This window comes from Telluria sp. ZT3P39 (genome assembly GCF_059685935.1).
The window spans coordinates 173,015-230,062 of the sequence record NZ_JCASIH010000004.1; the positions used below are offsets into that span (position 1 = coordinate 173,015).

Consider the following 57,048-nt stretch of genomic DNA (forward strand, 5'->3'; position numbering starts at 1 on the left):
GCCGACGTGGTGCGGGCCCAGTGCTGCGCCAAGGGCCAGGGCTATTTCTACAGCCGGCCGCTGCCCGCGCCCGAGCTGCTGGCCTGGCTGGAAAGCCACCAGCAAGCCACGCCGTAAGCAGTACGTACGCACCCTCCCGAAGGCGCTGGTGGTGCACCGCATGCTGGCTCGTTTCCGGTAAGAACACTCGCTGCCAAGCGAGCTCGTGTGTAGGCGAGATTCCCATCAGGCCGTACGCCCGGTCCTACATGCGCTAAGGTTTTGTTCCTATTTCACGCGCCTCGGCCTGCTCGCATGATGGGACACCCATCCACACCGAGGAGAATACAAATGAAGAACACCTTGCAAGGGGCCCTGCTGGGCGGCGTCATGATCCTGGCGCTCAGCGCATGCAAGTCGACCGATCCCGAAATGAGCACCGGAAGTTCGAGCACCGGATCGTCGATGAGCTCGGGCAGCACCGGCACCACCGGCGCTGCGGGCGCAAGCGGCACCAATACCGGCACCACGAACGAGGTCATGAGCCCCACGCCGACCCCAATGCCGCCGCCTGCCACCACGACTCCGCAAACAACGACTCCCCCGCCAACCGGCACTGAAAAACGCTGGTAGACAGGGCAGAGCCCCGGCCGGCACGCGATGGGAAGGCCTGGCGGCGACCAGGCCGCTCGATCGTGTCAAGCCGGCCGCCCGCGTCCAGCCTGTCCCTGCCACTCGCACCGCTCCCCCGGGCCAATGCTCGGCATTGCGCCATTGCCTGCCTGATAATTTCCTGCCTCTCCCCTGCACTCGGATAGAATCGTCACGCCCCTTGGCCTGACTTTCTATCCATTATGAAAAATTGGTTTGCGCGCTGGTTCGGTGGATCTTCCCACCCCGGCCAGGCCGCGCCTGCTGTACAGCCTGCTCATGCGAACCCACCGGCGTCGACGCATCCGCTTCCCGCGGCGGCCGCCGGTGTTGTTAATCCGCCACCATCCCTCGATCTGGACCTGGGCTTTTTCCGCTGGCTGATCGGGCCCGCAGCCCATGCTGGCGAAGCGCCGGAACAATTGATCCTGGACGAGCTGAGCCGCCTGGTGCGGCAGCCCGAGTCCGCCGCAGGCCTGGTGCCGCGCGTGCCCGCCGTCATCCCCCAACTGCTGCGCAGCCTGCGCGACGACAGCATGTCGCCGGCCGACCTGGCGCGTCAGGTGGCACAGGACGTGACCCTGGTGGCGGAAGTCATCCGTGAGGTCAACAGCCCGTTCTACGGGGCGACGGCGAAGGTCGGCAATATCGAAGGCGCGCTCATGCTGCTGGGCCAGAATGGCTTGCGCATGCTGCTGGCCCGGGTCGCCTTCCGCCCCGTGATCAGCGCGCAGACCGGGCGCCTGGCGCGCCAGGTGGCGCCGCAGCTCTGGAGCCAGTCCGAATACTGCGCCCAGGCCGCAGGCATGGCCGCGCCAGGGCTCGGCGCCGATGCTTTCGGAGCCTATCTGGCGGGCTTGATGCAGAACGTGGGCCTGATCGTCGCCTTCCGCCTGGCCGACCAGGTCGCCGGCACGCAAGCCCTGCCGCGCTCCGACGCATTTGCCCTGAGCCTGCTGGACAGCGCGCGCGTCCTGTCGGCGCGGATCGCCACCTTGTGGGAACTGCCGCCGAAGGTAGGCATGGCGATCCTGCAGGCCGGCCAGCTTGACGCGCCACCGCTGGCGCAGGCGCTGCGGCTGGGCGACCGCCTGGCCAGGCTGCGCATGCTGTTCGATGCCGGCGCCGAGGGGGCGTATGGCGCCGCCGCCGCCCTCCCGGGCGAGGAAAAGCGAATATTCGACAAACTGCGTAAAGGGGAAGACTGATGGGTTTCCAGATTGAGCAAAAACTGGTCATTGCGGTGGCGTCGAGCGCACTGTTCGACCTGTCGGCATCGCACCAGGTCTATATCGACGAGGGGCCGGATGCCTACCGCGGCTACCAGGAGCGCCATCTCGACCTCATCCTCGGCAAGGGCGTGGCCTTCTCGTTCATCCGCCGCTTCCTGAACATCAACCGTTGCTTCCCGCAGGAGGCGCCGGTCGAAGTCGTGCTCATGTCGCGCAATTCGCCCGAGACCGGCCTGCGCGTGATGCGCTCGATCGCCCACTATGGGCTCGACATCTCGCGCGCGGCCTTCATGAACGGCGGTTCGCCTTACTCTTACCTGCCGGCCTTCAATGCGTCGCTGTTCCTGAGCGCGCATGAGGAGGACGTGAAGTCCGCGATCGCGATGGACTATCCGGCCGGCCTGGTGCTGCCCTCGCGCATCGCCGACGACGAGGACGATGCCGAGTTGCGCGTGGCCTTCGACTTCGACGGCGTGCTGGCCGACGACGAGTCGGAAACCGTCTTCAAGCGCAGCGGCCTGGACGAATTCCATGCACACGAACTGCTGCACATGGCGCGCCCGCACCAGCCAGGGCCGCTGGCCGACATGTTCCAGAAGCTGTCCATGATGCAGCGCCTGGAGGACGAGGCGCAGCGCCGCGACCCGGCCTACCGCAAGGTGGTGCGCATCGCGATCATCACGGCGCGCAGCGCGCCCTCGCACGAGCGGGTGGTCACCACGCTGCAAAGCTGGGGCGTGTCGGCCGACGAGACCTTCTTCCTGGGTGGGATGGACAAGGCCCGGGTGCTGTCGGTGTTCCGGCCGCACATCTTCTTCGACGACCAACTGACCCATTTGCAGTCCGGGCCGGGCGGGACGATCCCAATGGTGCATGTGCCGTTCGGGATTGCCAACCGCCGCGAGCGGACCTAGCCGGCGGTGTTGGCCGGCAGATCTCGAAGAGCTTGAACTCGCGTCTTCGAGCCGGCTTGCTCACGCCCGAACTGGATATTGAAACTAATTGGCAGGCCTGGTTTCAAATGATAGAAAAAGGCGCGATTCTCAATTAGGTCCGGCAAATGACAACTAGAAACAAGACGGAAGCGACAAAGTCTCCAGTCACGAATATTCTCTTGTGCGCGGTCCCTTTCCTGGTGATTCTTGCTTTATGGGGAGGCTATCCCTGGTGGGCCGAATGGATGGCGCCAGCCATCAGCGGAAGCTTGCAAGACCGTGGCCAATTCGGCGATGCGTTCGGCGTATTGAACGCCCTTTTTTCGGGGCTGGCATTCGCGGCAGTGGTTGTCACGATCTATATACAGTTCACCTCACTCAGGCAGACCAGGACTGAACTGAAGCAGCAGCAACAGCTTCAGCGCCGGCAACTTTTCGACAGCACATTTTTTCAATTACTCGGCTACCTTCGGTCGAATGCCCGTGCATTCCAGTACAAAAGCAGCATGACCGATCTCAGCGCGCGTGGTGAGCAGGGTTTCCGGTCTCTAGGAACGGACCTCAAATCCTGCTGTCAAAAGAAAAGAAATGGTACGGATGGCGAAGCCATGCGGCATTTCTTGGGACGGCATTGCGAAGAGGAAGTTTCCTTCATACTGAGAAATCTTTATCGCATGATGGAATACATCCAGACCGCGCTGGACGACGAGAGAACGTTTTATGCCAACTTGGTGAAAGATCAAATTCCTCCCGGCGAAATGGAAGTACTCCGTCATGCAAAGGAAGCCAATTTCGGCGAAGTCAAGCTTTACCCCCTCCTGGACGCGCATGATTTCTTTTGATTCAATCAATCTAGCGGGTACTTTAACGCTACATTTGAGCGCTCACTCGCCCTTTGTCAAACTATCAATGGGAGTAAGCAATGTTCGGAAATCTCATTACCAATCGGCAGTTTAATGAACTGCGGCTTGCCAAACACATCGAGATAACATCTTTCCGGCCAGAGTCACTCAAGACAACGCATTACACGCTGCGGCCCGGACGAATCCGTACTCTCCGGAACGGACAATGGCACCATACGCACAGCTTCATCGATACGCCAGACGGATTCGAATTGGAAGCGAACGAATATGTCGTCATTGAGGCCCTGGAACGGGTCACCATTCATTCTATCGGCATCGTCGGACGGTTCATCACTCCTTCAACCATGATTGAAGATGGACTCACATTGAATGCGGGGCAAATTGATAATCTGTATGGCACCAAGGGGGAAGCTCTTTGTTTTGGCATCAAGAACAACCTGGCCAAAACTTTTATCGTCAAGCCCGAACTTCGATTAGCGCACATGGAGTTCTTCGATGTACGCGGCGTTACAGTAGAACCAGTGGTGCTCACTCCGGAGGACAAGGAAATCAGGAACAATCGTCGATTCAACCGCGTTGCCGACGATGGTCCCTTCTACGACGAGTGAAACATTGTAGAGCGGTGGGTATCGTGGCATTCCTGCTCGTCCTGCAGTAGCAAGGCAAAGGGAAGCGCAGGAAGGTTCGCGCACGACGACGATTTGGGCGCCCACTGTGCCCGCCGCGATGGGGCCTGTAGTGCACGCTTGCCCGGACTAGCTCGCCCGAGCAAGCGGCGCCGTTCGTCTATAATTGGCAATCCATCCTGCCGATTGCCATAGCGCTGCATGCCCTTCGACCTCCAGAAACACCTCCCCAAACCCGGAACCCGTTTCGCCTTGCCGAACCTGCACGGCTCGAGCGACGCCTACGCGCTGGCCACCGCCGCGCAGGCCCTGAAGGCCAAGGGGCAGATCCTGACCGTGATCGTGGCCAATGCTTCGGACGGCCAGCGACTGCTGGACGAGATCCCCTGGTTCGCCGAGGGCAAGCTGGCCTGCCACCTGCTGCCCGATTGGGAAACCCTGCCCTACGACGCGTTCTCGCCGCACCAGGACCTGGTCTCGGAGCGCCTCGCGACCCTGCACGAGATCCGCAACGGCCAGTGCGACGTTCTGGTGGTGCCGGCCACCACGGCGCTGCAGCGCCTGGCCCCGCCCTCTTTCCTGGCGGCCTACACCTTCTTCTTCCGCCAGGGCGAACGCCTGGACGAGGCCAGGCTCAAGGCCCAGCTGACGCTGGCGGGCTATTCGCACGTGTCGCAAGTGATGTCGCCGGGCGAATACTCGGTGCGCGGCGGCCTGATCGACCTGTTCCCGATGGGTTCCGTGCTGCCCTACCGGCTCGACCTGTTCGGCGACGAGATCGAGACCATCCGCACGTTCGATGCCGACACCCAGCGCTCGCTGTATCCGGTGAAGGAAGTGCGCCTGCTGCCGGGCCGCGAATTCCCGATGGACGAGGCGGCGAGGACCGCTTTTCGCGGCCGCTGGCGCGAGCGTTTCGAAGGCGACCCTTCGCGCTCGCCGATCTACAAGGACATCGGCAGCGGCATCGCCTCGGCCGGTATCGAGTACTACCTGCCGCTGTTCTTCGACGAGACGGCCACTTTGTTCGACTACCTGCCGCAAGAGACCACGCTGGCGCTGGTGGGCGACATCGAGGCGGCCATCCAGCGCTTCTGGGTCGATACCGAGTCGCGCTACACATTCCTCAAGAGCGACCGCGAACGCCCGCTGCTCGAGCCGCGCGAACTGTTCCTCAGCGCCGAGCAGTTCTTCACCTGCGCCAAGCCGCACGGACACTGGTCCATCGCCAAGGACCCGGCCCTGCCGGCTTCCGAATTGTCGGCGCCGATTCCCGACATCGCGGTCAACCGGCGCCTGGACGACCCGCTGGCCAGCCTGCGCGCCTTCGTGCAGCAAAGCGACGCGCGCGTGATGATCTGCGCCGACTCGGCCGGCCGCCGCGAGACGCTGCAGCAGTATTTCCACGAATACGGGCTCGAACTGGCGCCGGTCGAAGGCTTCGAGGGCTTGCGCGCAACCAGCAAACGGCTGGCGCTGGGCGTGGCGCCGCTGCAGGCCGGCTTCGAACTGACCGAGACCCACGCCGGGCGCCTGGTCTTCATTACCGAGACCGAGCTGTATGCGGGCTCGGGCAGGCGCGCCGGCAAGAAGAAGCAGGAAGCGGTCAGTGAGGTCGCCTCCATGGTGCGCGACCTGTCGGAGCTGAAGATCGGCGATCCGGTGGTGCACATCAACCACGGCATCGGGCGCTACATGGGCTTGATGAGCATGGACTTGGGCGAAGGCGAGACCGAGTTCCTGCACCTGGAGTACGCCAAGGAGACCAAGCTGTACGTGCCGGTCTCGCAGTTGCACGTGATCTCGCGCTATTCGGGCACCTCGCCCGAAGACGCGCCCCTGCACTCACTGGGCTCCGGCCAGTGGGACAAGGCCAAGCGCAAGGCCGCCGAGCAGGTGCGCGACACCGCCGCCGAGTTGCTCAACCTGTACGCGCGCCGCGCCGCGCGCCAGGGCCATGCCTTCGAATATTCCAGCACCGACTACGAGAACTTCGCCGGCAGCTTCGGCTTCGACGAGACGCCGGACCAGGCCGAAGCCATCCACAACGTCATCAAGGACATGACTTCCGGCCGCCCGATGGACCGGCTGGTCTGCGGCGACGTGGGCTTCGGCAAGACCGAGGTCGCCCTGCGCGCGGCCTTCATCGCCGTCATGGGCGGCAAGCAGGTCGCAATCCTGGCGCCCACCACGCTGCTGGCCGAACAGCATGCGCAGACCTTTGCCGACCGTTTCGCCGACTGGCCGGTCAGAATCGCCGAGCTCTCGCGCTTCCGCACCGGCAAGGAGATCAACAACGCGATCAAGGGTATGGCCGACGGCACCCTCGACATCGTGATCGGCACCCACAAGCTGCTCTCGCCGGACGTGCAGTTCACGCGCCTGGGGCTGGTGATCATCGACGAGGAGCACCGCTTCGGCGTGCGCCAGAAGGAAGCCTTGAAAGCCCTGCGCGCCGAAGTCGACGTGCTCACGCTCACCGCCACCCCGATCCCGCGCACCCTCGGGATGGCGCTGGAAGGCCTGCGCGACTTTTCCATCATCGCCACCGCGCCGCAGAAGCGCCTGGCGATCAAGACCTTCGTGCGCAGCGAAGACGGTTCCATCATCCGCGAAGCCTGCCTGCGCGAACTGAAACGCGGCGGCCAGATCTACTTCCTGCACAACGAAGTCGAAACCATCGAGAACCGCCGCGCGATGCTCGAGGCACTGCTGCCGGAAGCGCGCATCGGCGTGGCCCATGGCCAGATGCACGAGCGCGACCTGGAAAAGGTGATGCGCGACTTCGTGGCGCAGCGCTTCAACATCCTGCTGTGCACGACCATCATCGAAACCGGCATCGACGTGCCGACGGCGAACACCATCATCATGCACCGCGCCGACCGCTTCGGCCTGGCCCAGCTGCACCAGCTGCGCGGCCGGGTCGGCCGCTCGCACCACCAGGCCTATGCGTATTTGCTGGTGAGCGACGTGATGACCCTGACCAAGCAGGCGCAGCGCCGGCTCGATGCGATCCAGGCGATGGAAGAACTGGGCAGCGGCTTCTACCTAGCCATGCACGACCTCGAGATCCGGGGCGCGGGCGAAGTGCTGGGCGAGAACCAGTCCGGCGAAATGCTGGAGATCGGCTTCCAGCTGTATTCCGACATGCTCAATGAAGCGGTGCGCTCGCTCAAGGCCGGCAAGGAGCCGGACCTGGCCGCGCCGCTGTCGACCACGACCGAGATCAACCTGCACGTGCCGGCCCTGCTGCCGTCCGATTATTGCGGCGACGTGCACGAGCGCCTGTCGATCTACAAGCGCCTGGCCAATTGCGAAAGCCAGGACAAGATCGACGGCATGCAGGAAGAACTGATCGACCGCTTCGGCAAGCTGCCGGAGCCGGTCAAGGCCCTGATCGAGACCCACCGCCTGCGCATCGCCGCCAGGTCGGTCGGCATCGTCAAGATCGATGCGCACGGCGAAGCGGCCAGCCTGCAGTTCATGGAAAAGCCGCCGATCGACCCGATCAGGATCATCACCCTGATCCAGAAGAACCGCCACATCAAGCTGGCAGGCCAGGACAAGCTGCGCATCACCGCCAGCATGCCCGACCTGGCGGCGCGCGTGACGCAACTGAAAACCACTATCAAACAACTGCTGGCTTGATTCCATGACGATGAACCTGGTGCTGCAGGGGCCGCAGGCCTCGCCCGACACGCTCGAACGGCTGGCGCAACTGGCGGGCGCCACCCGCATCGTGCCGGTGGGCGCGCAGGCGCTGCGCTGCGAAGATGTCCCGTTTTCCGCCCACATCAAGCAGGAGGTCGAAGCCGCCGCCTTCGCGGCCGGGGTCGATGCCTGCTTCATCGAAGCCGGACGCAAGCTGGCGGACTTCGGCCTGGTGGCGATGGACATGGACTCGACCCTGATCACCATCGAGTGCATCGACGAGATCGCGGACATGCAGGGCCTGAAACCCCAGGTGTCCGCAATCACCGAGGCGGCCATGCGCGGCGAGCTCGATTTCGCCGCCAGCCTGAGCCGCCGCGTGGCGCTGCTCGAAGGGCTCGATGCATCGAGCCTGCAGCGCGTCTACGACGAGCGCCTGCAGATCTCGCAGGGCGGCGAAGCGATGCTGCAGGCGGTGCAGGCCGCAGGCCTGAAGACCCTGCTGGTCTCGGGCGGCTTCACTTTCTTCACCGACCGTCTCAAGGAACGCCTGGCGCTCGACTATGCCCACGCCAACGTGCTCGAAGTGGCCCACGGCAAGCTGACTGGCCGCGTGCTGGGCGGCATCGTCGATGCGGAAGAGAAAATGCGCACCGTGCAAGGCGTGTGCGCCGAACTGGGCATCGCGCCGCGCCAGGCCATCGTCATGGGCGACGGCGCGAACGACCTGCGGATGATGGGCGTCGGCGGCCTGTCGGTGGCCTACCGGGCCAAACCGGTGGTACGCAGCCAGGCCAATGTCGCGCTGAATTTCTCGGGCCTCGACGGCTTGCTGACCATCCTCGCCTGAGGCAATCTAGGCGCGCAGAAAGAGCTCAGACACAGCGCAAACCTCGTGTCGCACACGGTTGGATGCAGCGCAGCGCTGGGCTATGTTGACGGTGCGGCCGCGTCGCGGCTGCATCCAATCGACAGGAGCCTGCCATGACTACCCCGGCCTTGCGCGCGTCGTTCCCCACCCTTCCCGGCAAACAGGTGCGCGATGACGCGCCACCGGACCGCAGCCGACGCCGCCTGCTGCTCGGCCTGCCGTCCCTGGCGGGCGCGCTCGCCCTCGCGCCTTCCATCGTTGCGGCCCAGAACTGGCGTTCGGAAGGCTGGTGCGCCACCTGGGGCTGTGCACCGGCCGGGCCGCCGCCTTCGAGCAGCACCATGAGTTTCAGCGGCCAGACGGTGCGCCTGATCGTGCGCGCCAGCATCGGCGGCAACCGCGTGCGCGTGCGCCTGTCCAACGAAATGGGCAGCGCCCCCTTGACCATCGGCGCGGCCCAGATCGGCCGCCGCAACAGCGGCGCGGCCCTGGTGGCGGGATCGAACCATCCGCTCACCTTCGGGGGGCGCACCTCGGTCACCATCCCGGCCGGCTCGCCCGTGCTGTCCGACCCGGTCACCATGCAGGTGGCGCCTTATACCGACCTGGCGGTGAGCCTGTACTTCCCCGGCAGCGCCAGCGGCACCACGATCCACCGCGACGCCTGGCAGGCAAACTATGTGTCCACTGCCGGCAACTTCGCCGCCAGCACCGCGTTCACGGTCGAGCGCACCATGGCCTCCTGGCCCTTCCTGACCGAGGTCGACGTCGACGGCGGCGCGCCCACCATCGTGGCCATCGGCGATTCGATGACGGACGGCCAGGGCAGTTCCACCAACCTGAACCGCCGCTGGCCCGACTACCTGGCCCGGCGCATGCAGGCCGAACTGGGCAGCATGGGGCGAATCGGCGTGGTCAACCGCGGGATTGCCGGCAACCGCCTGCTGGCGGACGACCCGGCCTTCCTGCTGCCCGGGCGCGAGGTGCTGGAACGCTTCGACCGCGACGTGCTCGCCACTGCCGGGGTGCGGGCCGTGATCATGCTCATCGGGATCAACGACATCGTCTACAGTTCCGGATCCACGCTGGTGAAGGTCGACGACCTGGTCGGCGGCTATCGCCAGCTGATCGCCCGCGCCCACGCGCGCGGGGTCGCCATCCTGGGCGCCACCATGCCGCCGATGAACGGTTTCGTCTACTACAACGCGGCGCGCGAGGCGGTGCGGGTAGGCGCCAACAACTGGTTGCGCTCGTCCAACGAATTCGATGCCGTGATCGACTGGGACATGGCGCTGCGCAACCCGGATGCGCCGGACCGGCTGCGGCCGGAGTACAACAGCCGCGACTGGCTGCATCCGAACGACGCGGGCTACCAGGCCATGGCGGCTGCGGTGCCGCTGGACGTGCTGGCGAACCTGATCGTGTAACACTCTGTAATACCGCGCGGCACCCGAGGGCGAAATTTTTTATCATGGAGGGATCAGGAGGACCGCCATGAAAAAACTCATCTTTATTACCGCATCGCTGGCCGTGCTGGCCGGATGCGCCGCGCCCGGCCCGAACCAGTATGGCAGCCGTGCCTACGGCCAGGGCGGCGACCCGGGCCAGTGGCAAGTCGTGTCGGTGACGCCGGTGCCGGCCGGCACGGGCGCCCGCGCCGCCGCTGCCGGCGAAACCGGCACCACCACCTACAGCAGCGCGCCGGTGTATGTCCAGCGCGAGCCGGTGTACGGGGCCAACCCGGTGTATGTGCCGCAGCCGGTGTACGTGCCGGAACCGGTGTACCAGCCTCGTTACTACTACCCGCCGGTCTCGATCGGCCTCGGCTTCAATTTCGGCCGTGGCTGGGGACACCACCGCGGCTGGGGCGGCAGTATCGGGACGCGCTTTCCCTTCCATTACCGCCGATAAGGCGGACGAGCCGGCAGCAGCCGGCTTTTTTTCGCCCTTGCGCGCACCAGGTTCACGCAGGCCCGGACGAGCCGAACAAGTCATGCGCGTCCAGCAGCGCATACGCGATCTCGGGCCGCGCATTCAGGCAGCGCCTCACTGCCGCCGGCACGTTCTGGCGCGTCTTCTTGCACAGTCCCGGCTTGTCTTCCAGCACGACAATGATGCCGCGCACCGTACGCACTTCGTTCGGTCCCGGCTCGATGCGCAGCTCCGCGCCCAGGTTCTTGTGGATCAGGGCCTGCACATGGCGCAGGTCCTCGTAGCTGGTGATGCGCTCGATGCGTTCGATGAGCTTCTGTTCCTGCTGGCGCGTCAGGGCCAGCGGGCGCTGGTCGGCCCCGGGGTCGGCCAGCACGCGATTGCGGTCGCACACGCAGGCGCCGGGCGGGCACTCGGTGCGGATGGGAAAAGCCGGTGGCGGAAGGTATTCGCTCACGCTGTCAAGGGTGGGGGTGGAGGGGCGCGGCCAATTCTACATCAGCCAGGCCGGCGAGCAGGCCGCGCATGCGCTCGTAGTGCGAGCCCTTCCAGTAGACACGGCCACAGGCGTCGCAGGTGGTGAATTCGTTCCTGGATTCGGCCACCCGCGGCGGCAGGCGATCGAACACCTCCTCGCGGGCCGCCGCGCGCAAAGGCAGGTTGCAGTGCAGGCAGAGCGAAAAGGGGCGCATGCCGGCGCTGAGTCGCAGCCGCCCGAACAGTTCGCGCAGCTGTCCCGGCGGGTCGATCGCATGCAGGTAGCAACCCAGCTCCACCGTGCGGCGCTTGAGCAGCTCGCGGTCGCGCGTGAGCAGCACCCGGCCGTCCTCGCGCGCGATGCGCGCGATGTCGTCGTCCTGGTAGCCGTTGTCGTACAGCGTGTCGTAGCCGGCCATGCGCAGCAGCCGCGCCAGGGCGCCGAGATGGGCGTCGGCCACGAAACGAGGACGTCCCGCCGGCCAACTGCGCAGCGCCTGCAGCGGCGCGACATCGAACCGGCCGAAGCTTGGGTAGGCGGCGATGCGGTCGCCCTCGCACAGGATGCGCTCGAAGCTGCTCGATTCCCCATTCACCAGCAGCAGCTCGACCTCGGTATGCGGCACGCCCAGCGCCTCGATCATGTGCTTGGTGGTGGCCTCGCGCGCGCATGCCGTGGTGATGTCGCGGCCGCGGCGCTCGCGCGGCAGGAAGTCGTTCAATCCGTCGTAGAAGCGGAAGGTGGCGGTCACCATGGCGCGGCCAGGATGGCATCCCCGTCCAACGGCTGCCCCTCCAGGCCATGCAGCAGTTCCAGCGCGTTCGCCGTCGCTTCCCCGGAGGCGGTGTTGTCGAAGATGCACCAGCAGGTCTTTCCTGCCGCGGCTTGCGCTGCCAGCACGCGCCGCACCGACCCGACGTATTCCGGCGTGTAGCGCGAATAATAGATGCGCGGGCTGCCATGCAGGCGCACGTAGGTCGCTTCGCTGCTGGTCGGGACATGCGGGCCGGGCTGGCCGGCGGCCGGATCGGCGACTACCCGCGTGACGCGGCTTTCGGTCAGCAACTCGGTGGCCGCCTCCGAGAACCAGCTCGGGTGGCGCGCCTCGAAGGCGATGGTGGCGCCGAAGATTCCGTGCAGCTGGCGGAAGAATTCGCGTGCGGTCTCATCGACGAAGCCGAACTTGGGCGGCAGCTGCACCAGCAGGCAGCCCAGCTTCTCACCCAGCTCCCCGGCTTCGGACGCGAACTGCACCAGCTGCTGCTCGACCTTCTCCAGGCGCGCATCGTGGGTGATCGCGCGCGGCACCTTGACCGCGAAGCGGAAATCTTCCGGGACGCAATCGGCCCATCTGGCGTAGGTGGCCGGGCGATGCGGCCGGTAGAAGGACGAGTTGATCTCCACCGCCGGGAACACGGCGGCGTAGCGTTCGAGGTGGCTGCCGGTGCCGGGAAACGCGCCGGCGGAGGCCTTGGGCAGGCTCCAGCCTGCGGTGCCGGCCAGCAGGCCTGCGGGGGCATGGGTGTGGTGCGTCATGGGGGTAAGCAAAATGGCAATAAGGCGATTCTACGAAATGCCGGGCGCCCGCGGCGCATGGCTGGCCGCGGCTGCCTGCGGCGAATGGGCGAATCGGCTTAGAATAATCGCATCACTACTGAACGAAGGAGTACCAGATGAGCGACCCGATCCACGTCGTCTGCCCCCACTGCGAGGCCGTCAACCGCTTGGCCCATGAGCGCCTGCGCGACGCCCCAAGCTGCGGCAAGTGCGCGCAGCCGCTCTTCACCGGCAAGCCGCTCGAGGTCGACGGCGCGCGCTTCGCGAAGCACATCGCACGCAACGACCTGCCGGTGCTGGTGGACTTCTGGGCCGAGTGGTGCGGGCCGTGCAAGATGATGGCGCCGCACTTCGCCCAGGCTGCCGCGCGGCTGGAGCCGGCGGTCCGGCTGCTCAAGGTGGACACCGAGCGCAACCAGGACCTGTCGGCGCGCTTCGCGATCCGCAGCATCCCCACCATCGCCCTGTTCCGCGGCGGCAGCGAGATCGCACGCCAGGCCGGCGCGATGGACGCGCGCGGCATTGCGGCCTGGGTGCAGTCGCAGCTGCCCCACGGCTAGCGCCAATCGGTTATCATTCGAGCAACTGCCGGCGCCCCGACACCGGTTTTTATCGTCCCATTACCTGGAGAACGCCATGTCTCAGCAACTCGTCCTGGACCGCAACGTCGAGGATGCCAAGCAGTTCGCACGCATCCTGTACATCGCGCACGCCCTCACCTTCTTCTTCTCGGTCGGCACCCTGTCGATCCTGGTCCTGATCGTCAACTACGTGAAGCGTCCCGACACCCAGGGCACCATCGTGTATTCGCACCATACCTGGATGATCCGCTCGTTCTGGTGGTACCTGGTCTGGATGGTCGCCGGCGGCGCCCTGTGGATCACCCTGATCGGCATCCCGGTCGCGATGGTGGTCTGGGCCCTGGCCTGGCTGTGGATGGCCTACCGCATCATCCGCGGCTTCCTCGACCTGAACAGCAACAAGCCGATGCCGGTGTAATCCCGCCGCGCAGGCCGTAGAAAAAGGGCGCGCCAGCCAGGTAGGGAACCTGGGTGACGCGCCCTTTATCTTGTAGCAGCCGGCCCGCCGTGCGGGCCGGCCTGGTGCTCAGTAGACCGGGAAGCCGAAGCCGTCCTGGGCCTGGACACCCACCAGCGCGGCCGCAGTGCCCGCGTCGGTGCTGCCATCGAACGCTTCCGCTCCCGGCAGCGTCAGCTCGAGCTTGCTCGAACCACCCAGCAGCTTGACCCACACGCCGCCGTCGAACACGTCCTTGTCGGTTTCCTGGCCTGGCGGCGGTGCGTCTTCGCCGTTGCCCCAGCCGTTGTTGCCGTGGCCGACCGACAGCTTGAACACATCCGATACCGACAGGCTGCCGACCGTGCTGCCGGTGGCCGCGACCTTATCGGTGGCGGTGACGCGCACCTCGATCGAGCTGACCGTCTTGGGCGCCATGCCCGAGAACGTGCCGGTGGCGGCATCGAACTTCAGCCACGACGGCAGGGCCGCACCGTTGGCCAGCTTGGCCGTGTAGGTCAGCGTGTCGCCCTTGTCGATGTCGGTGAAGCTGTTGGCCGCCAGCTGGAACGAGAACGCCTTGTTGAAGTTGATGTACTTGTCGGCCAGCGCTTTCGCCAGTTCCGGCGCGTCGTTGCGGCCCTGCACCGTCACGTCCATCGTCGAGGTGACCGGGGTACGGCCGTCCATCACGGTGTACTCGAAATGATCGACCACGGTGGCGCCGCGGCCCAGCGACTGCACCTTGTCCGTGAGGCTGGCCAGGGCGTAGACGAAGCTGCCGTTGGGCAGGACGGTGAACACTCCATAGTTGCCGAAGTCGACGTCGGTCACCACGCTCAGCGACTTGCCGCTGTCGTTCGACAGCACGTTGCCCAACGCGATGAACTGGTCTTCGGTGATGGTCACGGTATCGGCCTGCAGCACCGGCTTTTGCGCTTCGCCCTGGATGGTGATGTCCAGGTTCGCCGCCTTGCTGGTGATGCCGTCGCTGGCCTTGTAGACGAAGGTTTCGACCAGGGTCTGGCCCTGTGCCAGCGCCTTGACCGCCGCGTTCTCGGTGTTGACCACATAGCTGTAGCTGCCGTCCTGCGCCAGCTCGAGGGTGCCGTAGTTGCCGGCGAACGAGCCGGCGGTCGAGACCTTCAGCACGGCGCCGGTATCGACGTCGCGGTCGTTGGCCAGCACGTTGCCGGTTGCCGCCGTCTTGCCGCCCGCACCGACCTGGGCTGCGTCGGCCACCACCACCGGCGCGTCGTTGGTGCCGGTGACGGTGATGTCGAGGCTGGAGACCACCTGCACCGCGCCATCGGTCGCCGTGTAGCTGAAGGATTCGACTACCTGCTCGCCCTGGGCCAGGGCCTGCACGCGGGCGGCCGAGTTGTCGAGCTGGTAGGTATAGCTGCCGTCCGCCGCCAGCACCAGGCTGCCGTACTTGCCGGCGAACGTGCCGGCGGTGGCGACCTGCAGCTGGGTGTCGGCGTCCGCATCCTTGTCGTTGGCCAGCACGTTGCCACTGGCGCTGCTGCCGCCTGCGACCACGGCTGCGGTATCGAGCGTCACTACCGGCGCCTCGTTGGCGCCATGCACGGTCACCGCGAGGCTGGACAGGATCGAGGCGATGCCGTCGGTTGCCGCGTAGGCGAAGCTGTCGACCACCGACTGGCCGGCGCCGAGGGCGCGCACGGCGGCGCCGTCCTGGTCCAGGGTGTAGGTGTAGCTGCCGTCCCTGGCCAGCACCAGGGTGCCGTAGGTACCCGTGAAGCTGCCCGCCTCGGCCACGTTCAAGGTCGCGCCGGTGTCGAGGTCGGCGTCATTGGCCAGCACGTTGCCGCTGGCCGAGGTCGCGCCATTGCCTGCTACCTGCGCCACGTCGGCCGTGACGCTCGGGGCGTCGTTGGCGCCGGTGATCGTGAACTGCAGGCCGGCGTCGGTCGATGCCGCGCCGTCGGTGGCGGCGTAGGTGAAGCTGTCGACCACGGTCTGGCCCTGCGCCAGCGACTGCACTTTTGCATCGCCGCTGCGCAGGCTGTAAGTATAGCTGCCGTCCTTCGCCAGCACCAGGGTGCCGTAGGCGCCCTCGTAGGTGCCGGGCGCGCCCACCACCAGCCGGGCGCCGGCGTCCGCGTCCTTGTCGTTGGCCAGCACGTTGCCGCTGGCCGCCACGGCGCCGTCTTCGGCCACAGCGGCGGTGTCCGCCGTCACGGTCGGCGCATCGTCGGCGCCGGTAATGGTCACCTGCAGGACCGCTTCCCTGGCGATGCTGCCGTCGGTGGCGGCGTAGGTGAAGCTGTCGACCACGGTCTGGCCCTGCGCCAGCGACTGGACTTTCGGGTCGCCGTTGTGCAGCCGGTAGGTGTAGCTGCCATCCAGGGCCAGCACCAGGGTGCCGTAGGCGCCTTCAAACGTGCCGGGGGCGGCGACCGCCAGCCGGGCGCCGGCGTCGGCGTCGCGGTCGTTCGCCAGCACGTTGCCGCTGGCGTCCATGGCGCCGTCTTCGGCGACCGAGGCCGCGTCAAAGCTCACGACCGGGGCGTCATTGCTGCCGGCGATGCTGATCTTCAGCGAGGAAGCGGTCGTTGCGACACCGTCGGTGACGCCGAAGCCGAAGCTCTCTTCGAGCTGCTCGCCCTGGGCCAGCGCTTGCACACGGGCGTCGCCGCTGTTCAGGGTATAGGCATAGCTGCCGTCGGCCGCGATCACCAGCGTGCCGTAGGTGCCGGCAAAGCTGCCCGGCGCTGCGACGCTCAAGACGGTGCCGGCGTCGACATCGCTGGCCCTGGCCAGCACGTTGCCGCGGGTGGCGACGCCATCGCCCGCTTGCGCGACGTCGGCGGTCACGACCGGCGCATCGTTGCTGCCGGCGATGGTGACCACCAGGTTTGATCCGGTAGTGGCGACGCCGTCGGTGACGGCGTAGCTGAAGGACTCCACCAGCTGCTGGCCCTGGGCCAGCGACTGGACCGCTGCGTTGCCGTTGTCCAGCGTGTAGGTATAGCTGCCATCAAGCGCCACCAGCAGGGTCCCGTAGGCCCCGGCATGGCTGCCTGGCGCGGCGACCGTCAAGACGGTGCCGGCATCCGCATCGCTGTCGTTGGCGAGCAGGTTGCCGCTGGCAGCCGCGCCGTCTTCCGCCACCTGGACCGCATCGCCGCCGGCGCTTGGAGCCTGGTTGGCGCGGGTGACCTTGACTTCGAGGGTCGAGGCCGCCGTGGCGATGCCGTCGGTGGCGGTGTAGTCGAAACGCTCGGTCAGCACGCTGCCGGCCGGGGCCGTCGCAATGGCGGCATCCAGGGTATAGGTATAGCTGCCGTCCTGGGCCAGGACCAGGGTGCCGTAGGCGCCCTTGATGCTGCCCGCATTGGCGACCTGCAGCACGGTGCCCTTGTCGATGTCGGTGTCGTTGGCGAGCACGTTGCCGGTCACGTTGGCGGCCTGGCCTTCGTTCAGTACTGCGCTGTCGAGGCTTGCCACCGGGCCGTCGTTGCTGCCTGCGATCTGGACGTTGACGATGGCGGTCGAGGTGCGGCCGAGGTTGTCGCGGACGGTGTAGCTGAAGCTGTCCTTCAGGGTCTCGCCCTGGGCCAGTTCCTGGAAGCGCGCGCCGATGTCGTACTGGACGGTGTCGCCGCTCAGGACCACGCTCGCGCCGACGGCGGAGCCGCCGACCGAGACGATGCGCGCGGCCGGGTTGGTGTCGTTGGCCAGCAGGTCGGCCACGGCGATCTGCACCACGCCGCCGTCTTCGCGGGCATTGACGCTGTCGGCGAGCGCCACCGGCACGCCGCCAAGCAGGCCGACCATGCCGGCGCGGTCGAGCGAGGCGCCGTTGTCGAACACCACGCGGTTCACGCCTTCGGTCTGGCCGAGCCAACCGGTCAGCACGACGCTGTCAGCGGTGCCCTTGATGGCCAGCACCAGGTCGTTGCCGGACTGGGTGGCGACCAGGTCGCCCTGGACGATATTCGCGCCAAAGCGCAGCACATCGGCGCCCTGGGTGTCGTTGACGCGGTCGATGCCGTCGCCGCGGTTGAAGCGGTAGCTGTCGTCGCCCGTGCCGCCCGACAGCACGTCGTTGCCGGCGCCGCCAGCCAGGGTGTCGTTGCCCGCTGCACCCAGCAGCGCATTGGCGCCGGCGTTGCCGGTGATGAGGTTATCCAGTTCGTTGCCGGCGCCGTCGATGGCGCCCGTCCCTCCCAGGGTCAGGTTCTCGACGTTGGCAGCCAGAGTGTGGCTGACCGTGGCCAGCACCGATTCCACGCCCTCGTCTGCCAGTTCGATGACGCGGTCGCCGGCGTCGTCGACGACATAGCTGTCGTTGCCGCCGCCGCCGGCAAGCAGGTCGGCGCCGAGGCCGCCGTCCACGGTGTCGTTGCCGCCGCCGGCGTTGATGGTGTCGCTGCCGGCGCCGCCGACCAGCACGTTGGCGGCCTCGTTGCCGGTGATGGTGTTGTCCAGCGTATTGCCGGTGCCGTTGATCGCGGCAGTACCAAGCAGGACCAAATGCTCGACGTTGGCGCCCAGGGTATAGGTGGCGCTTGCACGCACGGTGTCGGTGCCGCCGCCCGCCAGCTCGCTGGCCACGTCGGTGGTCACGTCGACGATGAAGGTGTCGTCGCCCGCGCCGCCGGTCATGACGTCGACGCCTGCGCCGCCGTCGATCAGGTTGGCGCCGGCATTGCCGGTGATGGAGTTGGCCAGGCTGTTCCCCAGGCCGTCCAGGTCCTCGACGCCTGCCAGGACCAGGTTCTCGACGTTCGCGGCCAGCACGTAGTCGATGCTCGAGGTGACCGTATCAAGGCCCGCGTTGACCGCTTCGACCACCAGGTCGCCTGCGTCGTCGACGATGTAGGCGTCGTTGCCGGCGCCGCCCTGCAGGTTGTCGGCGCCCGTGCCGCCGTCCAGGGTGTCGTTGCCGACGCCCGCCAGCAGGGTGTCGTTGCCGGCGCCGCCGCTGAGCAGGTTGTTGCCGGTGTTGCCGGTGATGGTGTTGTCCAGCGCATTGCCGGCGCCGTTGATGCTGGTGGTGCCGGTCAGAACCAGGTTCTCGACGTGATCGAGCAGCGTGTAATTGACGCCGGCCTGCACGGTGTCGACTCCTTCGCCTTCCAGCTCGACGGTCACGTCGGCGGTGCTGTCGACGAAATAGGTGTCGTTGCCGCTGCCACCAAGCATGGCATCGGCACCCAGGCCGCCGTTCAGGGTGTCGTTGCCGGCATCGCCATGCAGGGTGTCGTCGCCCGCTTCGCCGTTCAGGCTGTCGTTGCCGTCGCCGCCCACCAGGGTGTCGGCACCAAGGTTGCCGCTGATGGTGTCGTCGCCGCCCTTGCCGTCCAGGATGTTGGCGCCCGTGTTGCCGGTGATATTGTTGTTGAGTTCGTTACCGCTGCCGTTGATGTCTGCCGCGCCCGTCAGGAGCAGGTTTTCGACATTGTCGGTGAGGGTATACGTGATGCTCGACTGCACGACGTCCGTGCCGGCGCCGCCTGCCTCCAGCACGATGTCGCCGTCGTTGTCGACCACATAGGTGTCGTCGCCGAGGCCGCCCGCCAGGCGGTCGCTGCCCAGGCCGCCGTCGAGGCGGTCGTTGCCGGCGTCGCCGTCGAGCTGGTCGTCGCCGCCCTCGCCATTGAGGGTGTCGTTGCCGTCGCCGCCGCTGACGGTGTCGTTGCCACCGCCGGCGTTGACCGTATCGATGCCGGCGCCGGCGCTGGTGATGTTGTTGCCGCTGTTGCCGGTGATCAGGTTGTTCAGGGTATTGCCGTGGCCGACCAGGTCGCTCGATCCGGTCAGGACCAGGTTGTCGGCGTTGGCGGCCAGGGTGTAGTCGATGCTCGACTCGACCGTGTCCACGCCCAGGCTCACGCCTTCGTTGACCACGTCGCCCGCGTCGTCGACCACATAGGTGTCGTTGCCGGCGCCGCCCGACATGGTGTCGGCGCCCACGCCGCCGTCGAGGCGGTCATTGCCGGCGTTGTCGACCAGGGTGTCGTTGCCGAGGCCGCCGTACAGCGCATTGCTGTTGTTGTTGCCGGTGATCGTGTTGTCCAGCGCGTTACCGGTGCCGCTGACCAGGGCATTGCCGGTCAGGGTCAGGTGTTCGACGTTGGCGCTCAGGCTGTAGTCGATGCTCGACTGCACCGTGTCGCTGCCTTCGCCGGCGATTTCGTCCACCACGTCGCCGGCATTGTCGACCACGTAGGTGTCGTCGCCGGTATTGCCGGCCATGCTGTCGGCGCCCGTGCCGCCGTTGAGGACGTCGTTGCCTTCGCCGCCGACCAGGCTGTCGTTGCCGCCGTTGCCGTTGAGCGTGTCGTTGCCGGCCAGGCCGTCCAGGCTGTTGTTGGCGGCATTGCCGTTGATCACGTTGTTCAGGACGTTGCCGGCGCCATTCAGGTCGAGCGTGCCGGTCAGGGTCAGGTTGTCGGTGTTCGCCGTCAGCGTGTAGGTGATGCCGGACTCGACCAGGTCGATGCCCGCGCCTTCGTCTTCGCCCACCAGGTCGCCGCCGTCGTTGACGACATAGGTGTCGTCACCGATGCCGCCCAGCATGCGGTCGGCACCCGCGCCGCCGTCGAGGCGGTCGTTGCCGGCGTCGCCGTACAGGGTGTCGTTGCCGCTGTCGCCATTGAGGAGGTCGTTGCCGTCGCCGCCGTTGACGGTGTCGTCGCCCTCGCCCGCATTGACCGTATCCAGGCCCGCACCAGCGTCGATGGTGTTGGCGCCGCTGTTGCCGGTAATGAGGTTGTTGAGCGCGTTGCCGGCGCCCTTCAGGTCCTGCGTGCCGGTCAGGACCAGGTTGTCGACGCCGTCGGTCAGGATGTAGTCGATGCTCGACTGCGCCGTGTCCAGGCCGGCATTGATGCCTTCGATGACCAGGTCGCCCGCATCGTCGATCACGTAGATGTCGTTGCCGGCGCCGCCCTGCATGGTGTCGGCACCGAGGCCGCCGTCGAGGGTGTCGTTGCCGCCGTTGTCGACCAGGGTGTCGCGGCCGGCGCCGCCCGTCAGCACATTGCTGCCGCCGTTGCCGGTGATCGTGTTGTCCAGTTCGTTACCGGTGCCGTTGGTCGACGCAATGCCGGTCAGGGTCAGGTTCTCCACGGAGGCGCCCAGGGTGTGGCTGACGCTCGCCAGCACGCGATCCAGGCCTTCGCCATCGTTCTCCACCGTGGTGTCGCCGGCATTGTCCACCACATAGGTGTCGTCGCCGGTGCCGCCATGCAGCGTGTCCGCCCCAGCCAAGCCGTCGAGCGTGTCGTTGCCGGCCAGGCCGAACAGGGTATTCGCGGCGCTGTTGCCGCTGATATTGTTGTCGAGTTCGTTACCGGTGCCGTCCACGCCGAGCAGGCCGGTCAGCACCAGGTTTTCCACGTTGTCGGTCAGGGTGTAGCTGATGCTGGCCTGCGTCGTGTCGGTGCCGGAAGCGGCCGCTTCGACCACCAGGTCGCCCGCGTTGTCGACCACATAGCTGTCGTTGCCGGCGCCGCCCATCATCTGGTCGGCACCCAGGCCGCCGATCAGGCTGTCGCTGCCGGCGCCGCCGTTCAGGCTGTTGTTGCCGATGTTGCCGATGAGGACGTTATCCAGGCTGTTGCCGGTGCCATCGATGGCCGCGTCTCCCGTCAGGGTCAATTGCTCGACGTTGTCGCCCAGGGAGTAGCTGATGCTCGAGCGCACGATGTCGTTGCCGCCGCCCGCGGCTTCGCTCACGATGTCGCCCGCATCGTCGACCACATAGCTGTCGTCGCCGGCGCCGCCCTGCAGGTTGTCGGCGCCGCTGCCGCCGTCGAGGCTGTCGTTGCCGGCATTGCCCACCAGGGTGTCGTTGCCGCCGCCGCCGTTCAGGGCATTGCTGCCGTTGTTGCCGGTGATGGTATTGTCTTGCGCGTTGCCGGTGCCGGCGGTGCCGCCGCTGCCCGTCAGGACCAGGTTCTCGACGTTGTCGGACAGCGTGTAGCTGACGCCCGCCTGCACCGTGTCCGTGCCCTCGTCCGCTTTTTCGACCACCACGTCGGCGCTGCTGTCGACCACATAGGTGTCGTCGCCTGCGCCCCCGATCAGGGTATCCGCACCGGCCAGTCCGTTCAGGACGTTGGCGCCCGAGTTACCAGTGATCACGTTGTTGCGCGAATTGCCCGTACCGTTGATGTCGGCCGTGCCCGTCAGGGTCAGGTCGTCGGTGGTCGAATTCAGCGTGGTGGTGACGGACGAGGTAGTGGTGGTCATCGTTTTTCCTTGTGAGCCTTCAGGCAGGCTTTCCCTAAACGCAAGTTAACTTACTATTGGGCAAGTCTAGCATGAAAGTTTCCGCATGGAAATGACTATCCACAATAGCCACAATCATTGCTGGGAAAGCAACGACTACCAGAAAGCTGAGGGCGAAAAAAAACCACCGCGAGGTGGTTTTTTTGCCAACTGTCAGGATTCAGGCGAGCTGATGAAGCGCCTGCTCAAGATCACCGATCAGGTCGGCGACCTCTTCCAGGCCGATGTTGAGCCGCACCAGCACGCCCGCATCCTGCCACCTCGCGCGCATCGCGCGGATCCGGTAAGGCATCACCAGGCTGTTCGGGCCGCCCCAGCTGTAGCCGATGCCGAACAGGGTCAAGGCGTCCACAAAGCGGTCGACCTGCTCTTCGCTGTAGCGCGGGTCGAACAGCACCGAGAACAGCCCGCCGGCGCCGCTGAAGTCGCGTTTCCACACGTCGTGGCCCGGGCAGTCCTCGAAGGCCGGGTGCAGCACCTTGGTGATCTCGGGACGTTCCTTGAGCCAGCTTGCGACCGTGCGTGCGCCCGCGTCATGCGCATCGAAGCGCAGCTTCATGGTCGGCAGCCCGCGCATCACGAGGTAAGCATCGTCCGCCCCGACCCCGTAGCCGAGGCGCATATGGGCCTGCGCCAGCCGGTCGTTCAGCGCACGGTCGCGCGTGATGACGGCGCCCATCAACAGGTCCGCCCCGCCCGACTGGTATTTGGTCAATGCGTGCATGACGATGTCGGCGCCGACGTCGAAGCCGCGCAGCGCCAGGCCGGCAGCCCAGGTATTGTCCAGCGCGACCGGCACGCCCCGCTCTTTCGCGGCCCGGCAGATCGCGGGCAGGTCGGGCACTTCCATCGACACCGAACCGGGCGCCTCGGCCCAGATCAAGCTGGTGTTCGGTTGGATCAGTTCCGCGATGCCGCTGCCGATCATCGGATCATAGAAACGCGCCGTGATGCCGAAGTCCTGCGACAGCCAGCGTCCCAGCTCGCGGTTCGGGTTGTAAACATTATCGGGCAGGAGCACGTCGTCGCCGTTTTTCAGCAGCGCGAAGTCGATCATCGCGATCGCGGCCAGGCCCGAAGGCGCGAGCAGGCAGTGCTGGCCGCCCTCGATATCGGCCAGGCGTGCTTCGAGCGTAAACGTGGTGGGCGTGCCGTGCAGGCCGTAGGTATAGCCGGTCTTGTCCTTCCACTGGCTCGAGCGCATGGCCGCCACGTTCTCGAACAGGACGGTCGAGGCGTGGTGGATCCCGGGCGGGAAGGCATCGAAGCCGGTGGGCGGCGTGTAATCGCTGTGGATCAGGGAGGTCTTGACCGACTTCTTCTTCATGCGATTGCGCCCTCGCGGCTTCGGTTGGTCAGTGCTGGATCAGGCGACGCTGGCCCACAGGTCGTGGGCGTCCGCCTTGGTAATGACGACGTCGATGAACTGGCCGACGGTCGGTTTGGCCTTGCCCGGCGTGAGCGAGCGCTTGATGTGGACCACGCCGTCGATTTCCGGCGCGTCGGCGCTCGAACGTGCAATCGCTTCGCGTGCGCCGACTTCGTCCACCAGCACGCGCATGGTGCGGCCGACCTTGGCCTGCATGCGTTTGAGCGAAATCTCTTCCTGCAGCAGCATCACGCGCGCACGTCGCTCTTCGCGGATCGCTTCCGGCACCGGATTGGCCAGCTCGTTGGCGGTCGCGCCTTCCACCGGCGAGTACGCAAAGCAGCCGAGGCGGTCGATCTGGGCTTCGCGCAGGAAGTCCAGCAGGTATTCGAATTCTTCTTCGGTCTCGCCCGGGAAGCCGGCGATGAAAGTCGAGCGGATGGTGAGGTCGGGATTCATCTTGCGCCATGCCAGGATGCGGTCGAGGTTCTTCTCGCCGCTGGCCGGGCGCTTCATGCGCTTGAGCACATCCGGGTGCGCGTGCTGCATCGGGATGTCGAGGTAGGGCAGCAGGTGGCCGTCGCTCATCAGGGGAATCACCTGGTCGACGTGCGGGTACGGATAGACATAGTGCATGCGCACCCAGGCGCCGTGCTCGCGCGCCATCTCGCGCAGGGCTTCGGCCAGCTGGGTCATGTGGGTCTTGACCGGGCGGCCCTTCCAGAAGCCGAGCTTGAACTTGACGTCCACGCCGTAGGCGCTGGTGTCCTGCGAGATCACCAGGAGTTCCTTGACGCCGGCCTTGAACAGGTTTTCGGCTTCCTGCAGCACCTCGTGGATCGGGCGCGACACCAGGTCGCCGCGCATCGACGGGATGATGCAGAAGCTGCAGCGGTGGTTGCAGCCTTCGGAAATCTTCAGGTAGGCGTAATGCTTCGGGGTCAGCTTGACGCCGGTATCCGGCACCAGGTCGAGGAAGGGATTGTGCTGGGGTCTCGGCAGGTGCAGGTGGACCGATTCCATCACTTCGGTCACCGCATGCGGGCCGGTCACGGCCAGCACTTTCGGGTGCACCTTGGTGATGATGTCGTCCCCTAGGGCATCCTTCTTCGCGCCCAGGCAGCCGGTGACGATCACCTTGCCGTTTTCGGCCAGCGCCTCGCCGATCGCATCGAGCGACTCCTGCACCGCGGCGTCGATGAAGCCGCAGGTGTTGACGATCACGAGGTCGGCGCCGTCATACGAGTTGGCGGTCTGGTAGCCTTCGGCGCGCAGCTGGGTGAGAATCTGCTCGGAATCGACCAGCGCCTTCGGGCAGCCGAGCGAGACGAAGCCGACCTTCGGCGCCGCCACGCCTGCGGCCGGGCTCGGAATGACGAGCGCGGGAGCGATGGCGGGAGCGACCCTGGCTGCCGCGTTGGCGGTGGCGGAGTCGAGGATCGGGTTACGGCGGAGTTCAGTCATGGGCGGTTGCAAAGATTCTGGGCAATCCGCGATTGTACCTGAAGCGGGTGGCCCAGTCGAACCAGCCTTGACGTTTCGCCGGCGTCCGCAACAGGGCGTGCGGGCCGGCGATGACGGATGATTACTTCTTGTCCGTCGGAGGCGGAACGATGCCCGGGAAGGGGAAGGCGCCGAACATGGCCTTGGATTGGCTTTGCATCTGTTCCTGCATCTGGATGAACAGGTTCTTCGACTGGTCGATATAGCTGTTCATCATGCCCTGCATCATCGGGCCCTGAACGTTCATGAACTGGGTCCACATTTCCGGGCTGAAGGGCTTGCCCTCGACGGCGCCGGCGGCGCTGCTGGTGAACTTGTTCTGGATGTCGGTGAAGGCCTGCACGTTCTTTTCCAGGTAGGAACCCATCATGCCCTGCATGGCATGGCCGTAGTAGCGGATGATCTGCGACAGCACGGCGCTCGAGAACATCGGGGCGCCGTTGGCTTCCTCTTCCAGGATGATCTGGAGCAGGATCGCGCGGGTCAGGTCTTCGTTGCTCTTGGCGTCGACGACGGTGAACTCGTCGGCGTCGAGCACCAGCTGCTTCACGTCGGTCAGGGTGATATAGGAACTGGTCTGCGTATCGTACAGGCGGCGGTTCGGATACTTCTTGATCAGGCGTTCTGCACTCTTTTTCGTACTGCTCATCTCATGTCTCATCGTTGTGCGCTGCGGCAGGCTGTGCCGCGCGCTATTTTTTTTAGTTTAGGCCAAAAAACCGGCTCCCGTCCTGTACCGCCGAGCCGGATATTGCCCTACGGGACGAACAAGATCTAACCTTACCACGACCCGCGCGCAGGTGCAGCAATTATTAGACTGCTCATGTTCGTGGGTGTTTTGGCAATGGGATCCGGGGGAAGGCGGCCTGGGAACTGCCGCAAATCGTAGGGTGGGCGGGTTTCCCGCCCGCGCGTTCAAACCGTCTGGGCTCCGTAAAATGGTATCCCTGGTCACGCACTGGTTGAACGCGCGGGCGGCAGAGCCGCCCACCCTACGGGTTCAGTCTGCTCGGGCTTTGACGTAGCTGCCCGGCGCCGGTTCGGTCGGCTGGTAACGTTCATTCCCAAACGCGCTCGGCGCCGGCACATCCGCCCCGCCATGTTGCGCTAAAAACTTCGCCCACTCCGGCCACCAGCTGCCCTTGTTCTCGACCGCCCCGGTCATCCAGGCCTCGGCCGTCTTCGGCCGCTGCTTGCCGGTTTTCTCGTTGACCCAATAGCTGCGCTTGCCCTTCGAGGCCGGATTGATCACCCCCGCGATATGCCCCGAGGCGCCCAGCACGTAGCGGTTGGCTTTCGGATTCTTCGGATTGAGCAGGTCCATCGACGCGAACGCCGCTTCCCAGGGGACGATATGGTCTTCCTTCGAGCCGTACAGGAAGACCGGCGCATCGATCTTGCCCAGGTCCACCGGCACGCCGCAAACCGTCAAGGCGCCGGGCACCTTCAGCTTGTTTTCCAGATAGGTATTGCGCAGGTACCAGCAGAACATCGGCCCCGGCAAATTGGTGCTGTCGGCGTTCCAGTACAGCAGGTCGAAGGCCGGCGGTTCCTTGCCCTTGAGGTAGTTCTGCTGCACGTAATTCCACACCAGGTCGTTCGGGCGCAGGGCCGAGAAGGTGGTGGCAAGGTCGCGGCCCGGCATCAGGCCGCCCTTGGCCAGCTTCTGCTCGCGCTGGGCCACCTGGGTTTCGTCCACGAAGACGTCGAGCACGCCGGTGTCGGAGAAGTCGAGCAGCGTGGTCAGCAGCGAGACGCTGGCTGCCGGCTGCTGGCCGCGCGCCGCCAGTACCGCCAGCGCGGTCGCGGCGATGGTGCCGCCCACGCAGAAGCCGAACACATGGGTTTTTTCCTGCCCGGTGATGTCGCGCACGACCTCGATCGCCTTGATGGCGCCCGTCTCGACGATATCGTCCCAGGTGATGTGGCCCAGCGACTGGTCCGGGTTACGCCACGAGACCATGAACACGGTATTGCCCTGCTCCACCACGTAGCGCACCAGCGAGTTTTCCGGCTGCAAATCCAGGATGTAGAACTTGTTGATGCACGGCGGGATCATCAGGAGCGGCACCGCCTTGACGGTCGGCGTGCTCGGGGTGTACTGGATCAGCTGGAACAATTCGTTCTCGAACACCACCTGGCCCGCCGAGTTGCCGACATTGCGGCCCACTTCGAAGGCCGATTCGTCGGTCTGCGAGATCCGGCCTTTTTGCATGTCCGTCAGCATATTGCTCAGGCCCTTGGCCAGGCTCTCGCCCTTGGTCTCGAGCAGCTTCTTTTGCGCCTCCGGATTCGTGGCCAAGAAATTGGCCGGCGACATGGCGTCGACCATCTGCTGCACCGCGAAACGGATTTTCTGGCGCTCGCGCGGGGCGGCTTCGACCGCGTCCGCCAGGGCCAGCATGAACTGGGAGTTCAGCAGATAGGACGCAGCCGAGAAGGCCGACATCGGATTTTCCTGCCATTCCGACGCCGAAAAGCGCTTGTCGTGCAGTTCCGGCTTCTTGCCGACCATGAAATCCTGCCACAGCTGGCCGGCGCGTTTCAGGTAGTCGTTGCGGATGCTTTCCAGCTGGGCCGGCGCAATGCCTGCCCCGAACTCCTTGAGCAAGCCGGCCAGCGGATTGGCCCCGCCGACGGGCGGCGTCATCTGCGGCATCGTCATCCAGCCCTGCCAGACCGTCGGGTCGGCGAACTGGGACATCCAGGTTGCGGCGAAAGCTTGAGGGTCGGGCATGTTCATGTGGGCGTCCGTTGGTAGAATCAGCGTTTTAATGTCTTGAATTCAAGGGAACATCATGTGGATCGTCGCAATTGCCTGGGTGTATGTCGTCGCATTGATGGCTGCAACCGAACCGACCATCGTGCATGGCCTCATGACTTTCCTCTTCTATTGCGTGCTGCCATTATCCCTTGTTTTTTATCTCACAGGGTCAAAACGGCGGCGTGCGCGGCGGGAGCTGAAGTCGCAGCAAGAAGCGGCCACGAAAGCCGCCGGCGGCAGCTGAAGATGCTCGTCCAGCCCCGCCCTGTTCACTTCATCCAGATCAAACTGGCCTGGCGGCCGGTGACGTGGTCGCGCCGGTAGGAATAAAAGCGTTCCGGCGCCGTGGCCGTGCACATGCCGCCGCCGTGAATGCGGGTGATGCCCTCGCGCGCCAGAGTCAGGCGCGCCAGGGCGCCCATATCGGCCCAAAATTTTGCCGGTTGGTCAAATTTTGGCGCAAAGGCTGCCAGCGTGGCGTCGCCCGGCAGCGCCGCCGTGAAGGCGTCGACCACGTCCTGCCCCACCTCGAAAGCGGTCGGGCCGATGGCCGGCCCCAGCCAGGCAGTGATCTCGCCGGCGCCGGCCGCGCGCATCGCGCGCACCGTCCCGCCCAGCACACCGGCCGCCAGCCCGCGCCAGCCGGCATGGGCCGCGCCCACCACCTTGCCCTCGAGATCGGCAAACAGCACCGGCAGGCAATCGGCCGTCATCACGGCGCACACCAGGCCGGGGGTGGAGGCGATGCTGGCGTCGCCGGTGCGCACCGGCGCATCTGGCCCGACCGTGCTTGCATCGACCACCTCGGCGCCATGCACCTGCGCGATCCAGGCCGGGCGTCCCGGCAGGAAGGCCCGCAGGCGCTCGCGGTTGACGCGCACGGCCTCCGGATCGTCGCCGCAATGCAGGCCCAGGTTCAGGCCGCCCCCACCCTTGCCGTCATCGTAGGGACCGGTGCTGACCCCGCCATCGCGGCTGGTCGCGAGCGCGCCGACCGAAGCCGGCAGGTCGGGCCAGTCCGGCCAGACGAGATCGGCGTGCTTCATCAGTCTTCGGCGTTCGCGTCGCCCGGCTCGGGCATGCCGGCGCGTGCGATCAGCTCGGCGAAGTCGGCGGCCAGCGGCACCGTCCATTCGCATGGCTCGCCGGTGGCCGGGTGCACCAGGCCAAGGCGGCGCGCCTGCAGCGCCTGGCGGTGGAAGACCGGGGTCAGGTGCTGCTTGCCATAGGTCGAATCGCCGATCAGCGCGAAGCCCAGGTGCTGCATGTGCACGCGGATCTGGTGGGTGCGGCCCGTTTCCAGGTTGCAGCGCACCAGCGAGACCGGACGGCGATCGAGGGTGCCGGTGGACACCAGCTTGTAGTGGGTGATCGCCGGCTTGGAGAACGGGCTCGACGAGACCGCCATCTTGATACGGTCTTTCGGGTGGCGGCCCATGCCGGCATCGATGGTGCCGCGCAGGCGCGGCGTGCCCCAGACCAGGGCAAAGTATTCGCGCTTGACGGTGCGCGCCTGCAGCTGGCGCACCAGGTCGGTCTGCGCGGCCAGGGTCTTGCCGACCACCATCAGGCCACTGGTGTCCTTGTCGAGGCGGTGCACGATGCCGGCGCGCGGCACGCCCACCAGTTGCGGGGCATGGTGCAGCAGGCCGTTGAGCAGCGTGCCCGACCAGTTGCCGGCGCCCGGGTGCACGACGAGGCCAGCCGGCTTGTTGACCACCAGGATGTCGTCGTCTTCGTAGACGATGTCCAGTTCCATCGCTTCCGGCGTGAAGGCCGTATCTTCCGGCGCGGCCTGCGGCTCGATGACGACCGTCTCGTCGCCGTAAGCGGTGTCCTTGCCGCGCGCGGTCTTGCCGTCGACCTTGACGAAGCCGGCCTCGAACCACAGCTGCAGGCGGGCGCGCGAGAATTGCGGCACCAGGCCCGCGATCACCTTGTCGAGGCGCTGGCCGCAGACCTCGGGCGTCAGGTGCAGGGTGATCGGCGACGCGTCGATGCCCGGATGGGCGAGCTCGAAGCCACCCTCCAGGTCGTCATCAAGATGCGCCTCCAGATCAGGGTCAAAAGGCATTTCCGCCGAATTCGGCGCAGGAGTTAATATCACGTGAGTCCCATCGGCTATAATCAGCCGTTCGTTGAATCTAGGTAAAACATTTCTTGCAAAGAGCTATGCAAAAAAAATTGTCTGTGTTGGTTGCCGCTTGCGCCTTTGTCGGCCTGTCCGCGTGCAGTATGCTGCCGGAACGTTCGGATGACACCAAAAATTGGTCAGCGGAGAAATTATACGCTGAGGCGCGCGATGAGATGAATGGCGGCCACTATGAAGCGGCAATCAAGCTGTTCGAGCGCCTTGAATCGAACTATCCGTTCGGCACCTATGCCGCGCAGGCGCAGATGGAAATCGCCTACGCCCATTACAAGGCCCAGGACCAGGCCGAGGCCCTGGCCGCGGTCGAGCGCTTCATCAAGCTCCACCCGAACCACCCGCAGGTGGACTACATGTACTACCTGCGCGGCCTGATCAATTTCAACGACCAGTTGGGCTTCCTGAGCTTCATCTATTCGCAGGATCCGACCGAGCGCGACCCGAAAGCCACGCGCGAAGCCTTCGCCGCCTTCAAGGTGCTGGTCGATAAGTTCCCGAACAGTAAGTATGCGCCGGATTCGATCTCGCGCATGAACTACCTGGTCAACGCGATGGCGCAGTACGAAGTGCACGTGGCAAATTACTACTACCGCCGCGGCGCCTTCCTGGCTTCGCTCAACCGCGCCCAGGCCGCCGTGAAGGACTACAGCGACGCCCCGGCGCGCGAAGAAGCCCTGTTCCTCATGATCCGCGCCTACGACAAGCTCGGCATGCCGGTGCTGCGCGACGATACCCAGCGCGTGTTCGTGGCCAACTACCCGAACAGCCGCTTCCTGAACCCGAACGCCGCGGGCGATGCGCCATGGTGGAAGTTCTGGGCCAAGTCGGGTCCGAAGCCGTCGCCGAAAGACGCGCTCTAAGCACTTGCCTGGCTTGCGCGGCCGGTGTCGAACCGGCCGCGCTGCTTTTTCAATCGGTCCTGCGGCGGAACACCCAGTTGCGTTCGCTCGAGGCGGCGGCGTCGAAGGCATAGCCGTCGAGGTCGAAACCCTTGAGTTTCTCCGGATCCTTGATGGCATGCTGGGCCGCGTAGCGCGCCATCAGGCCGCGTGCGCGCTTGGCGAAGAACGAGATGATCTTGTACTTGCCGTTCTTCCAGTCCTCGAACACCGGAGTGATGACGGGTACATCGAGCAGCCTGGGCCTGACCGACTTGAAGTATTCTTCCGAAGCCAGGTTGACCAGGGCCTTCGCTTTCGCCTCTGGAATCTGCCGGTTCAGCGCCTCGGTCACGCTGTCGCCCCAGAACGCATACAGGTTGCCGCCGCGCGCATTCGGCAGGCGCGTGCCCATCTCCAGCCGGTAGGGATGCATGCGGTCCAGCGGCCGCAGCAGGCCGTACAGGCCCGACAGGATGCGCACATGGCGCTGGACGTAGTCGAGTTCCTTTGGGCCGAAGCTGCGGGCATCCAGACCGCCATACACGTCGCCATCGAAGGACATGATGGCCTGGCGCGCCCTGGCGTGGTCTTCGCCCCAATGGGCGTAGCGCGAGACGTTGAGCATGGCCAGGTTATCGGACAGGTCCATCAGTTCGGCTATGCCGGCGGGCGAATAGGCGCGCAGCACGTCGATCAGCTCGTGTGCCTGCGGAATGAATTCCGGCGTACTGTGTTTCCTGGTGGTGCTGGGGGAATCGAGATCGAGGGATTTGGCGGGCGACAGGACAATCAGCATCGTTTCAAACAGCTTTGCTCAAGTAAATTCAAAAAAATATTTCCGCCATGATACCCGTTCCAAGCAAACCCATCGTCATCGACACCAATGTCTGCCTCGACCTGTTCGTGTTCCGCGATCCGCGCTGGGCCGATTTGCTTGGCGCGCTGGAGTCCGGCGAGGCCCAGGCCGTGACGCGCGCCGACTGCCGCGACGAATACCTGGCGGTGCTGCGCTATCCGCATCTGCCGCTCGACGAAGCCTCGCGCGCCGTGGCTGCCGCCCGCTTCGACTCCCTCTTGCAGGTGGTCGCGCCCGACGCGAAGCATGTGCGCCTGCCGGTCTGCACCGACCGCGACGACCAGAAATTCCTGGAACTGGCGCGCGACGCCGGCGCGGCGGTCCTGATCACCAAGGACAAGGCCTTGCTCAAGCTGAACCGGCGCACCACGCGCGAAGGCATGTTCCGCATCATGCTGCCCGAAGCCTGGCTCAAGGCGCGGATGAGTGAACAACAGGCCGGCGCGCTAGAATAAGCGCATCGTTTTCAGCTCTTCATGCCATGACCACTCCCGTACTGCGCACCCGCCTGCCCCAGGTCGGCACCACCGTCTTCACCCGCATGTCGCAACTGGCCCTCGAGCACAAGGCCGTCAATCTGGGCCAGGGTTTTCCCGATTTCGACTGCGACCCGAAACTGGTCGACCTCGTAAACGACGCCATGCGCGCCGGGCATAACCAGTATCCCCACATGGCCGGCGTGCCGGCGCTGCGCGAAGCGATCGCCGCGAAGATCGACGCCTTGTATGGCCGCCGCTACGACGTGGCCGGCGAAATCACCGTCACCACCGGCGCCTCGCAGGCGATCCAGAGCGCGATCCTGTGCAGCGTGCACCCGGGCGACGAGGTGATCGTCATCGAACCGGCCTACGACTGCTACCTGCCGGCGATCGCCCTGGCGGGCGGCGTGGCCGTGCCGGTCGCGATGCGCCTGGGCGAGGACGGCTACAGCCTGCCCTGGGATGCGGTGGCGGCCGCCGTCACGCCGCGCACCCGCATGGTCGTCATCAACTCGCCGCACAACCCCACCGGCTCGATCCTGCGCGCCGCCGACCTCGAAGCACTGGCCGGCATCGTGGCAGGCACCGACATCCTGGTGCTGTCGGACGAGGTCTACGAGCACATGGTGTTCGACGGGCAGCAGCATGAATCGGTGGCCCGCCACCCGGTGCTGGCCGAACGGGCCTTCGTCATCTCGAGCTTCGGCAAGACCTACCACGTCACCGGCTGGAAGGTCGGCTACGTCGCCGCGCCGCTGGCGCTCATGACGGAGTTCCGCAAGGTCCACCAGTACAACGTGTTCACGGTGAATACGCCGATGCAGCACGGGATCGCGGCCTACATGGCGGACCCGCAGCCCTATCTCGATCTGCCGGCCTTCTACCAGGCCAAGCGCGACCTGTTCCGCGCCGGACTGGCCGCTTCGCGCTTCGAGATGCTGCCGTCCGACGGGACTTACTTCCAGTGCGTGCGCTATGGCGCCATCTCGGACCTGCCGGAAGCGGAGTTTGCGACATGGCTGACGGTCGAAGCGAAGGTCGCGGCGATTCCGGTGTCGGCGTTCTACAGCCGGCCGACCGAATCGGGAATCGTGCGGTTTTGTTTTGCGAAGAAGGACGAGACGCTCAAGAAGGCGCTGGAAAGTTTGTCCCGGCTCTGACCGTAGGGTGGGCAGGGTCAAACAGTCCGGTGGCCTGTTTTACGCCCGCGCGTTCAACCCGAGCGAGATCTGTCGCATCGGCTGATTCTGCGATAACTATCACCGCGCGGGCGGGAGACCCGCCCACCCTACGATCAGCGAGCGAGCGTCTTGAGCTTGCGCTCGACGAAGCCCAGCAACTCCGCCGACAGCGTCCCACTCGAACGCGCCTTCGCATACGCCTCCGCCGCCTCCGCATTGCGCTTCTCCGCCTGCAGCGAAATCCCCAGCCCCATCCACCACACGCCATTCTGCGGCGCGGTGCGCAGCGCCGCCTGGTAATGTTCGGCCGCTTCGCGCTGCCGCCCCTCGCGCTGCAGCGCCCCCGCCAGGAAGGCGTGGTATTCGCCATTGCCCGCCGCATGAGGCAAGGTGCGCAGCAGGGTGTCGATCGCCGGCCCGCCACGCTCGATCTGCAGGCGCGCCAGCAGCATCGCCAGCGCGGGCTGGCGCGGATCGAGCGCCAGCGCGGCCTGCAGCTGGCGCGCGGCTTCGTCGGGGCGCCCGGCTTCCACCAGCAGGCTGACCAGGGTCTGGCGCGAGGCTTCGTGCCGCGGGTTCGCGCGCAGCGCCCCCTCCAGGAGTCCCATCGCTTCGCTGACCCTGCCCTCTTCCAGGCTGGCCAGCGCGCGGCGGTAGCCATTCTCGGCACGCTGCGCCGTCGTCTCGACGCGGCCCGCCGCCTTCGCCGGCGCCTCGACCTTCGCTGGCGCCTTCGCCTGCACCGGCTCACGCTTCAACGCTTCCTTCTTCACCGGTGTGGGTTCGGCCTTCACCGTCTTCTCCGGCGCCGGCGGCGGCGCTTCCACGACCGGCTCGGGCTGCGCTGGCGCCGCGGCCACTACCGGCGCAGGAACAGGCGCAGCGACAGGAACAAGAACCGGTGCCGGGGCCACCTTCACCGGAGCCTGCGCTACGCCATCCTGCTGCAAACGCCACGCCACATAGCCCGACGCGCCCAGCCCCAGCACCAGAGCACCGGCCAGCGCCACGCGCAGCCACGGGAAACTGCGCTCCGGCGCGAGCACGGTCTTGATCTCGGGCGATGCAGCTAGCGGCCCGGGATGGCCGCCGCGGGCATCGAGATCCTGCAGCATCTTGTTAATCAGGCTCATCGTACGAACGCCCATGCAATGCCGGCCGCGGCGCCGGCCAGCACGCCGCTGGCGGCCAGCCAGGGCCAGTAGCGGCGCTTGGCGCCGACGGTGTCGATTGCGGCGGTCATCACGTGGCCGGCGCCCACCTGCTGCCTGCCCTGCCCGTAGGCCAGCATCAGCGACTTGTGCGCCAGGATGTTCACCAGGCGCGGCACGCCGCGGCTGTAGGTGAACAGGCGCCGGATCGCGCCGGATGAGAACAGGCGCGCGCCGGTGAAACCGGCCACGCGCAGGCGGTGCGCCACGTAGTAATCCAGGTCGTCGCGCGAGAGCGGGCCCAGATGGTAGTGGAAAGTGATGCGCTGGGCCAGCTGGCGGATCTGGTCGAGTTCGAGCTTGCGGTTCAGTTCCGGCTGGCCGAACAGCACGATCTGCAGCAGCTTGCGCTTCTCGGTCTCGAGGTTGGTCAGCAGGCGCAGCGCTTCCAGGCTCTCCACCGGAATCGCCTGGGCTTCATCGAGGCACAGCACCACCTGCAGGCCGTGCCCGGCCAGCGCCAGCAGGCGGCCGTTGATCGCCTTGAGCAGCTGGTGCTGGTCGACGTCGCGCTCGAGCGCGATCTCGAGTTCGTCGGCCAGCGCCAGCATCAGCGTGCGCGGCTCGAGATAAGGGTTCGGAATGTAGGCGGTCACGAAACCGTCTCCCAACGTGGCCATGAACTTGCGGCACAGGAGGGTCTTGCCGGTGCCGACTTCGCCGGTGATCTTGATGAAGCCTTCCCCACTGCGCGCCGCGATCAGCAGCGTGTTGAGGGCTTCCTGCGAGCGCGGGCTGCCGAAGAAGAAGCTGGTGTCGGGGGTGATCCCGAACGGCGGCTCGCGCAGGCCGAAGTGTGCCGCGTACATTACTTGCTTCCCGGCTGGGCCGAACGGGTCACGCCCTGGCCGGCCGGATTCAGGCTGTCGATGCGGCGGCTGGTGTCGAGCAGGTCCTGGCTCCAGTCGTTGGCGCCTTCGACGATGGTCGGCTTGATCAGCACCACCAGCTCGCGCTTCTGGTTGACGCGGTTCTTGTTGCGGAACAGCGCCCCCAGCACCGGCACCCGGCCGACGCCGGGCAGCTGGTCGGTGTCGCCGGTCGCGGCCTGGCGCATCAGGCCGCCGATGGCCACCACGCGGCCGTTCTGGCCGCGCACGATGCTGTCCAGCTCGCTGGTAGAGGAGGCCGCCAGCGGCAGGTTGAGCGTGCCGCCGGTGCCGAGGTTGACGCCCTTGTTGACGGTCGTGACCTGGCTCACCGACGGGTGCACGTGCAGCAGGATGTTGCCCTTGTCGTCGATCTGCGGGGTCACGTCCAGCACCACGCCCGAGAAGAAAGGCTGCAGCGTGATGCTCGGCGTGGTCGTGTTGCCCGAGGCCGTGCTGTTGGTGGTGGTGGTCACGCCGGTCACGTAGAACTCGTCGGTACCGATCTTGAGCACGGCCTTCTGGTTGTTCATCGCCGCCACGCGCGGGCTCGAGAGCACGTGCACGGTGCCCTGCGACTCCAGGAAGGAAATCAGGGCCGCGAAATTATTGGTCTGGAAGGCGAAGCCGAACAGCGAGCCGGCCGCATTGGCCGCCTGCGACAGCGAGAAGCCGGTGCTGGCCGCCAGCCCCGCGCCATTGGTGATGAGCCCCGGCTGGCCGCCGTCGAAGGGCAGCGGCGCCAGGTTCGCGCCCGGCGAGATCATGCCGCCGGAGACCCGGTTGGCGTGCCCGCCGCGGAACGAGGCGAAGGACGCCCAGTTGATCCCGCTCTGGAAGCTGTCGTTGAGTTCCACTTCGAGGATCTTGGCTTCCAGGATCACCTGGCGGTCCACCGAGAGCTGGGTCGCCTTCAGGTACATGTCGACGCTGCGCAGTTCGTCCGGCATGGCGCGGATCACCAGCACGCCCGATTGCGGGCTGATCACCACGCTGCGCCCGCCCTCCTTCGAGCCGACGATGGCCTCGACCGCCGCCTTCAGGTCGGCCCAGAAATCGTTCACCGAGGTGGTGTTGACGTCGGTGCTTTCCATCAGCACCCCGGTGCTGCCGCTCGGGTTGCCGTTGTTGCCGTTGTTATTGCCCTGGTTGCCCTGGTTGCCCTGGTTGTTGCCGCCGTTGCCGCCGCCACCGCTGTTGCTGGTGCCGGCGCTCGCCACCGAGGTCGAGGTCACGCGCAGGTTCGAGCTGCCGCGGCGCTGCGCCACCAGGTAGTTCACGTGGAACATGCGGGTCTGCATGGTGAGCGGGCGGATGGTGATGCGGGTGCCGTCGATCCTGTAGTCGTAGCCGTACATCTCCTTGACCGCCTCGAGCGTCTCGACCAGCGTGACGTCCTTCAGGTTGGCGCTGATGCTGCCGCCGACGTCCGGGTGCACCAGCATGTTGTAGCGGGTGCCGGCCACGATCGAGCGGAAGAACTGCTGCGCCGGCACGTTGTTGAACGAGACGTCGAATCGCTCGTCCAGCGCCGGGCGCGCCTTGGGCAGACTGCCCGCCAGCGCCGCGGCCGGCGGCAGCAGCGCATTGGCGACGGCGTCGTCCACCGCCGGCGCGGCGCCCGGCTGGCTGTTGGCGCGCGCCATTTCGCGGCCGATCGCGTCATAGGTGTCCTGCTTGGGCGCGCTCTGGCAACCGGCCAGCAGCAGTGCGACGGCGGCAGGAATCAGGAGCAAGGTGCGCATGCGTGCGTCCCTCAATTGGCCAGCTTGCCGTTGGCGCCGGCCAGCGCTGGGGCCGGATGCAGCTGCAGCACCTGGCGTTCGCGCCCGCGCACCAGCTCGACCTCGGTCTGGCTCATGCGGGCCACGCGCGCGCCCTTGAAACTGTCGCCCAGGCGCACCGTCTCGCCGTCGATCACGGCGACGTGGCGGCCGCCCTGGCGCGCCGAAATCAGGACCGACTGCAGGCGCGGCAGGCCGTCGCCGGCAGCATCAAGCCCCGCGCGCAGGCCCAGCGTGGCCGGCGGCCGGGTCGGGTCGGGCAGTTGGGCCCGGGCCTGCTGCGCCACGAAGGGGGAAGCCAGCAGGAGTGCGGCGAGGGTCAGTGCAGTCGATGTCTTCACAGCTTCATCCAATTCCGGTCGAGACTCAGGGTATAGAGCGTGAGCGTGAGGCGGGAGGCCGGGTATTCCTCCACGTCGAGCTGCGCCTTGCCCCAGAACAGCCGGGTCGGCATCGCTTCGAGTGCGCTCATGTAGTTGATCATGTCGAGATAATTGCCGCGCACGGTCACTTCGACGCCGTGGCGGTACAGCAGGTCGGCAGGCTTGTCCGCCGCGGCAGCCGGTGCGGCGCCGGCCGCAACCGGCTCGACCGGCAGCGTGCGCAGCGCCACCAGCTGCAGGCGGCCGTTGGAACGCAGGATCGCATCGACCAGCGGCGCCATGCGCTCCGGCGGCACCAGCCCGTCCTGCATCGCCAGCAGCGATTCGCCCAGGCGCGCGGTTTCCTGCTTCAGGTTGTCGAGGCGGCTGCGGGCCTGGGCATCGGGGTCGACCTGGTAGGCCTCGACCTTGGCCACGATCTCGGTATCGATGCCCATCATGTTGTTGCGCTGCTGGAGGATCTGTTCCAGCAGGGCTTCCTGGGTGCGGTAGATCGGCGAGAGCACCAGCTGGTAGCCCACGAAGGCGACCAGCACCACCACCGCGCCGAAGACCAGCGCACGTTCGCGCAGGGTGAGCGCGTCGACGCGCGCGGCAAGCTGGACCAGGCGCTGTTTCATGGACGCGGGGCCTCCGCGCGGGCCGGCACCGACTGCAGGCTGAATTCCACATACGGCGCGGGCGCCCTGGTCTGCTTGCCCTGGGCGTCCGTGGTGGTGAGCTGCTCGGCCTGCTTGATCTGCAGGCTGGCGAACGACTTGCCCTGCAACAGCGGCTCCTGGGTCAGGCGGCTGATATAGCCCGGCACCAGGGCCGGGTTGAGCGTCCGGCCCTGGATCCCGATGTCCTGGCCGGCGATCGTGATGCTGGTGAGCCACAGGCCAGGGACGCTCTGGCGCGCGAAGGCCTGGAAATAGCCGGAAAAGCCGTCGGTCGAACCCAGTTCGCCGCGCTGGAGCACGCTGGACACATGGCGCAGGCCGGCCAGCCGGGCATCGGCCTGGGCGATCTCGGCGTCGATCTCGGCGGTTTTCTTGCGCGGCGCGAATTCGGCATTCACCGAGGCCAGGCGCGCCTGCTTGCGCGCCAGCTCGGTGGCGCCGGCGTCGGCTTCCGCCTGCATGCGTGCGGTCTGCGCGCGCAGCACCACGTTCAGGCCGGCGATACCGGCCACCAGCACCAGCAGCGCCGCGCCCATCATCGGCGCGCTCAGGATCTTCTTCTGCGGCAGGAAGGCCGGGTTGAACAGGTTGATCTGCTGGCTCATGCCGCGGCCTCGGTGCGCATGGCCGCGCCCAGCGTCAGGAAGAAGCGCGCCTGCTGCGCCGGGTCGGCCAGCTCGGGGGTGCGGCTGAAATCGAAGACGCTGGCCAGGTCGAGCGTCTCGACCGGCATGTACATATTGCTCGACAGGTATTCGTCCAGGCCGGTCACGGGCGACGGCGCCAGCAGCAGCCTGGACACGCTGATGAAGGAGAACTGGCGCTCGAAGTTGTCGAGCGAGCGCTGCAGCTCGAGGGTGATGCGGTCGAAGCTGGCGTGCTTGCGATCGTGGTCCGGCTCGAGCAGCAGCTCCAGGGTCAGGTCGAAGCGGCGCGACAGGTAGAGCTCGCCGCGGAAGGACACGGTCAGCAGAGCGCCGTCGGCGCCGAAGGACAGCATGGCGACGCCGCGCCCTTCCGGCTCCAGCATGGCCGAGATATTGCGCTGGGCCATTTCCGGGATGTCGATCACGGCCAGGTCGATCTTCGCATCCAGGAACAGTTTCTGGCGCGGGGCGATCACACTGTTGCGCGCGGCAATGGCAAAGATCGATTGCTGGGCGCGCGCGCCGCCGGCCTGGTCGATCGGGATATCCAGCACGTCCACAGTGGCTTCGGCCACCGGAAAGTCGAGCATGTCCTTCAGGCGCCAGCGAATGGCCGTGCGCATTTCTTCCTTCGGCACATTGGGCGACTCGACGCTCAGGACCTGGTATTCGCCGCCGGCCAGCAGGGTCGCGCAGCGATAGCCAGCGGCCTGCCCTTCGCGGCCGGCCTTTTCCAGCACCGCAGCGGCCTGGCCAGGAAGGAAGTGCGCAAAGCGCACGAAGGGCTTGCCGTCGCCGCGCCGGACGCTGGCGGCCACGACGCCGTCGCGCTGGACAGCGATGGCCAACCACCCTTCCTTCTTTTTGGCTTTTCTAAAAAAACGCATCAAGCGGCAACTGTCCTGTCGGCGAAGAAATGAATTGGTCCAACAAAGACTTGATTATATTCAAGACGGACGGCTATCGATCAAAAAAAGCGGTGCAACAACGGAAAACAAACGGGTTTTTCACTCTTGGAAGGGGTTTTCGGTGTGAATAACCGCCTTGGGAGTCAGCGCGCGACCAGCAAGCGGGAGGGATTGTGAATTTGCCAATCTTGCTGCGCCATGATCTGGGGCCGGCGGCGCGCAGCGCCTTCGACTTGTGGCAGGGAATAAAACTGTCAGCCGCAGCTGAAATTGCGGGTGCCTTCCAGCGTGCCTTCGGTGATCGAAGGACTGCGATTGGCGGCGGCGGGCGGCTGGTAGCTGACGAAGCAGCGCATTTCGTTGGCGGCGCTCACGCCTTTCGGACGCACGATGAGTTCGTCCTTGAAGGTTTCGAATTCGTAGTCGTCGGCGCTCAAGCCTGCAAGTTCGGCGAATCTGCGTGCCTCGGCGTCGGTGCCGGCGGCCGGATAGCCGTTGGTCAGCGCCACCTGCACGCCTTCCATGGTCACCGTGGTGGCGCTGCGCTGAAGCAGGGCCTGGGCGTGCGCCATGGCGGCAGCGGCGACGATGGCGCCCTTTGCCGCCTTGAGGCTGGCGGCCCTGGCGTCGCCGCCCATGCTGGCAAACTTTGGCAGCGCAACTGCTGCAAGGATGCCGAGGATAACAATCACGACGACCAGTTCGATCAACGTGAAACCACCCTGGGCAACAGGCACGAAACGATTTTTCATCGGCTCCTCATGTCATCCAGGGTGGCGGGTGGTCCGGCCCGGAGGCAGGTCCGGGATTACTTGCAGTTCAGCGAAGCCAGGTCGGCGATCACCGGCGCGGCGGTCGCGGTCGCGGCGGTGTAGGTGAAGCCGCAGGTGCCGGCGGTGGCGGTGCCGCTCAGGACAACCTGCAGCGCGCCGTTGACGACGGTGGCGGTGTAGTCAGGAGCGTTCAGGCCGGCGGCGGTTGCCAGGGCGGTGGTCGCATCGGCGTAACGGTTCACCACGTTGACGCTGGTACCTTCCAGGACGACGGCGGTGTCGGCGTTGTTGATGAGCGCCTTGGCGTGCACCATGGCCGAGGTCGAAGCAACGGCGCCCTTGGCGGCCTTCATGCTGGCCAGGCGGGCGTCGCCGCCCAGGTCGGCGAACTTCGGCAGCGCGGTCGCGGCCAGGATGCCGAGGATGACGATGACGACGATCAGTTCGATCAGGGTGAAACCGCCTTGGTTGCTGGCCTTGAAATTATTGTTCATGAAGCGCTCTCCGTTAATAGAATTGATGCGGGCGACCCGCGTTTTTTTAGTGGTGATCGGACGCCACCCGGTCTACAACAGACCTGAGCACCAGCCCGAGAATCGCTACATTCCGTCCATTTTTTCCGGCCGGATCAAGCTCACGCAACAATTCTACCTTGAACTTGAGCAATTTTGATGTCCCTGGAGAAAAAGTGTCGCTAGTTTGCAAAAAGTTGATCGTCTTGTCGAAGCGGTCGAAATACCAGTAACCCGGTTTGATGGCGCCGGCGCGCGGCGCATAGAACTCGCCCTGGTAATTCCGGGGCGGATAGGCCAGCCAGGTTACCGGATTTTCCTGCGCCAGCGCCTCCAGGGCCTCGGGCCCACTGCCTGCCATGCGCGCCACCCGCACCGCCATCGCCGTGCGCGCCGCCGACACGACCTGCATCGCGGCCGCGCGCTCGAGCAGTGCGTGGTATTCGAGCACCCGCGCCAGCATCCAGCCCGCCAGCAGCAGCGCCAGCGCGCCCAATACCAGGCACTCGAGGCGGCTCACGCCGCGCCCCAGGCCCGCTCCCCGTGGTATGGCCGATGCGCGCGTCATTTCGGATGCAGGGCCGCCTTGCCCAGGTCCCAGATCGGCAGGAAGATGCCCAGCGCCAGCACCAGCACCATCACGCCCAGGAAGGTGATCAGGATCGGCTCGATCTGGCTCGACAGGGTCTTGAGTTCGTAGTCGACCTCGCGCTCGTACATCAGCGCGATCTCGTCCATCAGGTCGTCGAGCGAACCGGATTCCTCGCCCACCGCGATCATCTGCAGCACGATCGGGGTGAACACATGGGCGGCGGTGGCCGTGCGCAGGATGCTTTCGCCGCGCTCGACGCCGTCGCGCATCTGCTCGATGCGCGAACTCAGGTAGGCATTGTCCGAGGTCTGCGACACCACGGTGAGTGCCTGCACGATCGGCACGCCGCTGCGCAAGGACAGTGCGAAGCTGCGGGCAAAGCGCGCCATCGTGGCCTTGTGGATGATCTTGCCGGCGATCGGCAGACGCAGCTTGTAGCGGTCCCAGGCCAGCCGGCCGCGGGCGCCGCGGCTCCAGCGGACGAAGCCCACCACCGCGCAGGCGGCAAGGCCGGCCATCAGCGGCCAGTAGCGCACCGTGAAGTCCGAGGTGCCGATCAGGATCCGCGTCATCAGGGGCAGCTCGGCGCCGAACTGCTTGAACACCGAGGTGAAGCTCGGGATCACGAACACGTTCACGATGATCATCGCAATGATCATGGCGATGATCACGAAGCTCGGATAGCGCAGCGCGGTCTTGACGCGCTCGCGCATGTCGCGGTCGAATTCCAGGTGGTCGAACAGGCGTAAAAAGACGTCTTCCAGGCGGCCGGTCATCTCGCCCACCCGCACCATCGACAGGTAGAAGCTGTCGAATACGTCCGGGTGGCGCGCCATCGACGACGACAGCTCGCGTCCCGAATCGAGCGATTCGCGCAAGTCCTTGATGACCCGCCCGAACGACTTGTTGACGGCCGACTCCTGCAGGCCGGCCAGCCCGCGCATGATCGGCACGCCGGACTTGAGCAGCGTGTAGATCTGGCGGCTGAACAGCTGCACGTCCATCGACGTGACCTTCTTCTCGGTCAGGCGCGCCCACAGGCCGTCGCCGCCATCCACGGAGGCCGGCCCCTTGCGGCTGGGGTTGATCTCGATCGGCGTGGCGCCGCTGCCGAACAGCTGGTCGGCGACCGCCCCGCTGTCGGCGCCTTCCAGCACCCCTTGCAGCAGTTCGCCGCGCGCGTTGCGGGCCTTGTAGGCGAAGAAGGCCATCAGTCGTCGAGCTGGTTGCTGATGCGCATCGCTTCGGCGACGGTGGTGCGGCCCTGCACGGCCAGCTGCACGCCGTGGCGGCGCAGCGTCTCGCCCTCCATCGCCGCATGCGCCACCTTCAGGAAGTGGGCCGGGTCGGGATGGTTGGCGGCATCCGTCACGGCGCGCGTCATCTCGAGCAATTCGTACACGCCGGTACGGCCGCGGAAACCGGTGCCGTTGCAATGCGAGCAGCCCTTCCCATGGAAGAACTGGGTGGTGGCCGCATGCTGGCCCAGTTCCGGCTGCAGCCAGGTGATCTCGCCTGGCGTCGGCTGGCAAGGCGTGGAGCAGCTTTCGCAGATCACGCGCACCAGGCGCTGGGCCAGCACGGCCTGGAGCGAGCCGCCCACCATGTAGCGCGGCACGCCCATGTCCATCAGGCGCAGCGGCGTGGAGGCGGCATCGTTGGTGTGCAGGGTCGAGAGCACCAGGTGGCCGGTCATGGCGGCGCGCAGGCCGATCTGGGCGGTTTCCTGGTCGCGCATCTCGCCCACCAGCACGATGTCCGGATCCTGGCGCAGCGCCGAGCGCAGCACGCGCGCGAAGGACAGCTCGATCTTGTCGTTAACCTGCACCTGGTTGATGCCGGCAAGGCGGTATTCGACCGGGTCTTCGACCGTGATCAGCTTCTTCTCGACCGAGTTCAGCTCGGACAGCGCACTATATAAAGTGGTGGTCTTGCCGCTACCCGTTGGACCGGTGACCAGCACCAGGCCGTTGGGGCGCTGCACCAGCGCGCGGAAGCGTTCGACGATCCGCGGCGGCATGCCGATCGCATCCAGCCGCAGCGTGGTGCCGCCTTGGTTCAGCAGGCGCATGACCACCGATTCGCCGTACTGGGTCGGCATGGTCGAGATACGCACGTCGATGCGCTGGTTGCGCACTTTCACCGCGAAGCGGCCGTCCTGCGGCAGGCGCTTTTCCGAGATATCCAGGTCGGCCATGAGCTTCAGGCGCAGCGCCAGCGGCGTGGCGACCTTGATGTCGGCTTCGGTCTGCAGGTGCAGCACGCCGTCGATGCGGAAGCGGATCTGGAGGCGCCCGTCCTGCGGCTCGATGTGGATGTCGGAAGCGCGCACCTGGGCCGCATCGTCGAATACCGATTGCAGCAGCTTGACGATCGGCGCTTCTTCCAGGCCCGGATTGGCGGCCAGCGCGCCGAAGTCGATCGAGGTGTCGCCCAGGTCGGCCTCGACCTCGCGCGCGAAGTCGGTGATCTCGCCGGTGCGGCGGTAGATGCGGTCGATCGCGGCCAGCACTTCGGTCTCGTTGACCACGGCCAGTTCGACGCCTTTTTTCAGCAGGCGCGCGATCTCGTCATAGGCAAACAGGTCGGTCGGGTCGGACACGCCCACCAGCATGGTTTCGCGGCGGTCTTCCAGCACCAGCGCGCGGAAGCGCCGTGCGGCCGTCTCCGGCAGCAGGCGCACCAGTTCGGCGTTGATGTTGTAAAACTTGAGGTGGATATAGGGAATGTTGAGCTGGCGTGCGAGCGCGCCCGAGATCTGCTCCTCGGTCACGAAACCGCTTTCGACGAACACGCGGCCCAGCTTGCGTCCGGTGCGCTTCTGGTCCGCCAGCGCCTGCATCAGCTGTTCTTCGGACAGCAGCTTTTGCTGGATCAGCACTTCGCCCAGGCGAATTTTTTCCGGCCTTGCCATGAACATCCCTCTTTTTATATCTTGCAACGAACATTTTATGCCAGAACGAGAATAAATTGACTGTTGGAATTACCCGCCAGCGAACAAAGTGTCGCCGTTTTGCCTCGCCAAGTTGGCATGGCGTGTAAGATCGCTGGACAAGCTGACAAGGACGACGGGCTTTCCGGCCTGTCAAGAGAAACGAAGGAGACCCATGAGCCTATCGAGCGAGCGTGCCCAGCGCCGCCGCATCTACCTGATGCGGCACGGCAGCGTGACCTATTTCGACGACAGCGGCAAACCCTACCTGCCAGAAAACGTGGCGCTCAACGAGACCGGCCGGGCCCAGGCCGATTGCGCCGGCCACGCCTTTTTCGACGCCGGCGTGCGCTTCGACCGCGTGATCACCTCGAACCTGCCGCGCACGGTGGAGACGGCCCGGCGCGTGCTGGCGGTCTGCGCCCAGGACATCGAACCGGAAGTCTGGCCCGAGCTGCACGAGATCCGTGGCGGGCGCCTGTCGGCCATTCCCACCGATGAATTGCGGCGCGCCTTCACCGGGGCCTTCGAGGGCGTGGTGGAACAGGACCAGCGCTTTCTCGGCGGCGAATCGGTCGGCGAGATGATGGACCGGGTGCACCCGGCGATCGACCGCCTGCGTGCAGAAGGCGACTGGGACACGGTCCTGCTGGTCCTGCACGGCGGCGTGAACTGCGCGATCCTGTCGCTGGCCCTGACCGGACAGCGGATGTTCCTCGGTGGCCTGTCCCAGGCGGCCGGCTGCATCAATGCGCTCGACGTCGGCGAAGACGCGCGCGACTGGGTAGTGCGCTTCGTGAATTACGTACCCCCCGGCCCGCTGCAACCGGGCGCACGCACCACCACGATGGAGCAATTGTTCGAGCAATACCGCAAGGGCCGCTGAGTTTTCATTCGAAATAGCACGCCCGTACACATTTTCGGCCAGCCGGGCTAGAATGAAGGACAAACATAAAAACGGAGACGCGATGTTCGAGGAAATGATGGGCACCAAGGAAGTATCAGAACGCCAGAAATTCGATGTCGACGCGCTGGATTTTTTCCTGCGCGCCCAGGTCGAAGGCTATCCCGGCGGTCCCTTGACGGTCGAGCAGTTCAAGGGCGGCCAGTCGAATCCTACCTTCAAGCTCACGGCCGGCAGCGGTGAGGGGCAGCGGCAGTATGTGCTGCGCACCAAGCCCGGGCCGGCCGCCAGGCTGCTGCCCTCGGCCCATGCGATTGACCGGGAATTCCGCGTGATGCAGGCGCTGCACAGCGCTGGCTTCCCGGTACCGCGCCAGCTGGCCCTGTGCCTGGACGAATCCATCATCGGCCGCGCTTTTTTTGTGATGGAATTCGTCGAGGGCCGGGTGCTGTGGGACCAGTCGCTGCCGGGCATGAGCCCAAGCGAGCGCGCCGCCATCTACGACGAGCAGAACCGCGTGATCGCCCTGCTGCACACGACCGACTATGCCGCCATCGGGTTGCAGGACTACGGCAAGCCGGGGAATTATTTCGCGCGCCAGATCGAACGCTGGACCAGGCAGTATCAAGCCTCCGCCACCGAATCCATCGAAGCAATGGACCGCCTGATCGAATGGCTGCCGCAGAACATCCCGCCGGGCGAAGACACCAGCATCGTGCATGGCGACTACCGGCTGGACAACCTGATCTTCCATCCGCTTGAACCGCGCATCATCGGCGTGCTCGACTGGGAGCTGTCGACCCTGGGCCATCCGCTGGCCGATTTTTCCTATCACTGCATGAGCTGGCACATCCCGCCGGGCAAGTTCCGCGGCATTGCCGGCCTGGATCTCGCCGGGCTCGGCATTCCCTCGCTGGACGATTACGTGGCCCGCTATTGCGAGCGCACCGGCAAGACGATCCGCGCCGAAGACTTCGACTTCTACCTGGCCTACAACATGTTCCGCCTGGCCGGCATCATGCAGGGCATCATGAAGCGCTATGTGGACGGCACCGCCTCCAGCGCCCAGGCCCTGGAAAACGGCAAGGCGGCGCGGCCGATGGCCGAGATGGCCTGGCAGTTCGCCACGCGCAGCCGCGCGTGACGATTCAATCGTATCGACGATAAGGAAACAAGATGGATTTTGCCTATTCCGACCGCTGCCAGGAACTGCAGGCGCGCCTGCTCGCCTTCATGATCGAGCACATCTACCCCAACGAGCGCGCCTTTCTTGATGAAATCGCGGCCAACGCCCGCGACAAGGGCACGCGCTGGCTGCCGCTGGACCTGATCGAGCGCCTCAAGCCACTGGCGCGCGACGCCGGCCTGTGGAATCTGTTCCTGCCGAAATCAAGCCGTGCGCCGGAAGGCCTGTCGAATCTCGACTACGCCCCGCTGTGCGAAATCATGGGCCGGGTGCCCTGGGCGCCGGAAGTGTTCAATTGCTCGGCGCCCGACACCGGCAACATGGAAACCCTGGAGCGCTACGCGCTTGAGGACATCAAGTCGCGCTGGCTGGAGCCGCTGCTGCGCGGCGACATCCGCTCGGCCTTTGCCATGACCGAGCCGGACGTCGCTTCATCGGACGCGACCAATATCGCCACCCGCATCGAGCGTGACGGAAATGATTACGTCATCAATGGCCACAAGTGGTGGATCTCGGGTGCGGGCGATCCGCGCTGCAAGGTCTTCATCGTGATGGGCAAGACCGACCCGCAAGCAGCCCGCCACCAGCAGCAGTCGATGATCGTGGTCCCGGCCGACACGCCCGGCATCACCATCGTACGCCCGCTGCCGGTGTTCGGCTACGACGACGCGCCCCACGGCCACTGCGAGATCCTGTTCGAGAACGTGCGTGTTCCGGCCGCCAACATGCTGCTGGGCGAAGGACGCGGCTTCGAAATCGCCCAGGGCCGCCTGGGTCCCGGCCGCATCCACCACTGCATGCGCGCCATCGGCGTGGCCGAGCGCGCACTGGAACTGATGTGCAAACGGCTGGATGCGCGCGTGGCCTTCGGGCGCAAGATTTCGGAACAAGGCGTCTGGCGCGAGCGCATCGCCGAGTCGCGCATCCGCATCGACACCGCGCGCCTCTTGACCCTGAAAGCCGCCTACATGATGGACACGGTCGGCAACAAGCAGGCGGCGGCCGAGATCGCGATGATCAAGGTGCTGGCCCCCACCGTCGCTCAGGACGTGCTGGACTGGTCGATCCAGGCCCACGGCGCGGCCGGCGTGTCGGACGACTTCCCGCTGGCCTGGCAGTGGGCCGGGAACCGCACCCTGCGCCTGGCCGACGGCCCGGACGAAGTGCACCGCAATGCCGTGGCCAAGCTGGAGCTGGCGAAGTACGCCGCGCCCGGGGGCTAGCCCGCGTTCTGGGCCACCTCGATCGAATCGATGATCCCGCCGAGGCTGCCCCAATCGCTCCATCCATTGTTCGGCGCGGTCTGCCAGCGGTGCCACAAGGCCCGGTCGGAGCCGCGCGCGAACAATTCCATGCGGCCGTCGGCATTGTTGTTGACGAACAGTCGGTCGACCCAGCCCCCGAGCGAATTCCAGCCGCTCCAGCCGTTGTTGGGCGCGGTCTGCCAGCGGTGCCAGACGGCCTTGTCGGAGCCGCGCGCGAACACCTCGATGCGGCCGTCCAGGTTGCTGCCGACCGCAATCTGGTCGATCCAGCCGCCCAGCGAATTCCAGCTGCTCCAGCCATTGTTCGGCGCGGTCTGCCAGATGTGCCAGAGCGCGGCGTCGGAGCCGCGGGCGAACACTTCGAGGCGTCCGTCCTGGTTGCGCCCGACGTCGAGCATGTCGATCCAGCCGCCCAGCGAGGCCCAGCCGCTCCAGCCGTTGTTGGGCGCGGTCTGCCAGTTGTGCCACAGGGCGCCGTCGCCGCCGCGCGCGAAGACCTCGATGCGGCCGTCCTGGTTGCGGCCGATGGAGAGCCGGTCGATCCAGCCGCCCAGCGACGCCCACTCGCTCCAGCCGTTGCTGGGCGCCGTCTGCCAGCGGTGCCAGAGCGCGCCGTCGGAGCCGCGCGCGAACAGTTCCAGCCGGCCGTCCTGGTTCTGGCCGACTTCGATCATGTCGACCCAGCCGCCCAGCGAATGCCAGTCGCTCCAGCCGTTGTTGGGCGCGGTCTGCCAGCGGTGCCAGACGGCCTTGTCGGAACCGCGGGCGAATACTTCGAGGCGGCCGTCGGCATTGCGCGCGCTGCGGATGATGTCGACCCAGCCCCCCAGCGAGGCCCAGCTGCTCCAGCCGTTATTGGGCGCGGTCTGCCACAGGTGCCACACGGCCTTGTCGGTGCCGCGTGCGAACACTTCCATCCGGCCGGTGACGCCGGTGCGCGCCGCGCGCACCGCCGCTTCGGCGTTGAGGAATTTACCCACGGGCTTGCCGGCGGTGGTGGTCACCACGGAGCCGGTGGAAATGAGCAGGTCGCGCACCTGGGCGTGGCTCAGCGAGGGGTTTGCCGACAGCATGAGCGCGGCCACCCCGGCCACCTTGGGCGTGGCGCCCGAGGTGCCGCCGAAATGGTTGCTGTAGCTGGTGTCGGAGGCGCTGTGGCAGGTCACGTCGTGGTCGGAGTCGCCGGGCGCCGCGACCACCACGCTGGCGCCGAAATTGCTGAACCAGGCGCGCGGGTTGCTCGCCGGGTCGTAGGCGGTGGCGCCCACCAGGATCGAGCCGGTGGCGGGAATCGGGTTGCCGGCATCGTCCACGCCCGCGTCGCGGTCGCCATTGCCGGCGGCGACGCAGACCACCACGCCGGCCGCAATGGCCGTCTTGATCGCCGCGTTCACCGAGGGCACCTGCTCGTAGTTGCCGAAGGCGCCGGTCTGCACCTCGAGGATGATGACCTTGCGCTTGCCGCCGCTGTCCGCCGTGCGGACCCAGTCGATGGCGCGCGCCCAGGCATTGCCGCCCAGCGGAGAGCCGGGGCCGGAATCGGCCTGGATGCCCCACAGTTCGGAATCGAAGCCGAAGCCGGCCATGCCCTTGCCGTTGACTCCGGCGCCGGTCAGGCCGAGCACGCCGGTGCCGTGGTAGATCGAGCCGCCGGTGTTCACCGTGCCCGAGCCGTCGAAGGCGTTATAGGTCTTGGCCAGATGCGGCGCGAGCTCTTCGTGGGTGGTGCGGTAGCCCCAGTCGACGTCGGCGATGACGACGTTGGCGCCCGAGGACATGCTCCAGGCGTGGTTGGCGCCGCAGCGGAAGATATACCACTGGTTTTCCAGCCCGGTAATCGGGTTGATGACGGCCTGGTCGCTGTTGCCGACCAGTGGTTCGGTCAGCGGCGTGGCCGGCGGAGCGGCGCGCTCCTGGCGCAGCCGTTCCGGGAATTCGCCGCCGGCGCCCTCGCGCGGCGCATCGATCGGGCCGATGGTGCGCGGCGGCGCTTGTTCGAGCACGTCGACCGGGGGCCGGGCGGTGGGCACCGGGACCGCGCGCGCCACCTGCGGCGAGCTGCACAGCTCGGCGGCAATCTCGGAGACGTTGGCGTCCGGCGGGAAGCGCAGGGTGACGAAGTCGGCCAGGTGCGGCACGTCGATCCCCTGCTGTTGCGCGGTGGCGCGCGCGCTGTCGCCTTCTTCGACCGTGCGGTTGAAGGTGGGCTCGGCGCTGACCAGGCGGTAGCGCTGCAGGATCTGGTTGACCGCGTCCAGGCCCACGCCATCGGGCGCCGAGCGCGTCTGCAGCAGCAGGGCGGCACTGGTGGCGTCCTGGGACAGGCTGGGCTGGATGCCGTCGCGGAACTGGACTTCGACCACGCCTGGTTCGTACTGCGGCCCGCTCGGGCGGCCCGGCTGCACGAAGCGTGTGCTGTCGCCGCCGCCGCCGGCTCCGCCGCCCCCGGCCCCGCCCCCGCTCATGCCGGTGGGGCGCGGCATACCGGCGCCGCCCGCTCCTTGCGCCCCCGGACGCGGCATGGCATCGCTTGCCCCCGCCCCTCCGGCGCTGGACGCGGCCTGGCCGGGACGCGGCATCGGGTCCCCGCTTGCCGCACCCATCGACGGCGTGGGCATGCTGCCGCCCATTGCCCCGCCCCCCGACATCCCACCCGCCTGCATGTGTTGCTGCCTGCCTTGCTCGCTCATGGTTCACCCCTGTAGTTGGACCGTGTGAAACTGCCGGGCCAGGGGACAGGCAAGCCGTGCCAGTCCGATGGCCAGACCGCAGCTTAGGAGCTCAGCCGGACCGATTCGTTTGCGTTTGCGCAAACAAGCGCCACGCTCGAAACGAGGGCGGCGCGTCTGGACGAAGGGGATGGAAGGATGGCGCCGGCAGGCGGGCGAACGGCCTGCCGCTTACTGCCGGCTCAGGTCGTCGTGGGGGCGGGACGGCGCCCGAACAGGCCCATGCCGTCGATGGTGCAGATTTCTTCGCCGTGCTGGTTGGTGGCGGTCCACTTCGACCAGACCACGCCGCGGTCCGGCTTCGAGGCGGACGCCTTTACCGCGGTGGTCAGGTAGCGCACGTGCAGGGTGTCGCCGCCGCGCAGCGGCCGGCGCCAGCGCACGCCGTCCAGGCCGGGCGAACCCAGGCTCGAGGCCGAGCACATCATGCCGTCGACCACCATCCGCATCATCAGGCTGCAGGTGTGCCAGCCGCTGGCGATGACGCCGCCGTACATCGATTCGCCCGCCGCGTCCACGTCGACGTGGAAGGGCTGGGGGTCGAATTCGCGCGCAAACGCGATGATTTCCCCTTCGCTCACGCTGCGCGCGCCGAGGTCGATCTCCTGGCCGACGTAGAAGTCCTCGAAGTAGCGCTGCACGGGGCCTGCGTTCACGCGGCCTCCTGGAAGCCGGGCTGGGCGGTGAAGCGCGCCAGGTGGTGGTCGCGGTCGCCCAGGCTCAGCTCGATGGTGCTCAGGCGCTTAAAATAATGGGCCGCCGCCAGCTCGTCGGTCACGCCCATGCCGCCGTGCAGCTGCACCGCCTGCTGGCCGATGAAGCGCGCGGCTTCGCCGATGCGGTACTTGGCCGCCGCTACCGTCCGCCGGCGCTCGGATGCATCGATGCCGTCAAGCTTGACCGCCGCCAGCAGGGCCATCGAGCGCGCCTGTTCCAGGTGAATGTACATATCGGCCATGCGGTGCTGCAGGGCCTGGAACTTACCGATCGGCACGCCGAACTGCTGGCGCGTCTTGAGGTAGTCGAGCGTCGTGTCGAACAAGGCTTCCATCGCCCCCAGGGCTTCGAAGCACAGCAGGCCGGCGCCATGGTCGGCCGCGTGCTCCAGGATGTCCCAGCCGCCCCCCGCCTGTCCGATGACGGCGTCGAACGACAGCGTGACGCCCTCGAAACGGACGTCGGCCGCGCGCAGGCCGTCCAGCGTGCGGTAGCCCAGGACCTGCACGCCGGGCGCATCGACCGGCACCGCAAACAGCGTGATGCCCGCTTCCTCGCGCTGGCCGCCACTGCTGCGCGCAGAGACGATCAACACCCCGGCCTCGGCCCCGTGGATCACCACTTTCTTTTCGCCCGTCAGGCGCCAGCCCGCGCCCGCCTGTTCGGCACGGACCAGGATGTCGCGCAGTTCGTGGCGCGACTGGCGCTCGCCCAGCGCGCACGCAAGTTTGAGCTCGCCGCCGGCCACCGCCTCGAGCAGGGCTCCGTGCGCGCCGCCCAGCGCCAGGAATTTTGCGCCCAGCACGGTGGCGAAATAGGGCTCGACCACCAGGCCGCGCCCGAGCTCGCGCATCACGACGAACATGTCGGTCGCGCCGCCGCTGAAGCCGCCATGCTGTTCCGGCACCGGCAGCGCCGTCATGCCCAGTTCCACCAGGGTGGCCCAGGCCTCGTTCGAGCTGCCCTGCCCGGAGGCGATGATGGCGCGGCGCTGCTCGAAGCTGTAGTCGCGGCCGATCCAGCGTTTCAGGGCATCGGCGAACTGGACCTGTTCTTCCTTGAGATTGACATTCATCTGGTTCTCCTCACAGGCCCAGGATCATCTGGGTGATGATCCCCCGCTGGATTTCGTTCGAGCCCCCATAGATGGAGGTCTTGCGGTAGTTGAAGTAATACGGCGCGAGCGGCGCGGCATCGTCGTCGCCGGCGATGCTGTGTTCACGCTCGCCTTCCAGGTAGGCCGCGTCGAACGGCAGGGCCATCGGGCCGGCGGCTTCCAGCATCAGTTCGGTCAGCGTCTGCTGGATGTCGGTGCCGCGTACCTTGAGCACCGAAGCTTCCGGCCCCGGCGCCTGGTTGGCCTGGGCGAGCACGCGCAGCACGGTCATTTCCAGGGCCATCAGTTCGATCTCGAGCGCGCCCACCTTGGCCGCGAACAGCGGATCCGCCAATAGCGGACGGCCGTTCTTCTGTTCGCGCCGCGCCAGGCGCTTGAGGAAGGCCAGCTCGCGCTTGCTGCGCCCGACCGCGGCGATGCCGGTGCGCTCGTGGCCGAGCAGGTATTTGGCATAGGTCCAGCCGCGGTTTTCCTGGCCCACCAGGTTGGCGGCGGGCACGCGCACGTTGTCGAAGAAGACTTCGTTCACTTCGTGGTCTTCGTCGAGCATGATGATCGGGCGCACGGTGACGCCGGGCGCATGCATGTCGATCAGCAGGAAGGAGATGCCTTCCTGCTTGCGCACGGAACTGTCGGTGCGCACCAGGCAGAAGATCATGTCGGCGTGCTGGGCCAGCGTGGTCCAGGTCTTCTGGCCATTGACCAGGTAATAGTCGCCCTCGGCGTCGGCATGGCGGACCGCGGTGGTCTTGAGCGAAGCGAGGTCCGAGCCGGCGCCCGGCTCGGAATAGCCCTGGCACCACCAGTCTTCGCAGGACAGGATGCGCGGCAGGAAATAGTCTTTCTGTTCCTGCGAGCCGAAGGCCATGATCACCGGGGCCACCATGTCGATCCCGAAGGGCATGATGCGCGGCGTACCGGCACGCGCGCATTCTTCCTCGAAGATATGGCGCTGGATCGGCGTCCAGCCAGGGCCGCCGAACTCGGCCGGCCACCCGGGCGCGACCCAGCCCTGCCGGGCAAGGATCTTGTGCCAGCGCACGAAGTCGTCCTTGTTCAGGCGCAGGTGCTTGAGCACCTTGGCTTGCAGGTCTTTGGGAAGATGGGAATCGAGGAAGGCGCGAACCTGGTCGCGAAAGGCCAGGTCCTCGTCCGAGTAATGCAGGTCCATGTCGTCTCCTTGTTATTGGGCCGCCTGGAATAGCACGACCGTTCACAAGGATTGTACCGCAATCGGACAGAGCGCCAAGTGGAAACACCGGCGCTCATGCAGGGCGGGCAGCGCCGCCCTGCGGCAGATCAATTAACGGTTGCGGCGGCGCGCTGCGCCTACGCCCAGCATACCTGCCAGCATCAGCGCCAGGCTTGCCGGTTCAGGCACGTCGACTGCGTCGGCGCCTGCACCTGGCGTCACGCTCACGCCGGCGCCAGCGCCGGTACCGATGCCGATGCCGTTGCCTGGAACGGTGACGCTGACCGCGCCGTTGCCCGAAGCGCCTGCGCCAGGGATCACGGTCGCGCCGTTCGAGCCTGCCGAGCCGTTCGAGCCGCTGGCTGCGCCGCCGCCTGCAGTGGCGGCGCGCGAGACGAGGGCTTCCTGGACCACTGCGCCGTCAGCCGAGCCGACCAGCGAGACGCCGGTGCCCATGGCCGCTGCCATGATGGCCATGTTCGAGCCCAGCAGGTAGTCGCCTGCGATGCCGCGCTTGAAGAACATGGTGGTCTGGCCGTTGTCCTGAGCGATCGAGGCGGATGCCTTGCCGTCCAGGATGTCCGCCAGGGTGGCTGCCGACGACGAGCCGGCCGAGTGCGCAACACCGCCGATGAGCTTCAGGCCGCCTTCGAGGACACCGGAACCGAGGACATCAACCCCGTTGCCGGCGGTCCAGCCGGACAGGAAAGTCGGTGGCGCGGAAGTGCTCGACGAAATCGTATCAGCGTGGGCAGCACCTGCGCCAACCATCAGCGCAGCAATAACGAGGTGACGAATTGTCATGGGATTAACTCCTAAGTTGAAAATCAATTATTGTTCTTACAACGTAGGATTATCCTAACATACATAGAAAAATTACAACAGGATTGATACCTCAACCGTGCGCGAGGTACGAGGCGGGAATAAGCCCCGCGTTTTGGTAGGAATCCTCTTACGCGTATATGGGCTAGTTAACGTAGCCTGCCCTTTTTTCTTGCGGAATATGCAGTTTGAGTGGGAAATTCCTTCGAAATGCACGGCGTCGTCCACCAGCAAGTAGGAAAAGGGAACTGTTGAGTTATCGTAGTGCAATAAGTGTGTCGCTGACCGTCCTACAAGAATCCCGCCGGCGCCGCGAAATTAACAACATTTTTTTTGCACCGGGGCCTGCGCGGGATGCCTTACACATCGAATCGGCATGGGGCGAAACGACAATGGCCGGCCTGCGCATGCAGGACCGGCCATTCTGTCGAGCGCGCCGGCGAAGCCGACGCCGTTCTTAGTTACCGCGGGGCGAGACCATGTAGGGCATGGCGCGCGAGGCCATGCGGGAGTCAAGGCGCAGCATCCCGACTTCGTCCGCCAGGATGTTGGCGGCTTCCTGCAGCAGGATATCCTTGGCGTCCTTGGCCGCCTTCTCGGCTGCCAGCTCGGCCTTCAGGTCGCGTTCGTCGAACTGCAGGCCGTCGTCCTGGCGTGGCGCGCCGCGCACCGCGACGGTGGTCTTGCCCGGCCTGGTCGGCGCCGGCACCTTGGCGCGCGCTTCCTTGCCCCCAGGGCTGGTCGCCGGTTCGTCGCTTGCGGTGCCGGTGGCGCCTGCCAGGCGTGCTTCGCGCAGCTTGGAGCGGGCATCCTGGGCGTCGCGTTCCTTGCGGCGCACGGCTTCGTTCAGCGAGATGGCGTTTTCCTTGCGCACCTTCATCACTTCGGCGATGTCTTCCTGGAGGAACTGGAATTCCTTGTCCTTGGCGATGCGCGCTTCGTGGCGCTTCTGCAGTGGCGCGATCAGCTCCTTCAGGTCGCCTGCCGCGGCGAAGCTGGCCGGCTTGATCGCCACCCATGGCAGCGCATTGTCATAGGACGACTCGCCGAAGCTGTCGGTATCGGACAGCACCGGCAGCTTGATGTCCGGCGTGACGCCGCGCAGCTGGGTGGTGCCGCCATTGATGCGGAAGAACTGGGCGATCGTCATCTTCAGCTCGCCGTAGCGCACTTTTTCGCCCGGCGAGAAGCGGTCGAGGTCGATCAGGGTCTGGACCGTGCCCTTGCCGAAGCTCGGCTCGCCGATGACGAGGCCGCGGCCGTAATCCTGGATGGCGGCGGCGAAGATTTCGGATGCCGAGGCCGAACCGCGGTTGATCAGGACGCCCACCGGGCCGTCCCAGGCCAGGCCTGCATTGGTGTCCGATTCGACTTCGATGCGGCCCTGGGCGTCGCGCTGCTGTACCACCGGACCCTTGTCGATGAACAGGCCGGTCAGTTCGATGGCTTCGGTCAGCGAGCCGCCGCCGTTGTTGCGCAGGTCGATCAGGACGTTGTCGACCTTGTCCTTCTTGAGTTCGCCAAGGATGCGGGCCACGTCGCGGGTGGCGCTGCGGAAGTCCTTGTCGCCGCGGCGGCGCGCCTCGAAATCGAGGTAGAAGGTCGGCAGCGAAATCACGCCGACCCGGCGCTTGACGCCGCCGTCCTTGACTTCGATGATCGACTTCTTGGCGGCCTGCTCTTCCATGCTGATCTTCTTGCGCACCATCGACACGCTCACCGGCTTGGCGTCGGGGCCGGCGTCGCCAGGCAGCACGTCGAGGCGCACGGTGGTGCCCTTCTCGCCGCGCACCAGCTGCACCACATCGTCGATGCGCCAGCCGAGCACGTCGGTCAGGGCGCCATTGCCCTGGGCCACGCCGGTAATGCGGTCGCCCACCTTCAGCTTGCCCGACAGCGCGGCCGGGCTGCCCGGCACGATCTCGCGGATGATGGTGTATTCGTCGCGCGTCTGCAGCACCGCGCCGATGCCTTCCAGCGACAGGCGCATGGCGATGTCGAAGTTGTCGGCCGAGCGCGGGCCCAGGTAGTTGGTGTGCGGCTCGATGGCGGTGGCGTACGCGTTCATGAACATCTGGAACACGTCTTCGTTGTTGAGCTTGCGGATGCGGCCGACGTAGTTCTCGTAGCGCTTGTCGAGCGTCTCGCGAATGCCCTTGTCGTCCTTGCCGGCCAGCTTCAGGCGCAGCCAGTCGTTCTTGACGCGCTTGCGCCACAGGTCGCGGATTTCTTCTTCGGACTTGGCGTACGGCGCTTTTTCGCGGTCGAGCTGGAGCGTCTCGTTGAGCGTGAAGTCGGGCGTGGTCTTGAGCAGCTGGCGCGCGTAGGCCATGCGCTCGGTGAAGCGCTGCTGGTAGAGGTTGTAGATGGCGAACGGGACCGTGAGGTTCTCGTTGTTGATGGCGTCATCCATCCTGGTGCGCATCGGCGCGAACTGGTCGACGTCGGTCTGGCTGAAGTACAGCTTTTCGCCGTCCAGCGTCTCGAAGTAATTGTCGAAGATCTTCTGCGACATCGCGTCGTCGAGCGGCAAGGCCTTGTAGTGGTAGCGGCCCAGCACGCGCGAGGCCCAGACGGCTGCCTGGGTCTGCTCGGCGAGCG

The 57,048-nt window shown here is 66.2% G+C and carries 48 protein-coding genes (2 of these 48 only partly in view); 19 read left to right on the forward strand and 29 right to left on the reverse strand.

Annotated elements, in window-relative coordinates; all coding sequences use genetic code 11:
- From AC56LR_RS06435 to AC56LR_RS06480, 10 genes are all read left to right on the forward strand, one after another.
- A protein-coding gene (locus AC56LR_RS06435) for a putative bifunctional diguanylate cyclase/phosphodiesterase (protein ID WP_497128732.1) crosses the window boundary here: on the forward strand, nt 1-117 show its final stretch. 1,653 nt of this gene lie to the left of the window's left edge; the window shows 117 of its 1,770 coding nt (coding positions 1,654-1,770); its start codon lies beyond the left edge, outside the window; the stop codon is at nt 115-117.
- 213 nt (nt 118-330) lie between these two features.
- On the forward strand, nt 331-612 hold the full coding sequence (locus tag AC56LR_RS06440; RefSeq protein ID WP_497128734.1) for a hypothetical protein: 282 nt from the start codon (nt 331-333) through the stop codon (nt 610-612).
- 221 nt (nt 613-833) lie between these two features.
- Complete coding sequence (locus tag AC56LR_RS06445) at nt 834-1,838, forward strand: HDOD domain-containing protein (RefSeq protein ID WP_497128736.1); 1,005 nt, start codon at nt 834-836, stop codon at nt 1,836-1,838.
- Nucleotides 1,838-2,776 carry a 5'-nucleotidase gene (locus AC56LR_RS06450; RefSeq protein WP_497128738.1) on the forward strand — a complete coding sequence of 313 codons (939 nt, stop codon included), beginning with the start codon at nt 1,838-1,840 and terminating at the stop codon, nt 2,774-2,776. Before AC56LR_RS06445 ends, AC56LR_RS06450 begins: the two co-directional genes overlap by 1 nt.
- 146 nt (nt 2,777-2,922) lie before the next feature.
- The gene (locus AC56LR_RS06455) at nt 2,923-3,639 is read left to right on the forward strand and encodes a hypothetical protein (RefSeq protein ID WP_497128740.1); all 717 of its coding nucleotides are present in this window, start codon (nt 2,923-2,925) and stop codon (nt 3,637-3,639) included.
- Nucleotides 3,640-3,719: 80 nt separating this feature from the next.
- The gene (locus tag AC56LR_RS06460) at nt 3,720-4,268 is read left to right on the forward strand and encodes a hypothetical protein (RefSeq protein WP_497128742.1); all 549 of its coding nucleotides are present in this window, start codon (nt 3,720-3,722) and stop codon (nt 4,266-4,268) included.
- Nucleotides 4,269-4,487: 219 nt separating this feature from the next.
- Nucleotides 4,488-7,934: a transcription-repair coupling factor gene (gene mfd, locus AC56LR_RS06465; RefSeq protein ID WP_497128744.1), complete on the forward strand. Its 3,447-nt coding sequence runs from the start codon at nt 4,488-4,490 to the stop codon at nt 7,932-7,934.
- A 4-nt stretch (nt 7,935-7,938) separates the two neighbouring features.
- Complete coding sequence (gene serB, locus AC56LR_RS06470) at nt 7,939-8,787, forward strand: phosphoserine phosphatase SerB (RefSeq protein ID WP_497128746.1); 849 nt, start codon at nt 7,939-7,941, stop codon at nt 8,785-8,787.
- Between the two features lie 134 nt (nt 8,788-8,921).
- Nucleotides 8,922-10,235 carry an SGNH/GDSL hydrolase family protein gene (locus AC56LR_RS06475; protein ID WP_497128748.1) on the forward strand — a complete coding sequence of 438 codons (1,314 nt, stop codon included), beginning with the start codon at nt 8,922-8,924 and terminating at the stop codon, nt 10,233-10,235.
- A 67-nt stretch (nt 10,236-10,302) separates the two neighbouring features.
- Complete coding sequence (locus AC56LR_RS06480; protein ID WP_497128750.1) at nt 10,303-10,719, forward strand: hypothetical protein; 417 nt, start codon at nt 10,303-10,305, stop codon at nt 10,717-10,719.
- A 52-nt stretch (nt 10,720-10,771) separates the two neighbouring features.
- Here AC56LR_RS06480 and AC56LR_RS06485 read toward each other — a convergent pair whose 3' ends face one another.
- From AC56LR_RS06485 to AC56LR_RS06495, 3 genes are read right to left on the reverse strand one after another with little or no spacing between them, the layout of a single operon-like run.
- Complete coding sequence (locus AC56LR_RS06485) at nt 10,772-11,197, reverse strand: hypothetical protein (protein WP_497128752.1); 426 nt, start codon at nt 11,195-11,197, stop codon at nt 10,772-10,774.
- 4 nt (nt 11,198-11,201) lie between these two features.
- On the reverse strand, nt 11,202-11,972 hold the full coding sequence (locus tag AC56LR_RS06490) for a Mut7-C RNAse domain-containing protein (protein WP_497128753.1): 771 nt from the start codon (nt 11,970-11,972) through the stop codon (nt 11,202-11,204).
- A complete protein-coding gene (locus AC56LR_RS06495; protein ID WP_497128755.1) occupies nt 11,966-12,754 on the reverse strand; it encodes a DUF72 domain-containing protein in 789 nt (262 codons plus the stop codon). The genes AC56LR_RS06490 and AC56LR_RS06495 overlap by 7 nt, the downstream gene beginning before the upstream one ends.
- A 137-nt stretch (nt 12,755-12,891) precedes the next feature.
- Here AC56LR_RS06495 and trxC point away from each other — a divergent pair, with 137 nt between their 5' ends.
- Together trxC and AC56LR_RS06505 are read left to right on the forward strand one after the other, a co-directional pair.
- Complete coding sequence (trxC, locus tag AC56LR_RS06500; RefSeq protein ID WP_497128757.1) at nt 12,892-13,335, forward strand: thioredoxin TrxC; 444 nt, start codon at nt 12,892-12,894, stop codon at nt 13,333-13,335.
- 76 nt (nt 13,336-13,411) lie between these two features.
- Nucleotides 13,412-13,774, forward strand: coding sequence for a DUF4870 family protein (locus AC56LR_RS06505; RefSeq protein WP_497128759.1), 363 nt, complete (start codon nt 13,412-13,414; stop codon nt 13,772-13,774).
- 108 nt (nt 13,775-13,882) lie between these two features.
- Here the strand turns inward: AC56LR_RS06505 and AC56LR_RS06510 are convergent, their stop codons facing one another.
- From AC56LR_RS06510 to phaC, 5 genes are all read right to left on the reverse strand, one after another.
- Entirely contained in the window at nt 13,883-22,021 is an 8,139-nt protein-coding gene (locus tag AC56LR_RS06510) for a VCBS domain-containing protein (RefSeq protein ID WP_497128761.1), read from the reverse strand.
- A gap of 199 nt (nt 22,022-22,220) precedes the next feature.
- On the reverse strand, nt 22,221-23,387 hold the full coding sequence (locus AC56LR_RS06515; protein WP_497128763.1) for a cystathionine beta-lyase: 1,167 nt from the start codon (nt 23,385-23,387) through the stop codon (nt 22,221-22,223).
- Nucleotides 23,388-23,426: 39 nt separating this feature from the next.
- Nucleotides 23,427-24,893, reverse strand: a complete 1,467-nt coding sequence (gene rimO / locus AC56LR_RS06520; protein ID WP_497128765.1) for a 30S ribosomal protein S12 methylthiotransferase RimO — start codon at nt 24,891-24,893, stop codon at nt 23,427-23,429.
- A 121-nt stretch (nt 24,894-25,014) separates the two neighbouring features.
- Nucleotides 25,015-25,581: a polyhydroxyalkanoate synthesis repressor PhaR gene (gene phaR / locus AC56LR_RS06525; protein WP_497128767.1), complete on the reverse strand. Its 567-nt coding sequence runs from the start codon at nt 25,579-25,581 to the stop codon at nt 25,015-25,017.
- A gap of 351 nt (nt 25,582-25,932) precedes the next feature.
- Entirely contained in the window at nt 25,933-27,675 is a 1,743-nt protein-coding gene (phaC, locus tag AC56LR_RS06530) for a class I poly(R)-hydroxyalkanoic acid synthase (protein WP_497128769.1), read from the reverse strand.
- A gap of 55 nt (nt 27,676-27,730) precedes the next feature.
- Between phaC and AC56LR_RS06535 the strand changes: the two genes are divergently transcribed.
- Complete coding sequence (locus tag AC56LR_RS06535; RefSeq protein ID WP_497128771.1) at nt 27,731-27,940, forward strand: hypothetical protein; 210 nt, start codon at nt 27,731-27,733, stop codon at nt 27,938-27,940.
- 25 nt (nt 27,941-27,965) lie between these two features.
- Here AC56LR_RS06535 and pgeF read toward each other — a convergent pair whose 3' ends face one another.
- Together pgeF and AC56LR_RS06545 are read right to left on the reverse strand one after the other, a co-directional pair.
- On the reverse strand, nt 27,966-28,742 hold the full coding sequence (gene pgeF, locus AC56LR_RS06540; RefSeq protein WP_497128773.1) for a peptidoglycan editing factor PgeF: 777 nt from the start codon (nt 28,740-28,742) through the stop codon (nt 27,966-27,968).
- Entirely contained in the window at nt 28,742-29,770 is a 1,029-nt protein-coding gene (locus AC56LR_RS06545) for an RluA family pseudouridine synthase (protein ID WP_497128775.1), read from the reverse strand. Before AC56LR_RS06545 ends, pgeF begins: the two co-directional genes overlap by 1 nt.
- A 98-nt stretch (nt 29,771-29,868) precedes the next feature.
- On the opposite strand from AC56LR_RS06545, the gene AC56LR_RS06550 reads away from it, so the two are divergent.
- Nucleotides 29,869-30,705, forward strand: coding sequence for an outer membrane protein assembly factor BamD (locus AC56LR_RS06550; RefSeq protein ID WP_497128777.1), 837 nt, complete (start codon nt 29,869-29,871; stop codon nt 30,703-30,705).
- A 49-nt stretch (nt 30,706-30,754) separates the two neighbouring features.
- Here the strand turns inward: AC56LR_RS06550 and yaaA are convergent, their stop codons facing one another.
- Nucleotides 30,755-31,522: a peroxide stress protein YaaA gene (yaaA, locus tag AC56LR_RS06555; protein ID WP_497128779.1), complete on the reverse strand. Its 768-nt coding sequence runs from the start codon at nt 31,520-31,522 to the stop codon at nt 30,755-30,757.
- A 47-nt stretch (nt 31,523-31,569) separates the two neighbouring features.
- Here yaaA and AC56LR_RS06560 point away from each other — a divergent pair, with 47 nt between their 5' ends.
- Nucleotides 31,570-32,037 (forward strand): putative toxin-antitoxin system toxin component, PIN family, encoded by a 468-nt coding sequence (locus AC56LR_RS06560; RefSeq protein WP_497128781.1) that lies wholly within the window; start codon nt 31,570-31,572, stop codon nt 32,035-32,037.
- Nucleotides 32,038-32,063: 26 nt separating this feature from the next.
- Nucleotides 32,064-33,221 (forward strand): pyridoxal phosphate-dependent aminotransferase, encoded by a 1,158-nt coding sequence (locus AC56LR_RS06565; protein ID WP_497128783.1) that lies wholly within the window; start codon nt 32,064-32,066, stop codon nt 33,219-33,221.
- 134 nt (nt 33,222-33,355) lie between these two features.
- Here AC56LR_RS06565 and AC56LR_RS06570 read toward each other — a convergent pair whose 3' ends face one another.
- The 12 genes from AC56LR_RS06570 to AC56LR_RS06625 all read right to left on the reverse strand — a co-directional run bounded on the left by AC56LR_RS06570 (nt 33,356) and on the right by AC56LR_RS06625 (nt 44,497).
- Nucleotides 33,356-34,375, reverse strand: a complete 1,020-nt coding sequence (locus tag AC56LR_RS06570; protein ID WP_497128785.1) for a tetratricopeptide repeat protein — start codon at nt 34,373-34,375, stop codon at nt 33,356-33,358.
- Entirely contained in the window at nt 34,372-35,262 is an 891-nt protein-coding gene (locus AC56LR_RS06575) for an ExeA family protein (protein WP_497128787.1), read from the reverse strand. Before AC56LR_RS06575 ends, AC56LR_RS06570 begins: the two co-directional genes overlap by 4 nt.
- Nucleotides 35,262-37,067, reverse strand: a complete 1,806-nt coding sequence (gene mshL / locus AC56LR_RS06580) for a pilus (MSHA type) biogenesis protein MshL (RefSeq protein ID WP_497128788.1) — start codon at nt 37,065-37,067, stop codon at nt 35,262-35,264. Before mshL ends, AC56LR_RS06575 begins: the two co-directional genes overlap by 1 nt.
- Nucleotides 37,068-37,078: 11 nt before the next feature.
- A complete protein-coding gene (locus AC56LR_RS06585; protein ID WP_497128790.1) occupies nt 37,079-37,447 on the reverse strand; it encodes a hypothetical protein in 369 nt (122 codons plus the stop codon).
- A complete protein-coding gene (locus tag AC56LR_RS06590; RefSeq protein ID WP_497128792.1) occupies nt 37,444-38,109 on the reverse strand; it encodes a hypothetical protein in 666 nt (221 codons plus the stop codon). The genes AC56LR_RS06585 and AC56LR_RS06590 overlap by 4 nt, the downstream gene beginning before the upstream one ends.
- The gene (locus AC56LR_RS06595; RefSeq protein WP_497128794.1) at nt 38,106-38,756 is read right to left on the reverse strand and encodes a PilN domain-containing protein; all 651 of its coding nucleotides are present in this window, start codon (nt 38,754-38,756) and stop codon (nt 38,106-38,108) included. The genes AC56LR_RS06590 and AC56LR_RS06595 overlap by 4 nt, the downstream gene beginning before the upstream one ends.
- The gene (locus tag AC56LR_RS06600) at nt 38,753-39,685 is read right to left on the reverse strand and encodes an agglutinin biogenesis protein MshI (protein WP_497128796.1); all 933 of its coding nucleotides are present in this window, start codon (nt 39,683-39,685) and stop codon (nt 38,753-38,755) included. The genes AC56LR_RS06595 and AC56LR_RS06600 overlap by 4 nt, the downstream gene beginning before the upstream one ends.
- Before the next feature lie 275 nt (nt 39,686-39,960).
- Nucleotides 39,961-40,458: a type II secretion system protein gene (locus tag AC56LR_RS06605; RefSeq protein WP_497128798.1), complete on the reverse strand. Its 498-nt coding sequence runs from the start codon at nt 40,456-40,458 to the stop codon at nt 39,961-39,963.
- Between the two features lie 56 nt (nt 40,459-40,514).
- Nucleotides 40,515-40,973, reverse strand: a complete 459-nt coding sequence (locus tag AC56LR_RS06610; RefSeq protein WP_497128800.1) for a prepilin-type N-terminal cleavage/methylation domain-containing protein — start codon at nt 40,971-40,973, stop codon at nt 40,515-40,517.
- 46 nt (nt 40,974-41,019) lie between these two features.
- Nucleotides 41,020-41,559, reverse strand: coding sequence for a hypothetical protein (locus AC56LR_RS06615; protein ID WP_497128802.1), 540 nt, complete (start codon nt 41,557-41,559; stop codon nt 41,020-41,022).
- Entirely contained in the window at nt 41,556-42,794 is a 1,239-nt protein-coding gene (locus tag AC56LR_RS06620; protein ID WP_497128803.1) for a type II secretion system F family protein, read from the reverse strand. The genes AC56LR_RS06615 and AC56LR_RS06620 overlap by 4 nt, the downstream gene beginning before the upstream one ends.
- Nucleotides 42,794-44,497 (reverse strand): GspE/PulE family protein, encoded by a 1,704-nt coding sequence (locus AC56LR_RS06625; protein WP_497128805.1) that lies wholly within the window; start codon nt 44,495-44,497, stop codon nt 42,794-42,796. The genes AC56LR_RS06620 and AC56LR_RS06625 overlap by 1 nt, the downstream gene beginning before the upstream one ends.
- 193 nt (nt 44,498-44,690) lie before the next feature.
- Here AC56LR_RS06625 and AC56LR_RS06630 point away from each other — a divergent pair, with 193 nt between their 5' ends.
- From AC56LR_RS06630 to AC56LR_RS06640, 3 genes are all read left to right on the forward strand, one after another.
- Entirely contained in the window at nt 44,691-45,401 is a 711-nt protein-coding gene (locus AC56LR_RS06630) for a histidine phosphatase family protein (RefSeq protein WP_497128807.1), read from the forward strand.
- Between the two features lie 82 nt (nt 45,402-45,483).
- The gene (locus AC56LR_RS06635; RefSeq protein ID WP_497128809.1) at nt 45,484-46,563 is read left to right on the forward strand and encodes a phosphotransferase; all 1,080 of its coding nucleotides are present in this window, start codon (nt 45,484-45,486) and stop codon (nt 46,561-46,563) included.
- 32 nt (nt 46,564-46,595) lie between these two features.
- Nucleotides 46,596-47,828, forward strand: coding sequence for an acyl-CoA dehydrogenase family protein (locus AC56LR_RS06640; RefSeq protein WP_497128811.1), 1,233 nt, complete (start codon nt 46,596-46,598; stop codon nt 47,826-47,828).
- Here AC56LR_RS06640 and AC56LR_RS06645 read toward each other — a convergent pair.
- The 6 genes from AC56LR_RS06645 to AC56LR_RS06670 all read right to left on the reverse strand — a co-directional run.
- Nucleotides 47,825-50,560 (reverse strand): DUF8189 domain-containing protein, encoded by a 2,736-nt coding sequence (locus AC56LR_RS06645; protein WP_497128813.1) that lies wholly within the window; start codon nt 50,558-50,560, stop codon nt 47,825-47,827. The two genes, AC56LR_RS06640 and AC56LR_RS06645, sit on opposite strands and share 4 nt — an antisense overlap.
- Nucleotides 50,561-50,781: 221 nt before the next feature.
- A complete protein-coding gene (locus AC56LR_RS06650; protein WP_497128815.1) occupies nt 50,782-51,255 on the reverse strand; it encodes a MaoC family dehydratase in 474 nt (157 codons plus the stop codon).
- Nucleotides 51,252-52,391: an acyl-CoA dehydrogenase family protein gene (locus AC56LR_RS06655; protein WP_497128817.1), complete on the reverse strand. Its 1,140-nt coding sequence runs from the start codon at nt 52,389-52,391 to the stop codon at nt 51,252-51,254. Before AC56LR_RS06655 ends, AC56LR_RS06650 begins: the two co-directional genes overlap by 4 nt.
- Before the next feature lie 10 nt (nt 52,392-52,401).
- Nucleotides 52,402-53,604 (reverse strand): acyl-CoA dehydrogenase family protein, encoded by a 1,203-nt coding sequence (locus AC56LR_RS06660; RefSeq protein ID WP_497128819.1) that lies wholly within the window; start codon nt 53,602-53,604, stop codon nt 52,402-52,404.
- Nucleotides 53,605-53,736: 132 nt separating this feature from the next.
- A complete protein-coding gene (locus AC56LR_RS06665) occupies nt 53,737-54,429 on the reverse strand; it encodes a PEP-CTERM sorting domain-containing protein (protein ID WP_497128821.1) in 693 nt (230 codons plus the stop codon).
- A gap of 475 nt (nt 54,430-54,904) precedes the next feature.
- Nucleotides 54,905-57,048, reverse strand: the 3' portion of a protein-coding gene (locus AC56LR_RS06670; RefSeq protein WP_497128823.1) for a carboxy terminal-processing peptidase. Its footprint extends 127 nt past the window's final position; 2,144 of the gene's 2,271 nt are visible here — the last part of the coding sequence; its start codon lies off the right edge, out of view; the stop codon is at nt 54,905-54,907.

Excerpts from the sequence above, each read along its gene's own strand:
- AC56LR_RS06440 (WP_497128734.1), top strand. The coding sequence starts at position 331 with ATGAAGAACACCTTGCAAGGGGCCCTGCTGGGCGGCGTCATGATCCTG.
- AC56LR_RS06445 (WP_497128736.1), top strand. The coding sequence starts at position 834 with ATGAAAAATTGGTTTGCGCGCTGGTTCGGTGGATCTTCCCACCCCGGC.
- AC56LR_RS06450 (WP_497128738.1), top strand. The coding sequence starts at position 1,838 with ATGGGTTTCCAGATTGAGCAAAAACTGGTCATTGCGGTGGCGTCGAGC.
- AC56LR_RS06455 (WP_497128740.1), top strand. The coding sequence starts at position 2,923 with ATGACAACTAGAAACAAGACGGAAGCGACAAAGTCTCCAGTCACGAAT.
- AC56LR_RS06460 (WP_497128742.1), top strand. The coding sequence starts at position 3,720 with ATGTTCGGAAATCTCATTACCAATCGGCAGTTTAATGAACTGCGGCTT.
- mfd (WP_497128744.1), top strand. The coding sequence starts at position 4,488 with ATGCCCTTCGACCTCCAGAAACACCTCCCCAAACCCGGAACCCGTTTC.
- serB (WP_497128746.1), top strand. The coding sequence starts at position 7,939 with ATGACGATGAACCTGGTGCTGCAGGGGCCGCAGGCCTCGCCCGACACG.
- AC56LR_RS06475 (WP_497128748.1), top strand. The coding sequence starts at position 8,922 with ATGACTACCCCGGCCTTGCGCGCGTCGTTCCCCACCCTTCCCGGCAAA.
- AC56LR_RS06480 (WP_497128750.1), top strand. The coding sequence starts at position 10,303 with ATGAAAAAACTCATCTTTATTACCGCATCGCTGGCCGTGCTGGCCGGA.
- AC56LR_RS06490 (WP_497128753.1), bottom strand. The coding sequence starts at position 11,972 with ATGGTGACCGCCACCTTCCGCTTCTACGACGGATTGAACGACTTCCTG.
- AC56LR_RS06495 (WP_497128755.1), bottom strand. The coding sequence starts at position 12,754 with ATGACGCACCACACCCATGCCCCCGCAGGCCTGCTGGCCGGCACCGCA.
- trxC (WP_497128757.1), top strand. The coding sequence starts at position 12,892 with ATGAGCGACCCGATCCACGTCGTCTGCCCCCACTGCGAGGCCGTCAAC.
- AC56LR_RS06505 (WP_497128759.1), top strand. The coding sequence starts at position 13,412 with ATGTCTCAGCAACTCGTCCTGGACCGCAACGTCGAGGATGCCAAGCAG.
- AC56LR_RS06510 (WP_497128761.1), bottom strand. The coding sequence starts at position 22,021 with ATGACCACCACTACCTCGTCCGTCACCACCACGCTGAATTCGACCACC.
- AC56LR_RS06515 (WP_497128763.1), bottom strand. The coding sequence starts at position 23,387 with ATGAAGAAGAAGTCGGTCAAGACCTCCCTGATCCACAGCGATTACACG.
- rimO (WP_497128765.1), bottom strand. The coding sequence starts at position 24,893 with ATGACTGAACTCCGCCGTAACCCGATCCTCGACTCCGCCACCGCCAAC.
- phaR (WP_497128767.1), bottom strand. The coding sequence starts at position 25,581 with ATGAGCAGTACGAAAAAGAGTGCAGAACGCCTGATCAAGAAGTATCCG.
- phaC (WP_497128769.1), bottom strand. The coding sequence starts at position 27,675 with ATGAACATGCCCGACCCTCAAGCTTTCGCCGCAACCTGGATGTCCCAG.
- AC56LR_RS06535 (WP_497128771.1), top strand. The coding sequence starts at position 27,731 with ATGTGGATCGTCGCAATTGCCTGGGTGTATGTCGTCGCATTGATGGCT.
- pgeF (WP_497128773.1), bottom strand. The coding sequence starts at position 28,742 with ATGAAGCACGCCGATCTCGTCTGGCCGGACTGGCCCGACCTGCCGGCT.
- AC56LR_RS06545 (WP_497128775.1), bottom strand. The coding sequence starts at position 29,770 with ATGCCTTTTGACCCTGATCTGGAGGCGCATCTTGATGACGACCTGGAG.
- AC56LR_RS06550 (WP_497128777.1), top strand. The coding sequence starts at position 29,869 with ATGCAAAAAAAATTGTCTGTGTTGGTTGCCGCTTGCGCCTTTGTCGGC.
- yaaA (WP_497128779.1), bottom strand. The coding sequence starts at position 31,522 with ATGCTGATTGTCCTGTCGCCCGCCAAATCCCTCGATCTCGATTCCCCC.
- AC56LR_RS06560 (WP_497128781.1), top strand. The coding sequence starts at position 31,570 with ATGATACCCGTTCCAAGCAAACCCATCGTCATCGACACCAATGTCTGC.
- AC56LR_RS06565 (WP_497128783.1), top strand. The coding sequence starts at position 32,064 with ATGACCACTCCCGTACTGCGCACCCGCCTGCCCCAGGTCGGCACCACC.
- AC56LR_RS06570 (WP_497128785.1), bottom strand. The coding sequence starts at position 34,375 with ATGAGCCTGATTAACAAGATGCTGCAGGATCTCGATGCCCGCGGCGGC.
- AC56LR_RS06575 (WP_497128787.1), bottom strand. The coding sequence starts at position 35,262 with ATGTACGCGGCACACTTCGGCCTGCGCGAGCCGCCGTTCGGGATCACC.
- mshL (WP_497128788.1), bottom strand. The coding sequence starts at position 37,067 with ATGCGCACCTTGCTCCTGATTCCTGCCGCCGTCGCACTGCTGCTGGCC.
- AC56LR_RS06590 (WP_497128792.1), bottom strand. The coding sequence starts at position 38,109 with ATGAAACAGCGCCTGGTCCAGCTTGCCGCGCGCGTCGACGCGCTCACC.
- AC56LR_RS06595 (WP_497128794.1), bottom strand. The coding sequence starts at position 38,756 with ATGAGCCAGCAGATCAACCTGTTCAACCCGGCCTTCCTGCCGCAGAAG.
- AC56LR_RS06600 (WP_497128796.1), bottom strand. The coding sequence starts at position 39,685 with ATGCGTTTTTTTAGAAAAGCCAAAAAGAAGGAAGGGTGGTTGGCCATC.
- AC56LR_RS06605 (WP_497128798.1), bottom strand. The coding sequence starts at position 40,458 with ATGAAAAATCGTTTCGTGCCTGTTGCCCAGGGTGGTTTCACGTTGATC.
- AC56LR_RS06610 (WP_497128800.1), bottom strand. The coding sequence starts at position 40,973 with ATGAACAATAATTTCAAGGCCAGCAACCAAGGCGGTTTCACCCTGATC.
- AC56LR_RS06615 (WP_497128802.1), bottom strand. The coding sequence starts at position 41,559 with ATGACGCGCGCATCGGCCATACCACGGGGAGCGGGCCTGGGGCGCGGC.
- AC56LR_RS06620 (WP_497128803.1), bottom strand. The coding sequence starts at position 42,794 with ATGGCCTTCTTCGCCTACAAGGCCCGCAACGCGCGCGGCGAACTGCTG.
- AC56LR_RS06625 (WP_497128805.1), bottom strand. The coding sequence starts at position 44,497 with ATGGCAAGGCCGGAAAAAATTCGCCTGGGCGAAGTGCTGATCCAGCAA.
- AC56LR_RS06630 (WP_497128807.1), top strand. The coding sequence starts at position 44,691 with ATGAGCCTATCGAGCGAGCGTGCCCAGCGCCGCCGCATCTACCTGATG.
- AC56LR_RS06635 (WP_497128809.1), top strand. The coding sequence starts at position 45,484 with ATGTTCGAGGAAATGATGGGCACCAAGGAAGTATCAGAACGCCAGAAA.
- AC56LR_RS06640 (WP_497128811.1), top strand. The coding sequence starts at position 46,596 with ATGGATTTTGCCTATTCCGACCGCTGCCAGGAACTGCAGGCGCGCCTG.
- AC56LR_RS06645 (WP_497128813.1), bottom strand. The coding sequence starts at position 50,560 with ATGAGCGAGCAAGGCAGGCAGCAACACATGCAGGCGGGTGGGATGTCG.
- AC56LR_RS06655 (WP_497128817.1), bottom strand. The coding sequence starts at position 52,391 with ATGAATGTCAATCTCAAGGAAGAACAGGTCCAGTTCGCCGATGCCCTG.
- AC56LR_RS06660 (WP_497128819.1), bottom strand. The coding sequence starts at position 53,604 with ATGGACCTGCATTACTCGGACGAGGACCTGGCCTTTCGCGACCAGGTT.
- AC56LR_RS06665 (WP_497128821.1), bottom strand. The coding sequence starts at position 54,429 with ATGACAATTCGTCACCTCGTTATTGCTGCGCTGATGGTTGGCGCAGGT.